The organism is Flavobacterium sp. 140616W15 (assembly GCF_003668995.1).
Taxonomy (GTDB): Bacteria; Bacteroidota; Bacteroidia; order Flavobacteriales; family Flavobacteriaceae; genus Flavobacterium.
Genome location: NZ_CP033068.1, coordinates 3,863,981 through 3,921,651, shown reverse-complemented (window position 1 = coordinate 3,921,651; position 57,671 = coordinate 3,863,981). Strand labels below are relative to the sequence as shown.

Sequence of the window (57,671 nt, the reverse complement as noted above, 5' to 3'; positions counted from 1 at the left end):
ATTAAATGCAAAAAAAGAAGCCGATTCGTTACCACAAGCTACAATTCAAGAGTTTCCTCTATATACTCTTTTAACAACTGGAGATAAAAAAACTTCAATAGCATGGAATGATAACTACTTTGTAATTATTGAGTTTACCAAAAAATATCCTTCTAATCTATACGAAAATGATTCTATTCAAGAAGAAGTAACTCTCGAAGTAGCTACAGAAGAAACTGTTGAAGAGCCAGCTGAAGAAACTGAAGAGGAAATGGAAGAAAGAATTCGAATAGATAGTCTTATAGCCGATGAAGATTTTAAAAAATATGAAAGAGAACGTGTCGCTTTTGATAGTTTACAACTAATTGAACAAACGAACTTTGTTAAAGCTCTTTTTGAAAATGGTTTTACTGCTCCAACTTCTGATAAAATAACTGCGAATGCCGATATTAGTTCCTGGGTTGATTATGGTACTGCTATGTCTTCATTTTATAAAAGTTTTGGTGTTTTATATCCATTTACAACCTATAAAGAATTTTTACCTACACAAAAAAATTATGGTGATTTTGTAAAAGGAATGAACATTGATTTTTATTTTGACAATAACGGTGCTCGCTTGGAACAAATTGTTGAATATAGTGATCCTATTGCTACAATTGCAGGTAAAATAACCAATAGAAGAATTAATAATCGAATTTTTAAATATTTCCCTAACCAAAAACCATTAGGATATTTATCGTACCACATTAATTCTAAAGCAGCACTGGAAAATATTCCATTGTTAACAAGTAAGATATTAGATAATCCTAAATTCCAGAAGGAAGATATTGCTATTGTAACTGATTTGATTTCGACTATTGTTGATGAAGAAGCTACTGCAAGATTATTTGATGGTGATTTAAGCATGTTTTTATACGGCACCAAAGAAATAGAGATAACTAAAAAAACGTATGAATACGACGAGAATTATGAAGAAACTGAAGTCCTAAAAAAAATAGAAAAGACAGTTCCGCTTTTTTCTATAATTTTCACTTCTACTCATCCTACTTTTGGCGACAAATTGATTCAATTAGGTGTTCGTAAAAACCTATTGGTACAAAAGGGTAATTATTACGAAATAACAGGAACCAAAGAATACGGTGACATGTTTATCCTTAAAGATAATGATGTGATAGTAATAGGAAATAGTCTTGATTACTTACAGTCTGGTGATGGTGGGTTTGCAAAAGACACTCAAAAAGAACTAAAAACAAATTACTTTTTGGCAAAATTAAACATTGCTGAAACAGCAAATGCTTATAAAAATTCTGAAAAACCTAAAATTGCGGATGTTAAAAGGCTCGACCAATTAGCAAAACAGTTTAGTGATATTTCAATTTTGTCTTCTAAAAAATTAAAAAACAACAAATTGAAGTTTGAATTGAAATTGAATTCGCTACAATCAAACAAAAATATTATTTTACAAACCTTAGATTTTGTTGAGGAACTTGGTAAATAATTTAGATATATTTCTAAAAATGGTTAACATTCAATATGTTAGCCATTTTTTTTATAATCCTGTTTTTTGATTTATTTTATCATAAATCTCAGTCACTTTTTTTGGAGCATTAAATCGATAACCCGCCGTAATCTTAAATGTTGATATATTATCGTTTAAACCAATAGTATTAGTTTCATCCTGAATAAAATTGAGATGATTAACATTCATAAACACGAAAAATGAATCGGAATTGTAACCCATTTTAAAACTTGTATCAATTTCATAAAGCACCTTTGTCTCTCCATCAGTAACGTAGACTCCGGCACCTATAGATAATCCAGCTGAAACCAAAAGATGTTTTCCTAAAACCAAATTATAAAAATAAGATGGTGCTAGCGAAAATAAATATACATCTCCGTTTATTCTATCCTCTGGCGATTTGTATTTTATGTTAGTGTAATAAGCCGAAAAATTAGGAATAAAACTCCCTGCGCTCTTCGTCTGCGACTCGTTCTGACCAGCAATTGCCTTATACGAGAATTTTTTATTGAAAATATAAGATGTAGCACCTCCTATTTTTAAGGAACGAAATCCTGGAAAAGCAGCATTTATACCATCTTGACTTACATAAAACCCTTTTTGATAAAAATAAGTAAAGCTTTGCATCCATTGTTTATGATACAATCTTGCATTAAAATTTAAAAGCTTAGAGTCAATATTATCTTTATTTGCATTTAAAAATTTTGGTGAAAAGCCAAATGACAAATCAACAAACTTAAACGAAAGCGAAACTCCTAATTGTTCTTTTCGATTTGGAATCAAATCAAGTGTTGCGTTCTCCTTTTCTGAAACAGGGTAAACGATCTGAAAATTATTGGATGTATCCAGATAGTAAATACTCGCTGTTACTTTATCATTATATGATTTAAAATATGAATTTTGAAGAGAATCTTTTTGAGCATAACACCCAAAAACTCCTGTAAAAAACATAATATAAATCAGTTTTAGATCCATTTTCTATATCTATGATAAGTCAATTTAATATATTTTCTAAGCAAAGCTCCAGTGGAGCGATATATCCTGTTTAATCTAGATTTTAAAAATTATTATTGAATCCAATCAACTGGGTTTTCTAACACTTTTATTAATTTTTCCTCATCACTCCCTGCTTCGGGATGATGATCATAAACCCATTGTACATGAGGTGGCAAACTCATTAATATGCTCTCGATTCGACCATTAGTTTTTAAACCAAATAAGGTACCTTTATCATGAACTAGATTAAACTCAACATAACGACCACGACGAATTTCTTGCCATTTTCTTTGCTCTTCAGTATATGATAAAGCTTTTCTTCTTTCTACAATTGGAACATAAGCTTCTAGAAAACTATTTCCTACTTCAGTAACAAAATTATACCAATCCTGCATACTCATGTCATCTGTAGCCTTGCAATAATCAAAGAACAATCCTCCAATTCCTCGAGCTTCGTTGCGATGTGCATTCCAGAAATAAGCGTCGCATTGTTTTTTATATTTTGGGTAAAACCCTGGATTATGCTTATCACAAGCTGTTTTACAAGTCTGATGAAAGTGCTTAGCATCTTCTTCAAACAAATAATAAGGCGTTAAATCCTGTCCTCCGCCAAACCATTGCTGAATTACTTTTCCTTTCTCATCATACATTTCAAAATAACGCCAATTGGCATGTACCGTAGGAACCATTGGACTTTTTGGATGTAACACCAAACTTAATCCACATGCAAAAAAATCAGCTTCACCTACATTGAACATTTTTTGCATGGCTTCTGGTAATTTACCATGAACTGCCGATATATTAACACCGCCTTTTTCAAAGACAGCTCCGTTTTCGATTACACGTGTTCTTCCTCCTCCGCCTTCTGGGCGTTCCCAGATGTCTTCGCGGAATTTCACTTGACCATCAACTGCTTCTAATCCTGTAACTATTGTATCTTGAAGACTTTGTATGTATTTATAAAATTGTTCTTTCATCTTGTTGTTAGTTCGTATAGTTCCATATCTAAAGGAAGTTCATCTGTTGGAGTAAATTCATTTATTAATGTTTTTCTCCATATGAATCCGCATTTTTTTGCGACTTTAATACTTCCGAAATTTGTTTTATGAGAAATGATTTGTAATGTTTTCAATTGTAATTCATTGAACACATAATTTGAAATTTGACTTACGGCCTCAGACATCCAGCCCTTTCCTTGATATTCTAATCCAATACAATAAGCAAATTCACCTTGTTTGGTCTCCCAATTCAATTTTTTGATAATAATTAACCCTGCAATTTTACCAGTCCTATTTTCTTTAATTGCATATGTAAGTTCAGAATTCAATTGAATCTCTTGATGTTTCTCCAAAATATACCTTTCTGAAGCTTCAAGTGTTAGATTTTTAGCTAGTGTTTTAGGAAAATATCTTTTAAACTGTTCCGTATTCGAAAGCATTAATTCATGAAGACTTACTGCATCTTTTGAAGTTAAGATCGTTATTTGAAAGTCCACATTTTTATACATTAACACTTGATTATAAATTTGCTTTTGCTGAAGCTATTTTGCTAATGATTCCAAATGAAAAAGTCTTGCTTTCTTGTTGAATATATTCATAAATAGCAATTGCTTTTCCTGAAAAATTATAATTTTCAACAATTGAGAATTTAACTAGAAAATCTCCAAATAACTCTAATTGATTCCAATCTAAATGACATCGAACCAGAAGTGTAATTAAATCTTTTTCGCTAAGATTAACTAGGCTCTCCACGCTTAAACCAAAGTTTTTAAGGTCATTATCTATAAGACTCGTGTCTTCTACATTCCAAAACTTAGGCAAGAATCCAATAGACATTAATACTTTAAGCACATTGTCTATTCGGGTACTTTCTTCGTCTCGTAATCCTTTGTTTAGCATATTTTAATATTTTATTTTCTGCAAAGTTTCTAATATTATCTATTGCATCATCAACATTTCAGCAATTTAAGAATATCTTTTTATCACTCTTTCATTTACAAAATAAGAATGATGAGCACGTTTTATTATTCTGAACAAGAAAAATAAAACGGGTAATGAATAATATAAAAAACCCATACACATTGCTATATAAGGCTTTTCCATAATTAACCCACTAGATTTAATTGTATCAAAGTAATGATATTTCTGCAAAAATTCGGAGGTAAGTCCCAATTTTGGTATAAACTCATTTCCTAATGCAGTGGCACAAAGTAGGGTACAATATAATATAGCTCGAAAAACTGATTTTGCGATTTCTATTGCTCTAACTTCAATACTAACATTTGAAAAAGCAAATCGCATTCTATTTAAAACTGTCAGCAAATAAATATAAAAAATATTTGTATCAATAACAGAATTATTAAAACTATATGCAAAAAGACCAAACATGGGAAAAAAGACCAAAATAGAGTACCTCTTTGGTAAAACTGCCATAAAAACTCCTGAATGAACCATTATAAATTCAAAAACGATTAATACTGCTAAATCGTTTATCAAGCTAACATTGTATTGTTCAGGATATAACCAAACCATCAAAAATACAGACGCATAATAGGCATAAAAACCATACTCTATAAAAGTGAATGGTGAGTTTCTATGAAAGTTTATGTTTGCGAGCATTTATTTTCCCATTCTTTTAAAACATCAAATAAACAAACATTTATCCAATTAGGTCTTTCATCTCGTACCGAAATATTTATTTTCAGCAACAGATTTCAGCCTTTAGTGAGTCTGAAATCTGCAACCGATAACTATATACTAATTGCCGTATTCCTTAACCGCATCAATAAATGCTTTTGCATGATCTACAGGAATATGTGGCAAAATTCCATGACCTAAATTTACAATATATTTATCTTTTCCAAACTCATCAATCATTTCATGTACCATTTTTTTAATGGTTGGAATTGGTGAGAGTAATCTTGATGGATCAAAATTACCTTGTAGTGTAATATTTCCTCCAGATAAATAACGAGCATTTCTTGCTGAACAAGTCCAGTCAACTCCTAATGCCGAAGCACGACTTTGTCCCATTTCGCCTAAAGCAAACCAGCATCCTTTTCCGAAAACAATTACTGGAGCATGATCAGCCAAAGCTTCAACAATTTGGTTCATGTATTTCCATGAAAACTCTTGATAATCAACAGGTGAAAGCATTCCTCCCCATGAGTCAAAAATTTGAACAGCATCAACTCCTGCTTTTACCTTCTCTTTTAAATATAAAATGGTTGTGTCTGTAATTTTTTGTAACAATGTGTGTGCTGCTGCTGGGTTTGAAAAACAAAATCCTTTTGCAGTATCAAAACTTTTAGAACCTTTACCTTCTACAGCATAGCAGAAAATTGTCCAAGGCGAACCTGCAAAACCAATTAAAGGCACCTCATCATTCAGCATTTCCTTTGTTAGTTTAATTGCATCCATTACGTAACCAAGGCTCTCTTGAATGTCCGGAATGTAAACTCTTTGAACATCCTGCATTGTACGAATAGGATTTGGCAAAAACGGACCAAAATTCTCTTTCATCAATACTTCAATTCCCATTGCTTGTGGAACTACTAAGATATCCGAAAATAAAATTGCAGCATCTGGATCAATGCGACGAATAGGCTGTACAGTGATTTCTGCAGCTAATTCTGGAGTTTGACAACGGGTGAAAAAATCATATTTATCACGCAAAGCGATAAATTCTGGTAAATATCTTCCTGCCTGACGCATCATCCAAACTGGTGGACGTTGAACTGTTTCTCCTTTTAAAGCTTTTAAGAATAGGTCGTTTTTTAACATGGTTTTTATTTTAGGTGCAAAGCCACAAAGTGACAGAGTTGCAAAGTTTTATTTATATTCGTGTAAAACATCTTCTATAACATCTTCTACAGTTGGTTGATCTGCGATGATGATATTTTTTGTAATTTTTTCTAAAGCTTCTGCTGTGGTTTCTCCAATACAAAAGCATTTTTCATTTTTAATAGTATTGTCTTTCAGATAACTTTCAATTCCAGATGGACTATAAAACATGATTCCATCTACTGGTGAAGTAATTTTTTGAGGTGTTAAGGTAGTTTCGTACACTTTAATCTCATTTAATTTTACCCCAGCATCTTTTAGTGCTTTAGGCAATGTTTCTCTGCGAAGGTTTCCACTAAAAAAAGTATAGCTTTCATTAGCATAAATCAGAGTTATTATTTCGGCTAAATCCGCTGCGTAACCTGTATAAGCTATTACATTAAATCCGCTTTCAGATAATAATATCTTTGTTTTTAAACCAACACAAAAGACATTTTTACTTTTTAATTCTTCTGATTTTGGATCAGATAAAACGCTATGAACCGCATTCTGACTTGTAAATATCAAATTTTCATTGATATCTTGAATCTTAAAAGGTTTATTTTGGGTTTCAATGAAATTTGCTTCGACTAAATCAATATTTGCTTTTTGCAATTCTTGTTTTTGAATGCTAGAAAGTACTTTTGTAGATAATATTTGAATTGATTTTGCCATTATTTTTTTAGAGATTCTTTAATCGTTTTCATCAATTCAGCCCCACCGTTTTCAAGAATTTCTTTTGCCATATTAAATCCTAATTTTTTCCATTCTTCAATTGGAACAGTCTTATCTATTTCCATTTTAACTTTTCCATCCAATGAAAACAAAGCGCCTTGAAAATGAAGTGTATCTTCTTCTTCATTATATTGAACCAAAGCTCCTATTGGTGCGGTACAACCTCCTTCTAATGTTCTTAAAAACTGACGTTCGATATAGGTAACTATTTCAGTTTCGATATCGTTAAGTTGGGTCAGGGCATCCAATGCAAAATTATCATTCTCCATTGCTACAACTACCATTGCACCTTGAGCAGGTGCCGGAATCATCCAATCCAGATTAATATAATCTCCTGGTTTTAAATTGATTCTTTCTAATCCGGCTGCTGCAAAAACGGCTCCGCTCCAATCACTATCGTTTAACTTTTGCATGCGTGTATTTACATTTCCACGTAAATCGACTACTTTATGATTTGGGTATTTGTTTAACCATTGCGCCTGACGACGTAAACTTCCAGTTGCAATAGTAGCTGACTCATTTAAGAAGTCTAGATTCCCTTTATGAACCAAAATATCTAATGAATTGGCTCTTTCCAAAACGGCTGCCTGAACAATTCCTTTTGGCAAAGCCGTAGGAACATCTTTCATAGAATGCACTGCAATATCTATTTCGCCATTAATCATAGCAATATCAAGTGTTTTCGTAAAGATCCCAGTTATTCCGAGTTCGTAAAGTGGTTTGTCAAGTAATATATCTCCTTGTGATTTAACCGCAATAATTTGGGTTTTATATCCTAAATCGTTTAGTTTTTTATCGACCGTATGCGCTTGCCAAAGAGCCAATTCGCTATCGCGAGTTCCTATTCTTATGATTTTGTCTGTCATTATTATTTTTTAAAACTAAAAGTTGCTTTTTTCACCATTAAGATATTAAGATTCATTAAGCATTGTCTTTAGTTTTTAAGTTGCTAATTATTATATTTAAAATCATTAAGAATCAAGTTTTACTAATTTAGAACTTAACTTTTCTTCATTTCTTAATGGTTCTATTTCTTTTTCCTAATCTTGTAATCTAGAAAAAAACTCGTTCACAAGCGGTTTCATTGATTTTGTTATGTTTAAAGTATTAAAATTAATTAATAACCCTTGAGGTCTCTGCAATAATTTCATGTATGTTAATAATTGCGCTTCATGAATTGGTAATAAATTTTCTATTGCTTTTAACTCGACAACAACACAATCATTGACTAATAAATCTATTTTTAGATCTGACTCTAATTCAAGATCATAATAATCAATTTTAACTACTAATTGTTGTTTTACATCATATCCATTTTGTTCTAATTCATATTTAAGGCATTGCTCATAAATACTTTCTAAAAGACCAGGCCCAAGTGCTCTATGAACTTTAATTGCAAAGCCAGTAATTTCATAAGCCAATTGAGTAACCTCCTTTTTTGTCATAAGAACATCATTTTTTCACCATTCTTTAAAGAATAAAAAACTTAACTTTTCTTAATCTCTTAATGGTTAAAATTTTATTTTGCACCCACTCCTATTTTAAATACTTTTTCGATCCATTCGATACTTTCATCTACCATAGTATCATCATCTTTTAGGTGATTGGCAAAATGTGTTGTAATTTTCTGAATGATTCTTGCGCTGATAATTTCGGCTTGTTCCTCATTAAAATCAGCTATTTTTTTACTTTGGAAATCCAATTCTGAATTTTTTATAGCATTCAGTTTTTCTTTCAAAGCATTTATCGTTGGTGCAAATTTTCTCCCTTTGGTCCAGTTTACAAATTCTTCCTTAATTTCTTCGATAATAGCTTCGGCTGCAGGAATGTGTTTTTTACGATTCTCTAATGTTTCATCTGTAAGTTGTGACAAATAATCCATGTGGATTAGTGTAACTCCTTCCAGTTCTTCTACATTTTCATTTACGTTCTTAGGAATCGATAAGTCCAAAATCAATAATGGTTTCTTAAGATTTAGGATTGCTTTATCAACCGTAGGGTTTTGTGCTCCAGTTGCTACAACAACAACGTCGGCCTTTTGTAGTTCAAGATGTAACTCTGAATAATCTTTTACAATAAGATTTAATTTACCAGCTAGTTTTTCGGCTTTATCTTTAGTACGATTTATCAAAGTAATATGTTCGTTTTTAGTATGTTTTACTAAATTCTCACATGTATTTCTACCAATCTTACCTGTACCAAACAACAAGATGTTTTTGTTACCGATATCTTCTACGTTTTTTATAATATATTGAACCGAAGCAAAAGATACTGAAGTGGCACCTGAACTTATTTCGGTTTCATTTTTAATTTTCTTACTAGCTTGAATCACAGCGTTTACTAATCTTTCGATAAAAGTATTGGCCAAACCTAAAGATTTTGATTGTGTAAAGCTTGATTTTATTTGTGCAATAATCTCAAAATCTCCCAAGATCTGACTGTCTAAACCAGTTCCTACTTTAAAGAGATGATTAATTGCTTCATGATTTTTATATACGAAACCTACTTTTTGAAATTCTTCGATAGAACCATTGCTGTTTTCGCAAATCAATTTTATAAGTTGAAAAGGATGCTCAGCAAACCCGTATATTTCGGTACGATTACAAGTAGACGTAACTATTAAACTTTCAATTCCCTCATTCTTGGCTTGTTCCAGCAGGCGCAATTTTGCATCAGCGTCCAAACTAAACTTACCTCTAATCGCTGCATCAGCTTTTTTATAGCTCAGTCCAACTGAATAAAAATAGTGATGTTTCGATACGTTATTATTTTCCATAGATACCCTTATCATAAAAGTGCAACAAAATTATCATTATAGTATTTATAAAAGTAACGCTCAAAGTACTATTTGTGTCGCTATGTGTTTTTTTAATTCTAATTGGTTGTAATTATGCAAAAAACGTTATTTTTGCAGCAAAATCAAGTCTTTCGAATTGTTTTATTTAGAGTTATTCTAAATAAGATTTAGAGTTAGCTTTCGTTTTTAACAAAAAAAAATATCGCTATGAGTTCTCAAGAAATTATTAAAATTGAAGACGACTTTACGCTTATTCGTTTTCAGAATGACAGTTCGGAGGTATTTAATGCCCAACGAGAAATCGGTAGTGGCCTGATACAGTTTCACTTTGGTATAAAAGGAAAAGCAAAATTCCTGTTCAATCAGGGCAATTATGCATTGGAACTACAAGAAGAAAAATCATTGCTTTTATACAATCCTCAAAAGAATTGCCACTTCATTTAGAGCTTGCTCCTAATTCTTGGGTAATATCAGTAATTGTTTCTATCAAAAAATTTCACGCATTATTCTCGACCGAAGCTGATTACATAACTTTCTTGAGCGCCGACAACAAGGATAAAAAATATTATAACGAAGGAAAAATTAGTCCATCGATGGCGATTGTACTTAGTCAACTATTTCATTATAATCTACATCCATCTATAAAAAACTTGTATTACAAGGGTAAAGGCTACGAGTTATTAAGTTTATACTTTAATAGAACCGAAGACCCAAATGCCGAACAATGTCCATTTTTAATAGATGAAGACAATGTTTTAAAAATACGAAAAGCCAAAGAAATCATTATTGCTAATATGGCCGAGCCACCAGGTTTACAGGAATTGGCAGATGAAATTGGTTTGAACTTAAAGAAACTAAAAATGGGTTTCAAACAAATTTACGGTGATACTGTTTATGGTTTTTTATTTGATTATAAAATGGACTATGCCCGAAAGTTACTCGATAGCGGTTCATATAACGTAAACGAGGTTGGGTTGAAAATAGGATATAGTACTGGAAGTCATTTTATTGCCGCTTTTAAAAAGAAATTCGCAACGACTCCCAAGAAATATTTGATGTCGATTAATACTAATGTTTAAAATCAGTATCAGTTTTCTATATCAAACAATAATTAAAAAATAGTTAATCGCAATTTAAGAAAAGTAAGAATCTATACTTTTGCTAAAATTTAAACAAACAAATGCTTAAAGCCTAAAGCTTAAAGCCTAAAGCAATAAAATTATAATGAAAGGTGTATTATTAGTAAATCTGGGTTCCCCCGAAAGTCCAACTCCAAAAGACGTAAAACCATATTTAGATGAATTTTTAATGGATAAATACGTAATCGACGTTCCGTATTTATTGAGAGCATTATTAGTTCGTGGAATCATCTTAAGAAAAAGACCAGAAGAATCAGCACATGCATATGAAAAAATCTGGTGGGACGAAGGTTCTCCGCTTGTGGTTATATCTGAAAGAATGCAGAAAAAAATACAACCATTAGTAGATATTCCCGTTTCATTGGCTATGCGTTATGGTAGTATGACAATTGAAAAGGGACTTCAAGAATTACATGAAAAAGGAGTTACCGAAGTGTTGCTTTTTCCTTTATATCCTCAATATGCAATGGCATCGACTTTAACAATTTTAGTTAAAGCTGAGGAGATTCGTAAAAAGAAATTTCCACAGATGACTTTTACTGATGTTCCTGCATTTTACAATAAACCTGATTATATTAAAAACCTTGCCGATTCTATCAAGAAACATTTGGTTGGTTTTGATTACGATCATTTATTATTTTCTTACCACGGAATTCCTGAGCGTCATATTCGTAAAACCGACATAACAAAATCACATTGTAAAATTGATGGTTCTTGTTGTAATACACCGTCTCCAGCGCATGATTTCTGTTACCGCCACCAATGTTATGAAACGACAAGACAGGTTGTAAAACTATTAGGGCTTCCTGCTGATAAATACAGTTTGACTTTTCAATCTCGATTGGCTGGTGATAAATGGCTTGAGCCTTACACTGATGTTGAAATTGATAAAATGCCTGCAAAAGGAATCAAGAATCTTGCAGTTGTAACTCCTGCTTTTGTTTCTGATTGTTTAGAAACATTAGAAGAGATTGCTATGCGTGCCAAAGAAGATTTTGAAGCAAACGGTGGAGAAGAGTTTTTAGCAATTCCATGTTTAAATGATGATGATGAATGGTGCGAAACTGTTGGAAATTGGATTAAAGATTGGCAAAAGAAAAACTAGAAAACTCTTTTAGATACGTTTTATGGAATATTACAACTACCTGAAATCGCTTCACCTCATTTTTGTAATCACTTGGTTTGCTGGGCTGTTTTACATTGTACGCTTGTTTGTTTACCAAATAGAAGCGAATGACAAGCCGTCTCCTGAGAAAGAAATTTTACAAAAGCAATACAAGATAATGACCTACAGATTGTGGTACATTATCACTTGGCCATCAGCAGTATTAGCAAGTATTTTTGCTTTTTGGATGTTGCTTTTTACCGATATAGGAAAAGCTTGGTTACAAATGCCTTGGATGCATGTAAAGCTTGGTTTCGTATTTTTATTATATTTATATCACGGAAAATGCCATCAGATATTCAAACAATTGCAAAATGACAATGTAAAATACACCACTAATTTCATGCGTTTGTGGAATGAAGGAGCAACGATAATTTTGTTTGCTGTAGTGTTTTTAGTTGTTTTAAAAAATGCAATCAACTGGATTTATGGTGTAATCGGAATTTTTTTATTTTCTGTTTTAATCATGCTCGGATTTAAATTTTATAAAAGATTACGAGAGAAGAAATAGTTTTTTTTAGTTTCAAGTTTCTGGTTTCAAGTTGCCAATTGCGACGGAATCTGAAACTTGAAACCTAAAACAAAGAAAACAAAACTTATGCTTAAGAACTTCAAAATGTCAATGCTTTCGTTGCGTGTTAGGATATTCCTTTCGATGATTGTATTGATTGTTGTGGCTTCTGTTTTACTGGCTTCGATTTCTATCATTCAATTTAAGAATGAAGCCAAAGAATACCATCAAGAACGGTTAGAGCGCAAAGAAAATGCAGTAAAAGAACACATTAACTATGTGTTATCTACAACTACTTATCCTTTAAAAACGGCTAACTTAGATCTGATTTTTAAAGATAAAATTCATGAATTAGCTCAAATTCATAATATCGAAATCAATATCTACAGTCTTAAAGGAGAACTTTTAAAATCATCTAAAGAATCTTTTGCCGTTGATAAAGTTCCTCCTCCAATCCCTGAATACATCTTAAAACTAGTACGTTCTTCTATCGAGAAACGTTTTGTAGATATAAAAACTCAAGATGGTGTAAAAAACCGTTCTTCTTATAGTTTGATTAAAGATGAAAAATTCAAGCCTCTTGGAATCTTAAACTTACCATACATAGAAGACGACGGTTATTATGAAAATGAATTGAATACTTTCTTAATCCGTTTAGGACAGGTCTATTCATTTATGCTTATTGTAGCATTTGCATTAGCTTATTTCCTGTCAACATACATTACCAAATCATTAAAAACTATTTCGGATAAGCTAAGCGAAACCAATCTGAATCAGAAAAATGAAAAGATTGTTTTAGAAGCCAGTAGCAAAGAGATTAATTTCTTAATCAAGTCTTACAACGGAATGGTTGAAAAGCTTGAAAAAAGCGCCATAAAACTAGCCCAAAGCGAACGTGAAGAAGCTTGGCGTGAAATGGCAAAACAAGTGGCACACGAAATTAAAAACCCGCTTACGCCAATGCGTCTGACGGTACAGAGTTATCAAAGAAAATTTGATCCTTCGGCTCCTGATGTAAAACAAAAATTGAATGATTACTCCGAAACATTAATTCAGCAAATAGATACTATGTCTGCTGTAGCTTCGGCATTTTCAAATTTTGCTTCGATGCCTGCGCAACAAAATGAAACATTAAATGTGGTAGAAGTTGTAGAACTTTCGTTAGACATCTTTAACGAAGAATATCTGGTGTTTCAAAGTGATGAAGAGGAAATCATTTCTAAAATGGATCGAACACAACTTATCCGAATTATTACCAATTTAGTTAAAAATGCTACTCAAGCTATTCCTGAAATTCAAAACAACAAATCGATTTTAGTTACAGTTAAAAGGAAAGGGGACAATGTTGAAATTACTGTAAAAGACAATGGAATAGGAATACAAAAGCAAGATGTTGATCGTGTTTTTGAACCAAAATTCACTACAAAAAATAGCGGAATGGGTCTTGGACTCGGAATTATAAAAAACATTATCGAAAATTATAAAGGAACAATTACCTTTGAAACAGAATACGGAAAAGGAACCACATTTACGGTTACGCTACCAATTACAAACTCATAAAACAATAGTGTCATGAACTACGAAAATATATTAATCTCAATCGAAGAGAAAATTGCAACAATAATAATTAATCGTCCGACTAAGCTTAATGCGTTAAATAAGAAGACTATTAATGATTTACAAAAAGCTTTTAAGCTATTAGCAAAAAACAATGACGTTCGTGTGATTGTTTTAACCGGAAGTGGCGAAAAGGCTTTTGTTGCTGGAGCTGATATATCTGAATTTGCAAATTATACGATCGAAGAAGGAACTGCTTTAGCAGCCGAAGGTCAGGAGAAATTGTTTGATTTTATCGAAAATCTAAAAAAACCTGTTATTGCAGCTGTTAATGGTTTTGCTCTTGGTGGCGGATTAGAATTAGCAATGGCTTGTCATTTCAGAATTGCTTCTGATAATGCCAAAATGGGATTACCTGAAGTTTCTCTGGGACTTATTCCTGGATATGGAGGAACGCAACGTTTGCCACAACTTATTGGTAAAGGTCGTGCAATGGAAATGATTATGACTGCAGGAATGCTTAACGCTGAAGAAGCAAAAGAATACGGATTAGTTAATCACGTCGTTCCTCAGGCTGAACTTATTACTTATTGCAATACTATTGCTGAGAAGATAATTAAGAATGCTCCAATTGCAATTTCTAAAGCAATTAAAGCTATCAATGCTAATTATAAAGATGGCAAAAATGGTTATGAAGTTGAAATAAAATCTTTCGGTAAATGCTTCGGAACTAAAGATTTCATCGAAGGAACAACTGCATTTTTAGAAAAAAGAAAAGCTGTTTTTACAGGAAAATAGGTTTCTTAACCGCAAAGAAGGCTATTTTTTCCGCGTTAAGTTCGTAAAGAAGATTTAAGCTAAACATTACGTACTTTATGATTAAATCGCAAATCGCAAAATAAAATTAAAACAACATCATGTCTTACGAATCTATATTAAACGAATTTTGGCAAAAAGTAAAAGAAAGTATCCTAAACGGAACTTTTGCTAAACTAACATTAGCCAAAACGATAGGCGACACCGAATTAAAAAACATATATTTTCGACTTGTTATCAACGAAAACAATACTTATGGTGTATCGCTGACTTCACGCTATAAAACAGAAGAAATAGAAACTTTCCATACACTCGAAGAAGCTTTTATTGTTTTAGCACCTTACATTAAAAACCCGTTCCTTACTGCTTTATTATTTACAACCGATGCGGATATTACTTTTAAAGTAAATAAAAAAAATGTGGGAAGTATTATTGAGCAAGCGCCTACCTTTAAGAACGCATCTCCTGTAATGTTAGAGATGATTGAAAAAGGTATCGTATAAATATAAAATTATCATTTAAACCTAAACCAATCTAAGACCCCCATGACGAAAACTACCGTAACCAATTTATTTATAACTGTTTCTCTTTTTATGAGTACTATTACTTTTGCTCAAACAAAAATGAAAGAGTATAAAGCCGGACATATATTTAATATAAGTATTCCTGATTATATGAGTAAAACTGCTGACTTAAATAGTTCTGCAGCAATACAATATAAAAATGAAGTAAAAGACATTTACGGAATCGTTATTTATGACACTAAAGAGGAACTAGGTCTTCTGGATATGAATTATACTTCTGTTAATGAATTTTATGAAGATTTCATTAAAGACTTTCTAAAAGACGAAGAAAAAAGAGATATCTCAAAATTTAAAACAACTAAAAAAGGCGATATCAACTTTATAGAAACAGATGCTAGCTATTTTGACAAAGAAATAAACAATAGCATTTATTACTTTGTTGGAATCGTAGAAACAAAAACTACGTTTTATAAAGTCTTATCTTGGTCTTCGCTACAAGACAAAGATAAATACAAAGCTGATTTTCAAAAAATACTTTACAGTGTCAAAGAATAAAAAAAGAGCCAAAGTTTATGGATTAAACTTTGGCTCTTTTTTTTGCTATAAACACAATACAAACACTGAAAACTGTAACTGTTTTCGACTCTGCCTCAGGATGACATTACCGAATACTGTGACTGCAAACTAAAAACCGAAACCTATGGTTTTTTGGTAAAAGTATATCCTAGTACATTTTCAATTTTAGCGCTTGATATAACCTTTTTGAGGCTTATATTATCATGATTGAATTTAGGTAAAGGCAAATTGTTTTCTTTTGCTTTTAGAGTGTAATATTCTTTGCGAGAAGGATGAAAAGGAGCAACGGCATTATATAGTTCATCCCATGAATTAGATTCTATTATTTTCAAGATGATCCCCATGCAGTCTTCTAGATGAATGAAGTTGATAGGCGCTTCAGGATTCTCAATATTTTCCTTTCCAGCTAGAAACTTAATAGGGTTTCGGTCTTCACCAATTAAACCTCCAAAACGTAGGATAGTAGTCTTAAAATTGTTGTTGTCCTGCAAGAGAGCTTCGGAAATCAATAGTTGTTTTCCACTTTCTGTTTCAGGGTTTGGCTTAGTTTGCTCAGTTATTAGTAAATTACTTTCGCCATAAACAGAAGTAGAACTTATGAAAAGCACTTTTTCGATTGTTGATTTTTCAATAAACGGAATTAAAAATGCGATTTTATCTACAAAACTTTCCGTGTTTTCACCACGCAATTTGGGTGGAATATCGATAATTAAAACAGAACTTCCGTTTAAAAAAGTTTCAATTTCAAGTGATATATTTTTGTCGAAAGGCGAATTGTCTTCGTTGAGAGTTATATTTATTAAAAACGGATTAATACCAGATTCTTTTAATCTCGATATTTTCTCCGTTGAGGTTGTAGAGCCGTTTACAGAAAACCCTTTTGCTATTATTGCTTTCGCTAACGGAGATCCAAGCCATCCGCAACCTAAAATGCTAATCTTTGTCATTATGTTTTTTAAATCAGATTATGGTACTACAATTGGGCTTGGTCTCAAACTGTCATTTGCAACATTCAGGCTGTCTTTAGCAACTGTTGCAGTAGGAGTAGAATCTAAAACGACTTTCGTAGGTTTTATTTTTTCTCTAATAACAACAGCATCATTTAATACAAAAGGAGTTGGCATCATCCAAGAAGCTCTTTTGCTAACATTTAGCAACGGGTTGGTCAATAAGTCAAATGAGCTCTCTATCAAAGTCATGTCAAAAACAGATTTAGCATCGATATTAAATTGCATAATAAGTGGTTCGTTATTAATAACATAATAACTCAATATTTTAGCACCTTTACGTTTCAATTTATTCCCTTTCTCTCCAAGCGGAGCAGCTCCATTTGCTTTAAAATTATTGAAATCCATTTTTGTGCTACCAAAAATGTCATAACGATTTACGTTTCTGTTAGGTGTAATTTTAATTTTTAAATACCTCGTATTTCCTCTTACACTATCTAAAAGAAAGCTAACGGTAGGTTTAGATAATGTTATTTTTGGAGCATCAGCACTATAGGTAAATCCAGAGCTGTATTTACTAAATAGAGGAAGGTCGTTTAAAGCAATGGCATCTTTTGGCTCCTGACCTAAATATTTTTTAGTCCATTCGTCTAGGTTAACATCGTAGGTTGCCCATTTGTAAGTATTATTATCTGCATTGTAGATGTATAATAAACTATTCGATTTTGCTTTTCCGTTTTCATAACCAGAAGTATAACCTCCCCAAGCAAAACATCCAATAGAAGCTACAAAAAAGATCAGTGCCCAAATTCCTTTTTTTAGAAATGAACCAAAAACAGGGAGTAATAATCCGAAGGTTAGAACAGTCAGAATAGCACTTCCAAAAAGCACTTTCAATCCTAAACCTATTGGGAACATGTGAATAAATGGTGCAATAATCAATAAAGTAGGAATGCCAAATAAAAGACTGATTATCAGATTTGCTTTTTGTGTAACTACATAAATTGCAAATAAAAACAATCCGAAGTAAACAGGAATAATCAAGAAACCAGCACCTCTTAAACTATATGCCAGTATTGAATTAATAACTATCCATAAAAATAATGGTGAGATAAAATGATTCATTGTCAACTTTGCATCAGAGAAACTGTTGTAAAATGCAAAGCAAATGGCAATTGTTAGTAATACAAAAGCGGCAATATAGAGATGACCATTATAGGTAAATCCGTTTAGTAAGTCATTGTACTGAGGGTAAATTTGTAATATGATTTTCCATCCTAAAAAAGTAACAATACCAGCAATAGCAATTGCCCCAAGTAAAGGAACAAAGCCTCTAAATATTTCGCTGAAAGTGATAATCCTTTTAGCTTTTCCTATAAAAATTAATAATACAAAAAGACCTAATGCAATAAGAGTCATTGGTAAAACCCATGCAAAAGGATAATTTATAAATGTAAACGGAACTGTAAAATAAACAAAGTCTTCAGTAGTTGGAGCTTTATTTAAGTCAGTATTCGAAAGATATTTCATCAACGGCATTAAGTAGCTACCCTGATGTGTAAGGCTAGTTTTGTTTAAATGTGCAAGATCATCTTGTTGGGTATGATAGTTAAAATGATCGTCTATAAAAGCAAAATTAAATCCCTGAATATCGCCTTGTTCTCTAAAAACGGTCAGATCGGTATCGTTAGGAAGCATCTTGTATATGCTATACATAAGAGAGTTTGATACTGGGTAAGTTGTTTTTGCTTCTGCAAATTCTTTAACCAGCTTAGCGTTTCCGCTGTTGGTTTCCATAAGCATGTAGCTAGGCCCAGATGTTCCACGAGCTTCAAAATTTATTACCAAACCAACGTCCTTAGCCCATTGATGTTGTGTTACAAAAAGTGCAGCGCCGTTTAAACCTAGTTCTTCGGCATCAGTAAAAAGGATAATAATATCATTTTTGTGTTTCTCCTTGCTGTATAAAAAAGCACGAACTCCTTCTAAAATAGTTGCTACGCCCGATGCGTCATCGCTTGCGCCATGAGAAGCCGAATGAGGGGCGCTATCGTAGTGCGAGATCAATAGTAAAGCTTTGGTGTTATTAGACCCTTTAATGCGAGCCATGATGTTTTTAGATTTAACCAGATTTCCCCAGTCGCTCATCGTGAAACCTTCTTGAACAGAAGTCTCAAGTCCAAGTTCTTTTAATTCCGATTCTATATACTGCGCAACTATTTCATGATTTGCCGAACCAACATAATGGGGTTTTTGAGCAATTTCTTTTACATGAGTCAAAGCCCTGTCGGTCGAAAACTCGGCAAGTGCTTCTTCTCCCTTAGAAACCCATTGAGGTTTGAGGGTTATATAAATAAAAGCTAGTACAGCAATAATGACTAGAATGGATAAGACGGAATGGATGTTTTTTTTCATGTGGTATTTGGTGGCTAAAGTTCTTTCTTAACAAGCATAAAATAATCGTTCTCCAAAGAACGGTATCCTTGATCATATAAAAAATAGTAGGTGTTTCCGGTTTTGGTTTCAAGAATATTAGTAAAAAATTCAAAATCAAATCCTTTACTAAGCATTTTACTTCTTGTTGTATTTGTTTTTCCTTCTGGATTAAGTTCCGATAATATGCGGTAATTTTTTCGTAATTTGTTGTTTACGTTGCGCATAAAGTTAGTACTGTCTTTGTTTATTTTGTTATTATAAGCATTACGGCAGTTGTCGGAGCAGAATTTCTTATCCTCTCGACCTACAATTTTTTCAGCGCATTCCAAGCATTTTCTCATGGATTTACTTTTTTTTACTACTAATTATGCTTAATCTTTTCAGTTATTTTGAGCGAAATAATAGTTTTTATTTGTTTACATTGTTCCTGCTTTCGCCTTTATCTCTACACTACGTTGCGAGGATATCGGCTCTATCAGGGCTAATGAGGGTTAATGGTTTTCTTATTTCTCGCATCTTGATATTCTCAAGGATTTAATTTTTTAACTTCATATAAATCATGTCGGCGGTCTTTCAAAATTCGAACGCTACCATGTTCGTGAATGTCTTTCAGTAAATCTAAATCTACATCAACAATCAGGGTCATTTCTGTATTGGGTGTCGCTTCGGCTTTTATTCCGTTGCTAGGAAACGCAAAGTCCGAAGGTGTAAAAACGGCAGCCTGAGCATATTGAATATCCATATTGTTCACTTTAGGTAAATTACCAACACAACCAGCAATAGCAACATAACATTCATTTTCGATAGCTCGAGCTTGCGCACAATGTTTTACCCTGATATAGGCATTTTGAGTATCAGTTAAGAAAGGAACAAACAAAATGTTCATACCTTCATCAGACATGATTCTGGAAACCTCAGGGAATTCAACATCATAACAAATTAAAATCCCAATTTTACCACAATCAGTATCAAAGGTTCTAATTTCAGAGCCGCCTTTCATACCCCAATGTTGTACTTCGTTGGGAGTTATGTGAATTTTGCTATACATCTCAGATGTTCCGTCACGTTTACACAAAAAACCAACATTGTATAAATTACCGTTTTCCATATAAGGCATACTACCGGTAATAATATTGATATTGTAGGAAATAGCAAATTCCTGGAAACGTTTGCGAATAGGATCCGAGTGTCTGGCTAATTCTCGTATAGCTTCAGCTTCAGACAAATGGTTGTAATCGGCCATAAGTGGCGCAATAAAAAGTTCAGGGAATAAAGCAAAATCACTTCCGTAACCTGAAACGACATCTATAAAAAACTCCGATTGTTCAAAAAGAGCTTCAATATTGTTTAATTGGCGCATCTGCCATTGTATTAATCCAAGTCGGATAATGCTTTTGTCCAGATTGATTAACTTAGGGCTTTCATCATAATAAACATTATTCCATTCTAGTAAAACAGCAAATTCCATCGAAGCTTCATCACCTTCCAAATAATTCTTCATGATTCGGATAACGTGAAAATCATTGCTTAACTGAAACGAAAGCACAGGATCGTGTAATTCTTTATGTTTTACCTTATCGATATAATTTTTTGGAGATAATTTCTTAGCATGTTGTGCATAATTAGGAATTCTGCCAGCAAAAACAATAGCTTTCAAGTTCAGTTGCTCACATAATTCTTTTCTGGCATCATATAAACGTCTTCCTAAACGCAAACCACGGTAATTGGGATGAATAAAGACATCAATACCATATAAAATCTCCCCATTTTTATTGTGAGTCGAAAATGTATAGTTGCCTACAATCTGAAGATAATTATGCTTTTTGTCAACTAGCTTTTCATCTACAATTAGTGATAATGCAGATCCAACAACTTTTCCATCTACAAGAATAACCAATTGGCCTTCAGGGAAAATCTCAAGTAGTTTCTCAATATGCTCCACTCTCCAGTAAGAGTCGGCCATTGCAGGATAAGATTCTACCATAGAATTCTTTAGCTGTTTATAATCTTCAAATTCTAAATTTCGTAATTCTACTTTGTTGATTTTTGCCTGCATAATGTGCGATTTTCCTCAAATATAATGAATTATTCCCATTTACAAACGTTTACAAGTAGTTACAGTCGAAAGTAAATAGTTATCAACCGAATAAGGATAGCCTCATGTCGCATCTTTGCCTTGTTGATTTCAGGGTGATTTCAATAATATATATAACCATTTAAATAGTATAAGCCATGGGTACATTAAGAAACAAAGTACAGTTAGTAGGAAACGTAGGAAACGATCCAGAAATTAAAGACCTTGATGGAGGTAAAAAGTTAGCCAATTTAGTAATTGCTACAAATGAAAGGTATACCAATGACAAGGGAGAAAAGGTAGAACAAACAGAATGGCATCGTCTTGTTGCTTGGGGAAAAACTGCCGAAATTATCGAGAAATATGTCGTTAAAGGTAAGGAAGTTGCAATCGAAGGAAAGTTAACTCATCGAAGCTATGATGATAAAAATGGTGAAAAACGCTTTATAACAGAAGTTGTTATAACCGAGCTTCTTTTGTTAGGGAGTAAATAAAGTATCGTTGTAAATATCAAGAGTCCTGTAAAATTCATTTTATGGGACTTTTTTGTGTCTTTATCTTTAGGGTAATTACTCCTAATTCAGTTTGTTATAGCGAATATTTATTCGGTTTTATTCTTACTAATTAGATAAAATAATTTATCTTTAATCAAAATACCACAAATAGCTGTGAATATTTATACCTATAAAACAAGTATTTTAAGCAGGAATCCCCCTTTCATCTGACAGTTTGATCATTTATTTAAGAGTTTAATAGCTTACTAATTTTTTTAATAATCACTTTAAAATTTAATAAAATGAATACAAGAAGAAAAGCCTTATTTATACTCCCAATCATGATATTGGGTTTAATTTACAGCTGTGGTCCAACGGTAAAAGTTACAAACGATTACGATCGATCAGTTGATTTTTCGCAGTATAAAACATTTGCAGTTTATGACTTAAAGGCACAAGAGGGCCAAATGAGTCAGTTAAACGCAGATCGAGTTACAAATGCAATTCGTGTCGAAATGATTAACAAAGGATTTAAAGAAGTGACTAGCAATCCTGATTTGAAAGTTAATGCGGTTACGATTTTAAAAGACAAAAAACAGGTTACATCAAATTCTGATTTCTACGGATATGGCGGAATGTATCGTCCGTATGGATATTGGGGTGGTGGTATGGTAAGTGGTACAACAAGGTACAATACGTACGATTATGTTGATGGATCTTTGATAATCGATATAGTGTCTTCTAAAACACAAAAATTAGTTTGGCAAGGAATCGGTAATACCGAATTTGATAAAAGACCAGATAATCCAGATGAATTTATAAACTCTTCTGTTAAGAAAATTTTAGCTGGATTCCCTCCGGGATTAGTTGCTGAAAATTAAAGAATACTATAAATCATAGTAGAGAATGATTAAGCTTATCTTTTATAAGATAGGCTTAATCATTTTTTATGTATAAGGAATAAGAAGTTTTTAAGAGAATATTGATCTTAAAAATGCAAGTCAATTTTATGAAAGGGAAAGTTAAATTAAAATTATACAGATCTTTATCTTAATTTGTTTTTCCAATAAGGAGGGATTATTTTGTTCTCTTTATGGCATAAAACGAGTAATAGAATTGTAGCAATAAGACAAAATAGGATTGCTTGAATACTGCCTTCTGGGCCAAATTCTCCTCCGGTTATTAATTCTGAACCTTGAATTTTGCTAATCAGTAAACTATTAGTTTTTTCGTTTCCAGATGTTATCGCACCATAGAATCCTGATTGCATAAAATTCCAAGCAAAATGTAATGCAATTGGAAACCATAAATTGCGACTATACATAAAAGCAGCACCAAGTAACAAACCAGCTTCAATGGCAATGCTTAATGCAGAAAGAAACGTGCTGCCTTGATTCGGTAAATGCAATGCTCCAAATAGAGTTGCAGAAATAAGTAAAGCATAATAACTTCCTAGCTTTTCTTCAATTAGTCTAAAAACAATACCACGAATTAATATCTCTTCAAGAATAGCAGTTGTGAAGGCTACAGTAAGTGGGATTATAATAAATGAAAAAGGATTTATAGAAGCAACAAAATAACCTCCATTTAAATAAATAATTAAAATAGTGAGAGACTGAAGAATCGCGCCAATTAAAGTTCCGAGAATTAAATTACGAGCAAGTCTGTTGGTAGATAATTCAGTTATTTTTCTTTTTTCATAATATTTAAAGAAAAGAGTGTAGCTGCCTATTGCTAAGATAGAAACGATAATGCCCTTGAGAAGATTTCTGTAGCTTTTGTCTAGAGATGTAAAGTTCAGTAATTTTTTTGCAATTTCTTGTCCTATGTTGACTATAAGAATGCATACAAGCAGAGAGAGGATTATTTTGATTATTGGGGAATTAAAAAATTTTTGTTTTGTAGTCAGGCTATTCATTTTTTTTGGTTTAAAAGTTAAGTTGGAGCAAAAGTATGCAGTAGTAAAACCAAAAAATAGAATGAAATTTGCCTGTCTTATAATTTTTGAAATTGTTTGGGTAAAAAACCAGTTTGACTTTTAAAGGTTCTTGTAAAATGACTCTGATCAGCAAAACCACATTGAAAACCAATTTCGGTGAGATTGCTTTGGTTGGATTCTATAAGTGTAAGGGAACGATTTATTTTGATTCGTCGCATATATTCTCCCAAAGTGCAACCAAAATACCTGGAAAAATGTTTAGAAATTGTAATGGGGTTTAAGTTCAAAACCTGTGCTAAATCTTGTAGGTTAGGGTTTTCGTTCCAGCAGTCGTTTAATAATTCATTAAGGCTTTTGACCCAAAACGGACTTTTTTCAAATTTTTCTAAATGAGAATGTGAGTTGGCTAATTGTACAAATAGCATATTAATTGTGTCGGCAGAAAATGTATCCGAAATCAAAGATTCTTTAAAAATCTTAAGAATCAAAAATTTGGTAAGCGTAGTATTTTGTACTGATTTTTCGATTATAGCTTCGCTAAGCTGTAGTTCCTTAATTAGATTTTCTTCGATCTCAATATTGATGTTTTTAGAAGGGAAAAGTGTATTCTGATTTAGGTGTAATTCATCGCTATGATAAAATAATAACGAGCCTGAAGTAACAGCTTTACTTGAGTTTTTTCTTCTTTCGGATGTACCACCTTTTAGGAAAAGAGTTATGTGGGCATTATCATGAGAATGCCAGCCTTCAAAGACCTTACTCTGATATTCCGTTTCTATAACTGCAATCCCTTGTGTATTGTTAAAGATTTTTTTGGTATTGCCTAAGTATTTCTCTTTTTCGAGTTCGTACATTTTTAGGATTGTTACTTGAAATTACAGCAACCAAATTACTACTTTATTTAATAAAATAATAAAAAGCGTTTTGTAATCTTTTACGCCTTAACAAAAAAATTATAGAAATATTAACGGTTTAATTCTAAACAATCTGTTTTATATTTAATTGTTTTGTAACAAAAAATAAATTATCACTACTAATTTATCAAAATCATTAAATAATTATTATGTACAAATTTTCAATGAAATCGGTATTCGCCGCATCTGCCTTTATGGTAGGAGTGAGTGGCTGTTTTGCGCAAGACGTATTAGTAAATTCACTTAAATTAAACGCTAGCGAAAAAAGTAAAGAGAACTTCAAATTTACCGAAGTAATTAACTTAGGGACAACATCGGTAAAAGCGCAAGGATCATCTGGAACATGCTGGAGTTATTCTACAAACTCATTCCTTGAGTCTGAAATGATTCGTTTAGGAAAACAACCTGTAGAATTGTCTCAGATTTTTTCTGCAAGAAATGTTTATGTAGACAAAGGGGTAAATTATGTACGTATGCACGGAGCAATTACTTTAGGTGATGGTGGAGCTTTGCATGATGTTATTAATATGTACAAAAAATACGGAACTGTGCCTAGAGAAGTTTATACAGGACTAAACTATGGAACAGACAAAAATAAATTTGCAGAAATGGGAGCTCTTATCGAAGGAGTTTTAACAGCTGTAGTTAAAAATCCAAACGGAGAATTAACACCAAACTGGCAAAAAGCATATGCTGCTGTTATTGATTCTTACTTAGGAAAAGTGCCGGAAAACTTTACTTACAAAGGAAAAAACTATACACCACAATCATTTGCTAAAGAGGTTGTAGGAATTAATCCTGACGAATATGTAGAGTTGTCTTCATTTACTACTTCTCCATATTATCAAAAAACAACTATGATGGTTCCAGACAACTGGTCATTAGATCAAGTATATAATGTAAAAGTAAATGATATGACAGATGTTATTGATAATGCTTTGAAAAAAGGATATACAGTTGCTTGGGCTACAGATGTAAGTGAAAAAAGCTTTAGCTGGAAAAACGGAGTTGCATATGTAGCGAATAAAAAGTTCGATGATATGACAGCCGATGAAAAAGCAGACATGTTTAATGGACCAAAAGCAGAGCCAGAAATTACTGCCGAAATGCGTCAGACTGCTTTTGATAATTATACAACAACCGATGATCACGGAATGCATATTATTGGTTTAGCCAAAGATCAAACAGGTAAAGAATACTATATCGTTAAAAATTCTTGGGGAGAAACAAATGACTATAAAGGCTTCTTGTTTGTGACCAAAAACTTCGTGAAGTATAAAACTACTGCTCTATTGGTAAATAAAGGCGGAATACCTGCTGAAATCGCTAAAAAACTAGGGGTTTAAGTTTAATCGGGTTCTCAAACTATAAAAAAAGCGTTGCAAGTAATTGTAGCGCTTTTCTTTTTAAATATGTCCTTAATGAATTAATTGTTTAGATAAAATGTATATTTGAAATCATTATATATTAAATGTTTTTTCTAGAGTATTGCAATGAGAGAGCATCAATTATTTAGATTTAGCCATTTTTATTACGTAAATACATAAAAGTAAGTAAGCATGAAAAGTCAGGAAATTATAGATCTTTTTCGACAATTTGAAGAAGTTACATCAAACATAGAAGGAGTTGAATGTTGGAGTGCAAGAGAATTGCAAAAATTATTAGGGTATAGTAAATGGGAAAATTTTGATAAGGTTATTAAAAAAGCAAAAGACGCTTGTGCAAATGCAGGAGAAGATGTCAATAATCACTTTCCTGATGTCGGGAAGGTGATAGAAGCAGGAAAAGGTGCTCAGCATTCTATTGATGATATTGCGCTAACTCGTTATGCTTGTTATTTAATTGCTCAGAATGGAGACAGTCGTAAAGAACAAATTGCTTTTGCTCAAAATTATTTTGCTGTTCAAACAAGAAGGGCAGAAGTAATTGAGCAACGTTTATTGGAATTTGAAAGAGTAAAAGCAAGAGAAAAACTTACTCAAACTGAAAAACAGCTTTCTGGAATATTATTTGAGCGCGGTGTTGATAATAAAGGTTTTGGAATAATACGTTCTAAAGGAGATCAGGCATTGTTTCGTTTATCAACATTGCAACTTAAGAAGAAAATGGGAATTCCGGATAATAGACCAGTTGCTGATTTTTTGCCTACAATAAGTATCAAAGCTAAGGATTTGGCAGCAGAAATGACTGGTTTAAATGTACAGAGTAAAGATTTAAAAGGCCAAAACAAGATCGAAAGTGAACATATTGAAAATAATAAAGCAGTAAGAAACATGCTTACACAAAGAGGGATTGTGCCTGAGAATCTTCCTAAGGATGAGGATGTTAAAAAAATACAACGGAAGTTAGATAGTGATGATAAAAAAGTACTAAAAGATGCTAAAAAGAAAAACAAATAAATGTAATTTTTTAATTCCATCGAATTCGACAGAATTAAAAATATGAGAAGTTTTAATAAAACGAAAAGCGTTGCAATTAATTGCAACGCTTTTTTTTGGTTTAAAGAAGGGGTGGGGAAGAATCTTTCTTTTATTGACAATAATATACTTCTACAAAGAATTATTTTCCTTTCAACAACTTTTCTAAATACTCCACTTTCTCTTTTTCAGCCAAAACCAAACGCTCATAAAGTTCTACAACTTTGTCAAGAGGATTGAATGTGCAGTTGTATGCATTTCCATTAATAAAACTGCCATCATGCAATGTATTTCCTATAATGTTTAAAACTGCTTCATCTGAAAAGTTTTTAATTGCTTCAGCTGAAACTCCTAATACTTCAGCGATTTTTTGAAGTTTTTCGTCATCAACAATTTCGCTTCCTTCAATATTAGAAATAGATTGCTGGCTTATGCCAATTGCTATTGCAAGTGCTTCTTGTTTCATTCCTCTAAGCTCTCTGATTCGGCTTATATTTCTTCCAATATGTTTTGGTTTTGTTACTGTGCTCATGGTTCAAAGATATTTAAAATTCTTGATAAATTATCTGCATGGTAAAACACAAGCTTGTCTTGGTTGGATACAATTTTGAATGTTTTGAAGCAGTATAATTTATTGTTTAATTGCAATTTGTTAAACAAAAATACAATTTTTCGGACAAGTAGTATTTAAAAGCAAAAAATATAAATATGCAAAAAGAAAATTATACTGTATCGCATCATGATGAGGTAATGGTAGCTGTAGCAAAATTCCTTTCAGAACTTTGGTTCGAAGGAGAGTTTAGAGATCAACCAGATTATTTAGCGGAAATTTTTGAAGATATCCTCAAAACAGAACTTGGTGATGACCTCGATCTGCGAACTAAAATGATAGGTTGTATCAAAACATGTAAGATGTTGGTAAAGGCACTTGAGCCGTTCTCTGATGCGCAAATAGAAGAAGCTTGTGTTAGAGTTCTTGAAGCTTAATTTTGTTTGTTGTGGGGCTTAATTTTGGTTTAATCGTGAAGTTATAAAGTTGAGCCGTTTTTTTTACCGCAAAGCCCGCAAAGTTTAAAAGCGCAAAGTTCGCAAAGCTTATCGATCAGGCTTTGCGAACTTTGCGAATTTCGATAACTATCAGGATTGTGTTCTTTGTTGTTATTGTCCATTTATCGCTACGATTAAAGGATAGTCATTTTTAATTATTACTTTTCTGTTTTTACAAATTTTGTTGATTGGATAATTTATAAATTTTCACGTATCCTATCTTTTGCTGGTTTCATACCGAGAGATCCATTGTCTGCAGACCAATGTAAGTATTCATTACGTAGTTTTCGCAAATCTTTTTGCTCTTGTAACTCTTGCTGGTAAGCTACAAACTGTTTATCACCAGCTTTTACCCCTTTATACTTTTCATGAATTGCTCCAAACCATTTAAATGTGTAAGGCTCACCATCACCTAAAACATACTCTCGCAAACGCTTTTTCACCCGCATAAGCAAGGCATCGTTAGTAATGCTATATTTATCAATTTCTATTTTATCTATTTTAAACGGAACTTTTTGTGTTGCTATGGCTGATTCTGCCATAAAATGCAATGGGATGTAACTGTAGTTTTTGCTTAACTCTCGTGTGCCTTTAAGTTCATGCTTTGGTCCAAAAAAAGAAACCTCTAATTGGTTTTCTAAATACCAAGACTCTGCTATTAGTTTCTTTGAAAATTCTTTTAGTTCGTCCTTAAAATTTTTCTCAATAACCTTTACTAGTTCAGCACCATCATTGTAACTTCCGCCAACATCAGAATGCACACCAGGAAATTCTCTTTCTTTTCCAACTCTTGTTTTGGTAAGCGAAAAATTGGCTCTATGTTCATCAGCAGCGGTAAAGTGCATGACTGTTTTTGCCCGAGATAGATTGTTTAGTTCTATTTCGGTTGCATCATTATCAAAATCTGGATTAACACTTATTCCTGGCGAGTAAGAAGACACAGTATCAAAAAGACCTAGAAAACGAACTCTTACCACATCTATCGTGATATTGTCTTTGGCTAAATAATACCCAAAATAACCTCTTTTATTTTTAAATTTAACAGCCGATAGATCTGATCTTTTCTCAATTTCATCCAAAAAAACTCGGGCTGCTGCTGCACCTCGACTGAAACCAAAAACATCTAAATTAAGTATTTTTACTTTGTTATTTTTACTTTTTTCAGCTACTTTTTCAGCTACTTTTTCAGCTACTTTCTCAGCTAACTTTTCACAGCCTTCTTGTACTTTTCCTAATATGCCTGTGCCACTGGTAATAAAACCTGTTCCAAAACCGGCCCCTAATGGGGAGTCTCCTTTTTCAGCCTCCGTGCCAATACCATCAACATATACAGCCAAATTTTTAGGATAAGCATCATGAAGCCGTGCAACATTAGACCAGGCATTATAATAGCTACTACTGGTTTTGCCTTGTCCGCTTTTTCGATATGCTTCTGCAGAAATGGTTTCTTCAGGTGTTAATTTTTCACCCCTAGACCTTTTATCATAATACTCTTTGGCATTGGTGTTGTTTTTATTGTTATTGGTACCATCAAAAAAAATACCGATGGTTAGTTCCGTAACTTTATCTTTTTTTTAGGAGGAGTATAATTTCCAAATATAACGCTCATAACTATTCGTATTTACCCGAATCTTGACAGATTTGGTTTAAATTATATGTTTTCTCAAATTGCTCTACATAAAAATTAGTTACCCATTTATCATCATCTCCTTTTGTTGGATCAATTTTTATAACCAATTCTACAGCCTTATTTTTATCAAGATCTTCTTTAAACAATTTTCTAATTTGATTTTTATCAAAATCTACTGGAATTTCATCCTCTCCACCTTCAAGATACTTTGCCCAATATTCTTTATCGTGGGTAAAAGCTATTCTAGAAACAAACTCTTGTTCTTGTTTGCCACTGCCTACAGACCAGAATATTTCAAAAGAAAAAGGAATTGCTCTATTTTTTAGCTCTATTGGTCTATCATACGGATTTTCAATTTCTCCGTTACACATTTTAATATACATTGAAGTTATTTTACTGCCTTCAGGTAAAATTACTCTGGGTTTCCAGTTGTATTTTTCACGATATTCCTCATAAACCTCTGGTGGTGGGTAACCGTATTGCTTAATCTGTTCTCGAATGTCTTTAGATATAGTACCATCGTAAGTTAGAGCCCTTTTCGCATAGTCCTCTTTAAACATATACTTCTCGTCTTTGCTAATAAGTTTCGGGTCTATAATGGTTTCATGAGCCTGAAATCGAGCTACTTCTACTTGCCTTCCATTTCCGGCAACCCAAACTACTACCATTCCTTTTGGAGCAAAGCCAATTTTTATATATTTATAAGGCACTGTTACTGCTTCTTCTCCTCTTTTAGCATAAAAACCCTCATCAAATAGCTGTTGTATTTTTTCTGTAGGGAGTTTCCATTCGCCTGTATAAAATTTATCATCGACATACGACAACCATGTCATATCAAGTCTATCTGGCAAGGGCGCTTTTATAAAATCTACACTACCCCAGCCACCCCAGCCAGAATTACTAAATCCTCCCATTTGGCTAAAAAAGTAACCTCCTGCTGCCCCTGTGTACACTTCTATAGGATATTCTCTTGGTGCAGAGATACTTGCTGACCACTCATACTTTTTTTCCATACATGAATTTATTGTTATTGCTAAAAGCAATAAAAGCATTGTTTTTTTTATCATTATCGGTCTGTGTTTTATTTGACATAAGAAAAAATGCCGATGGTTAGTTTCCTAACTTTGTCTTTTTTTTAGGAGGAGTATAATGTCCAAATATAACGCTCATAACTATTCGTATTTACCCGAATCTTGACAGATTTGGTTTAAATTATATTTTTTCTCAAATTGCTCTATGTAAAAATTAGTTACCCATTTATCATCATCTCCTTTTGTTGGATCAATTTTTATAACCAATTCTGTAGCCCTATTTTTATCAAGATCTTCTTTAAACAACTTTCTAATTTGATTTTTATCAAAATCCACAGGAATTTCATTTTCTCCACCTTCAAGATATTTTGCCCAATATTCTTTATCGTGTGTAAAAGCTATTCTAGAAACAAACTCTTGTTTTTGTTTACCACTGCCTACAGACCAGAATATTTGAAAAGAAAAAGGGATTGCCCTGTTTTTTTGGTCTATTGGTCTATCATACGGATCTTCCATTTCTCCATTACACATTTTAATATACATAGAAGTTATTTTACTGCCTTCGGGTAAGATCACTTTTGGTTTCCAGTTGTATTTTTCACGATACTCCTCATAAGCCTCTGGTGGTGGGTAACCGTATTGCTTGATTTGTTCTCGAATGTCTTTAGATATTACAAAATTGTTTTCCAATCTATGTTGACTATAACCATTTCTAAACATATACTTCTCATCTTTGCTAATAAGTTTGGGGTTAATAATTGTTTCATGAGCTTGAAAACGAGCTATTTCAACTTGTTTTGTAATTCCGGCAACCCAAACTACTACCATTCCTTTTGGAGCAAATCCAATTTTTATATATTTATAAGGCTCTGTTTCTGCTTCTTGTCCTCTTTTAGCATAAAAACCCTCATCAAATAGCTGTTGTATTTTTTCTGTAGGGAGTTTCCATTCGCCTGTATAAAATTTATCATCAACATACGACAACCATGTCATATCAAGCTTATCAGGTAAGGGCGCTTTAATAAAATTTATACTACCTGAGCCGCCCCAACCAGAGTTACGAAATCCTCCCATTTGGCTAAAAAAATAACCTCCAACTGCTCCTGTGTACACTTCTACAGGATATTCTCTTGGTGCAGCAATATTTGCTGACCACTCATACTTTTTTTCCATACATGAATTTATTGTTATTGCTAAAAGCAATAAAAGCATTGTTTTTTTTGTCATTATCGGTCTGTGTTTTATTTGACATCAGAAAAAATGCCGATGGTTAGTTTCCTAACTTTGTCTTTTTTTTAGGTGGCGTATAATGTCCGAATATAACGCTCATAATTATTCGTATTTACCTGTTCTTGTTACCTTTTCTTTTATCTCATATCGTTTTCCATCTTGTTCTAAATATAAATCAGTAACTCGCTCTGATTTTATCTCAACATTCGGATCAATTTTTATAACCAACTCGACAGCCTTATTCTTATCAAGATCTTCTTTAAACAATTTTCTAATTTGATTTTTATCAAAATCTACTGGAATTTCATTCTTTCCACCTTCAAGATATTTTGCCCAATATTCTTTATCGTGTGTAAAAGCTATTCTTGATACAAATCGCTGTTCTTGCTTTCCGCTTCCTATTGACCAGAAAATTTGAAAAGAAAAAGGAATTGCCCTGTTTTTTTGGTCTATTGGTCTATCATACGGATCTTCCATTTCTCCGTTACACATTTTAATATACATTGAGGTTATTTTGCTACCTTCGGGTAAGATCACTTTTGGTTTCCAGTTGTATTTTTCACGATACTCCTCATAAGCCTCTGGTGGTGGGTAACCGTATTGCTTGATTTGTTCTCGAATGTCTTTAGATATTACAAAATTGTTTTCCAATCTATGTTGACTATAACCATTTCTAAACATATACTTCTCATCCTTGCTAATAAGTTTCGGGTCTATAATGGTTTCATGAGCCTGAAATCGAGCTACTTCAACTTGTTTTGTAATTCCGGCAACCCAAACTACTACCATTCCTTTTGGAGCTAAGCCAATTTTTATATATTCATAAGGCTCTGTTACTCCTTCTTCTCCTCTTTTAGCATAAAAACCCTCATCAAATAGCTGTTGTATTTTTTCTGTAGGGAGTTTCCATTCGCCTGTATAAAATTTATCATCAACATACGACAACCATGTCATATCAAGCTTATCAGGTAAGGGCGCTTTAATAAAATTTATACTACCTGAGCCACCCCAACCAGAGTTACGAAATCCTCCCATTTGGCTAAAAAAATAACCTCCAACTGCTCCTGTGTACACTTCTACAGGATATTCTCTTGGTGCAGCAATATTTGCTGACCACTCATACTTTTTTTCCATACATGAATTTATTGTTATTGCTAAAAGCAATAAAAGCATTGTTTTTTTTATCATTATCGGTCTGTGTTTTATTTGACATCAGAAAAAATGCCGATGGTTAGTTTCCTAACTTTGTCTTTTTTTTTAGGAGGAGTATAATTTCCAAATATAACGCTCATAACTATTCGTATTTACCTGTTCTTGTTACCTTTTCTTTTATCTCATATCGTTTTCCATCTTGTTCTAAATATAAATCAGTAACTCGCTCTGATTTTATTTCAACATTAGGATTAATTTTTATAACCATTTCTATGATCTTATTTTTATCAAGATCTTCTTTAAATAGTTTTCTAATTTTATTTTTATCAAAATCTACTGGAATTTCATTTTCTCCACCTTCAAGGTATTTAGCCCAATATTCTTTATCGTTTGTAAAAGCTATTCTAGAAACAAACTCTCGTTCTTGTTTACCACTGCCTACAGACCAGAAAATTTGAAAAGAAAAAGGAATTGCTCTGTTTTTTTGATCTATGGGCAAATCATAAGGGTCTTCCATTTCTCCGTTACACATTTTAATATACATTGAAGTTATTTTACTGCCTTCGGGTAAGATCACTTTTGGTTTCCAGTTGAATTTTTCACGATACTCCTCATAAACCTCTGGTAGTGGGTAACCGTATTGCTCGATCTGTTCTCGAATGTCTTTAGATATTACAAAATTGTTTTCCAGTCTATGTTGACTATAACCATTTCTAAACATATACCTTTCGTCTTCACTAATGAGTTTTGGGTCTATAATGGTTTCATGAGCCTGAAATCGAGCTACTTCAACTTGGTGTCCTGCTCCCATAACCCAAACTACCACCATTCCTTTTGGGGCAAGGCCTATTTTTATGATACTGTAGTTATCTCTTTCCGAATCAGAGTCTGGTCTGGAATGAAAACCCTCATCAAATAGCTGTTGTATTTTTTCTGTAGGGAGTTTCCACTCGCCAGTATAAAATTTATTATCGATATACGACAACCATGTCATATCGAGATTCTCGGGTAAAGTAGCCTTTATGCTGTTGTCGCCTACTCCGCCTCCCCAACCAGTGTTACTAAATCCTCCCATTTGGCTAAAAAAATAACCTCCTGCTGCTCCTGTGTACACTTCTACAGGATACTCTCTTGGTGCAGAAATACTTGCTGACCACTCATACTTTTTTTCCATACATGAATTTATTGTTATTGCTAAAAGCAATAAAAGCATTGTTTTTTTTATCATTATCGGTCTGTGTTTTATTTGACATCAGAAAAAACCTGAATTTCTATAATCTATCCTATATTAAAGATTCTTACTCTTTACTATGGAAGCTTACTTTTTATTCGAAATCAAATTTAGATTCTCCTTCGAGGCTTCAAATTTTAAAATTGCTTTAAATGCTATAATGAAAATAATTGAAGTCTATTTTTTTTTTTAGAACTCTCTCTATTTTGTTTGACTAGTATGAACAGAAAAAGAGATATTTTTAAAATGAGTTAGAATTCTTCTTTTGTACTAAAATAAAGTGTTTTTTATTTGCTTCTTATTATGAAGTCAGTGAAGATTTGTAATCAATTTTATACGAATATATAACTACAAATGAAATAAACAAATTATTTTGTACTATTTTTCATAAAAAAAAAACAATAAAACCGCTGTGGTGTGTGTGAATTTAGCGATTGCTTAATGTTGCAGAGGATTTTGAGGCTAACTAATATTTTAATCCTCTCCTGATATTTAAAAAGGATATAATCTACCCCAAGAATCGAAATATCTTCGAAAACACAAAAGATATAATCATTGGTTTTGTTAAGCTAATAAAAAGGCATGAAAAAGTAAATCAATCATAGATTCTAATACTTCAGCGGAATCGTTCAATACTAAAATAAAAGTATTTAGACTTATACGAGTAAGAAATATTGAGTTTTCCTTTTGGCTAACTAATATAGTTGCTTAATTTCTACAGCTCCACAGGTTTTCGTGTTGATTCGTTAATTATCAGTCAATCTTAAGCTATTTTGATAATATTAAGTACTAATGCTTCAGTTGAATCTTTTAACGCTAAAGTAAAGGTCTTTAGAAGTCAATTTAGAGGAGTACGAAAAGTGGATTTCTTCTTATTCAGATTATCTAATATTTTTGCTTGATCCCTAACTTTTGTACTTGATCCCACAAATGCTTCAGCAGAATCTTTTAATGCCAAAATAAAAGCATTTAGATCTCAATTTAGGGGAGTGAGAAATGTAGATTTCTTTTTATTCAGATTGTCTAATCTTTTTGCCTAATCCCCAACTTTTGCTCCTGATCCTTTTTAACCGCAAAGCCCGCAAAGTTAAAAAAAAGCAAAGTTCGCAAAGCTTATCGATGATCAAGCTTTGCGAACTTTGCGTAAATCCTTGCGCTTTCCTTTGCGTTTAAAGAATAGGTGTGATGTAAACAAAAAAAAAGACCATCATTTCTGATAGTCTTTTTTGCTCCCTCTCTTGGGCTCGTTCCGATAGCTATCGGAACAAGGTCCCTCTGATTAAGAGTATTTCGATAATAGCTTTTCTGTAATTTCAGGATATTTTTTAAATTAAGGAGGTATGTTTTGCTTTTCATGCTTTTTATGTGTTTTTCAATTTTTCTAGCTTGTTCAATGTTAATGCATAGAATAGAATAAAATAATATCCAATCATTTGCAATTTTGGTATGTGAATTTTTAAACTGACCAGAGTTGTGCCATTGTATTCTAATTTGAATATCTGAAGTTTCTCCAATATAGTAGGTTTCTTTGCTTGGAGAGTAAATAATGTAAACAAAGTGCATAAAGAATAGATTGGCTGAATAAGGTACAAAAAAAAATACCACTTACAATTTGTAAGTGGTATTTTGAAGCTCCCTCTCTTGGGCTCGAACCAAGGACCCTCTGATTAACAGTCAGATGCTCTAACCAACTGAGCTAAGAAGGAATCACCTTAAAGGTAAATATGTTTGCTAAAAAAAAGTTGCTCCCCCTCTTGGGCTCGAACCAAGGACCCTCTGATTAACAGTCAGATGCTCTAACCAACTGAGCTAAGGAGGAAGTTGTTGTTCTTTTTAGCGAGTGCAAATATAGAAGGTTTTTTCCTTTCTAAAAAATTTTTTCGCACTTTTTATTTATTTTTTTTACTTCCCAACAATTGCTTTGTAAATGTCGTTACCGTTAGCAAACAAAAGCAATGAGATAAGTAAGACAAAGCCAACCATTTGCGCATTTTCAAGGAATTTATCGCTTGGTTTTTTTCCACTAACAATTTCGTATAATAAAAACATCACATGACCACCATCTAGTGCCGGAATAGGCAATAAATTCATAACTCCAAGCATAATTGACAAAAGTGCAGTGATAGACCAGAATACTTCCCAGCTCCAAGTACTAGGGAAAATGTTGTAAATAGCCGCAAAACCACCTACTTGTTTGTATGCTTTAGTTTCTGGATTAAAAATCATTTTTAATTGTTTACCATAACCAACTAATTGATCTTTTCCTTTTTCAATCCCAACAGGAATCGATTCAAGGAAACCGAATTTTTTAGTGCTCACTTTATAGTAACCTAATTTCTCCAACGAATCCATTCCTAGAGTACCAACATTTACACCAAGTTTTCCTTCTTTTGTAACAATAGCAGTAACAGGAGTCTCTTTTTGGTCTCTTAAAACTACGGCAGGAATTGTTTTTCCTTTATTAGTTTCTAGTATTGCTTTTACTTCGTCATAATATTTTACTTTTTGACCGTTAAGAGAAATAACCAAATCTTTTGGTTGTAATTCTTTGTTTGGAGACTCTGCAGCAATATTTCCAATTACAAATGGCATTCTGATAGAAACAAGCGGACTTTTTTCATGCTTTGATAATTGGTCAACAAGATCATTTGGCATGTTGATAGTTTGCTCAACGCCATTTCTATCAATAAGAACTTGCTTAGACATCACTAAATCCATGTTTAGCTGACTGTCAAAATTGGCTACTTTTTTACCGTCTATAGCAAGAATTTTATCGCCAGTTTTAAAACCAGCTTTAACCATAACAGGATTTTCAATCGAGAGACCATCTTTTATGTCGGCATTGGCGACATAAGTTTCGCCATAAGCAAAAGCCATTCCTATATAAATAATAAAAGCAAGAATAAAGTTTACAGTAACTCCACCCAACATAATAATTAAACGTTGCCAAGCTGGTTTAGAGCGGAACTCCCAAGGTTGCGGAGGTAAAGCCATTTGTTCCTTGTCCATACTTTCGTCGATCATTCCAGAGATTTTTACATAACCACCTAGAGGTAACCATCCGATTCCGTATTCAGTGTCGCCGATTTTCTTTTTTAGAAGAGAAAATTTTACATCAAAAAATAAATAGAATTTTTCGACTCTTGTTTTAAATAGTTTTGCAGGGATAAAATGCCCTAATTCGTGAAGAATAATAAGTAATGATAAACTCAATAAAAATTGAGAAAGCTTGATAACTATATCCATTGTTTAATTTTTGTTCTTAAATAACGCACAAAAGTAACGTTTTCTATTTTAATTCGTAGTGCAATATAAGTTATAAGGTTTTAAATGTTTGTTAATTAATAAACATTTAAATTTCTTGTTTTGCTAAGATGCAGTAACTTTACTTTTTGAACACTATGTAAAGTATTAGTAGTGTAAAACCATTAAAAGTTACATTGTATGGCATCAGTATTGTTTTCTCCACTTTCTATAAAAAAAATTACTTTAAAGAACAGAATCGTTATCTCACCAATGTGTCAGTACTCTGCTGTTGATGGTTTTGCCAACGATTGGCATCTGGTACATTTGGGTGCTCGCGCCAGTGGAGGTTCGGGATTGATAATTCAGGAAGCAACTGCAGTTTCACCCGAAGCAAGGATTTCGCCTCAGGATTTAGGATTGTGGAATGATGAACAGATAGAAAAATTGAAAGTTATTAATCAATTTATTGTTTCTCAAAATGCAATTCCTGGAATTCAAATAGCACATGCCGGACGTAAAGCGAGCGTTTCGGTGCCTTGGGAAGGCAATAAAAAGCTGGATATCGCTCAAGGCGGATGGCAAACCGTTGCTCCAAGTGCGATTCCATATCATGAAGACGAACCATTTCTTCCAGAAGCTCTAGATAAAATTGGAATCCAAAAAGTAATCTTCGATTTTAAAGCAACGACAAAAAGAGCAGTTGCGGCTGGATATCAGGTTTTGGAAATTCACGGAGCACATGGGTACTTACTACATCAATTTATGTCGCCATTAACTAATCTTAGAACGGATGAATATGGAGGTAGTTTCGAAAATAGAATCCGGCTTACTTTGGAAATCGTTGATGCAGTGCAAATAGAATGGCCTGTTGATTTGCCTTTATTTGTTCGTATTTCGGCAACTGATTGGGCAGCTGAAGGGTGGAGTATTGAGGAATCAGTGAAGCTTTCGGTAATTTTAAAATCCAAAGGGGTAGATGTTGTAGATGTTTCGTCGGGAGGATTAGTTTCGCACCAAAAAATTGTAATAGGACCAAGTTACCAAGTGCCTTTTGCCGAAAGGATAAAAAAAGAAACAGGAGTTTTAACGGGAGCTGTCGGTTTAATTACTAAAGCTAATCAGGCAGAAGAAATTTTGGCTAATGGTGAGGCCGACTTAATTTTGTTTGCCAGGGAATCACTTCGTGATCCGAACTTGGCATTGCATTTTGCATCGGAGTTAAACGCCGATATTCAATGGCCAAAACAATATGAAAGAGCTAAAATTTGATGAAACATTAATGTTTTTAGTTTGAACCATTAAGAGATTAAGTTTCATTAAGCTTTGAACTCAATTTTCTTCAATCTATTTAATCTTTGGTGAAAAAATAAATATTAACGGAGTTTCATTAATAAGGGGAACTTACAATTTCTTCATCTCTTAATGGTTAGAGAAAATAAAACATAATGTTTTTAGTTTGAATCATTAAGAGATTAAGTTTCATTAAACTTTGAACTCAATTTTCTTCAATCTATTCAATCTGTGGTGAAAAAATAAATATCAACTAAGTTTCATTAATAAGGGAAACTTAGATTTCTTCATCTCTTAATGGTTAGAGAAAATAAAACATAATGTTTTTAGTTTGAACCATTAAGAGATTAAGTTTCATTAAGCTTTGAACTCAATTTTCTTCAATCTATTTAATCTTTGGTGAAAAAATAAATATTAACGGAGTTTCATTAATAAGGGGAACTTAAATTTCTTCATCTCTTAATGGTTAGAGAAAATAAAACATAATGTTTTTAATTTGAATCATTAAGAGATTAAGTTTCATTAAGAGTGCATCTTAATTAATCTCCTACTTGGTTTGAAAAATTCTTTTAATCTTTTTTTATTAAGAACTTAATTTTTCTTAATATCTTAATGGTTAGAAGAAAACTTAATCTGTGAAAAAAAAATAACATAAAATGCAAAAAATAAAAACAGCACTATTATCATACGGAATGTCGGGAAAAGTTTTTCACGCACCATTTATCGCTATTCATCCAAGATTTGAACTTGTGGGTTCTTGGGAAAGAAGCAAAAAACTTATACAGGAAGATTACCCAACAGTTAAAAGCTATCCAACTATCGAAGATGTTCTTGCAGACGACATCGATTTGGTTATTGTAAATACGCCTGTTGAAACCCATTACGAATATGCCAAAAAGGTATTAGAAGCTGGTAAACATGCTATAGTCGAAAAAGCATTTACAACTACTGTAGCTCAGGCTCAGGAATTGGCTGATTTAGCTAAAGCAAAAGGATTAAAATTAGCTGTTTTTCAGAACAGAAGATGGGATAGTGATTTTAAAACGGTTCAAAAAGTTGTTAAAGATGGTGTTTTGGGAGATATAGTCGAAGCTGAATTTCATTTTGATCGTTATAATCCGTCGTTGAGTATTAAAACACATAAAGAAACTGCTAATTCGGGAGCAGGAATTTTAAAAGATTTAGGACCACATTTAATAGATCAGGCTTTGCATTTGTTTGGATTCCCAAAATCAGTTTTTGCTGATATCAGGACTACACGTGAAAACTCATTGGTAGATGATTATATGGATTTACTATTGTATTACAATGACTTTAGAGTTCGATTAAAAGCAAGTTTCTTTGTTAGAGAAGCCAATCCAGCGTATGTTGTTCATGGAAAGAAAGGATCGTTTTTAAAACCTCGTGGTGATGTTCAGGAAGATGATTTAAAACTAAGTAAAATACCAAATTTAGCTTGTTGGGGAACAGAGTCCGAAGCGCTAAAAGGACTTTTGCATACTGAAATTGAGGGCAAAATCGTCAAAGAAAAAATTCCAACTTTTCAGGGTAATTATTATGATTTTTTTGATGGAGTTTACCAATCGATTACAACAAATACAGTAGAACCTGTTACTGCCGATGATGGCGTTAAAACGATGACAATCATTGAAGCCGCTATTGCGAGTAATGCCCAAAATAAAGTGATTGATTTGTAGTTATTTAACTCTTTTCGGATGGAACGTGAATTAAACTTGTTTTTCTTCCGTTCCTAAGTTCAATGTCATTCAAGTTAAGCTTTTTTACTAATAAATTTTCTCGCCGAGTCGCCAAGTCACTAAGTTATGTACGTTTTCTTAGCGACTTGGCGAGAGACTTATTTAGGAAAGTATTGCAGACATATCTTTGACTTAAGAAGATTGTCCGAAGCTTCACGATTGGGACTGTTTTAAAAAATTTGCGTTTCACTTAATTTATAAACAATAACGTTATAAATCATTTTAACAGGTTGAGTTAAATTAATCAAAAGAATGAATTTTGTAATTTTGCCCAATCAAACCCTAAATAATTCATTTTGATAGATTTAAACTTCATTGGCAGATTTAAGACCAAAGCAAAATTTAAAAAAACGTATAAAAATGTAAAAGCATCGTATCTAAATCGAATTCGCTTTGCGGTAGGTATGTTTTATTTTGCAATGGGTTTGTGTTTTGCTACTTGGGCAAGCCGAATTCCAGATATTAAAACGGCTTTAAGTCTAAGCGAAGGACAATTAGGATCTATTTTGTTTGCATTACCATTAGGTCAATTGGTTGTTATGCCTTTTTCAGGTAAGCTAGTAACTAAATTCGGAAGTCATAGAATTCTTATTCTTTCATTATTATTTTATGCTTTTAGTTTAACCAATCTAGGTTTAGCTACTGCGTCATGGCAATTATCACTTGCATTGTTTGTATTTGGAATATTCGGGAACTTAGCCAATATTGCTGTAAATACTCAGGGAGTATATACAGAGGTGCTTTTTAAGAAAACAATAATGTCTTCTTTTCACGGTATGTGGAGTTTTGCTGGTTTTTCAGGAGCTTTAGTCGGATTAGGAATGCTTGCTTTAAAATTTACACCATATTATCATTTTGTAATTGTAGCAGGAATTGTATTGGTTATGATCGCTTTTAATTATAAATTTTTGATTAAAGCGAAAGAAAAAAATAAAGTAAAAGTAGAAGAGAAGAAAAAGAAACTCTTTACAAAACCTGACAGTTCGCTTATTTGGTTGGGAGTAATTGGATTTTGTTGCATGGCGAGCGAAGGAGTTATGTTTGATTGGAGTGGTGTTTACTTTAAAGATGTTGTAAAAGCTCCTGGAGCGTTGGTAATTTTAGGATATACTTCGTTTATGATAATGATGGCAAGTGGTCGTTTTCTTGGTGACGGACTGATTCTTAAATTTGGAAGAAAGAAAGTGCTACAAATTAGCGGATTAGTTATATCAGTCGGACTTTTTACCTCAGTGTTATTTCCATATATAATTCCATGTACGATTGCCTTTATGTTTGTTGGACTTGGTGTTTCTACAGTCGTGCCAACATTGTATAGTGTAGCAGGGAAAAATCCAACAGTTCCTGCTGGAGAAGCTTTAACGATAGTTTCGAGTGTAAGTTTTCTTGGGTTTTTAATGGGCCCACCTGTTATTGGTTACATTGCCGAAGTTTTTGGTCTTCGATTTTCTTTTGCATTTATTGGTGTTTTCGGTTTCTTCATCGCTTTTATGGTTTCTAGAATAAAGGCTATAGAATAGAGAAACATACTTTTTAAAACGTAACTTCTAATACTATTTTTTGTTTTTAATTTAAAATTTTGCAAGAAAAATAATATATATTGTTTTTCTTGCGTATATTTGGCGCTTACAAAATATAGTAAAATTCTTATTTTTCTGTAAATATTTAGATACCACTTTTCCAAAACATTTCTTGATTGTTGTTATAAGCTGAAGGTTTATCATCTCAAATTATTCCACAATCAAAACTTTAATCCTTTGACTTTACTAATTAAAGAATCTGAGATAGTTAAATAGAATGTGTATGAAAAAGTGTATAACTGTAATTTTATTGATTTTCCAATTAATGACTGTTATTGCGCAGAACGAAACTGGTTTCTCTGGAAAGGTAGTTGATATGAAAACACAAAAACCACTTCAACATGTTGTGGTTAGTATTCAAAACTCAGCAATTATGCAATTGACGGAGAGTGATGGTACATTTAAGTTGGTTTTGCAATCAGAAGGAAATCAATTGCTATTGTTGCATAGTCAGGGATATAAAGATTTATTATTTCCAATAAAAGTTGTTTCTGGAGAAATGATAGATTTAGGTGTTTTAGTTTTAGAAGAGGATAATCAAATCGGATCAGAAGCGTTCATGATTTCTTTGTCGGAAAACGACTTAAATGATGACAATTCTAGTTCCGAAAATACTTCAGGACTTTTACAATCTTCACGTGATGCCTTTATACAGGCATCAGCTTTTAATTGGGGTCAAGCACGTTTTAGAATGCGCGGGTTGGATAGTCAACATGCTACGATGACTATCAATGGAGTCACAATGAATAAAATGTACGATGGTAGACCACAATGGGGAAATTGGGGAGGTTTAAATGATGCTACACGGAATCAGGAATTCTCAGTTGGAGTTGCAACCTCAGATTATACTTTCGGAGGGATTCTGGGAACACAACAAATTAATGCACGAGCTTCAATCTATAGGCCAAGTTCTCGAATTACATTTTCGAGTAGTAATACAAATTATAGTTTTCGAGTAATGGCTACTTATGCTACAGGTTTAATGCCTTCGGGATGGGCTTATGTCATTTCGGCAGGAAAACGTAAGGCAAATGAAGGTTTCTTTGAAGGAACAAACTACGATGCAGATTCTTTTTTTATGAGTATCGAAAAGAAATTAAACACTCAACATTCTTTTAATTTTACAGGCTTTTATACTCCAAATTCTAGAGGGAAAAATTCACCCAATACAGATGAAGTAACTCAGCTTACAAGTAAGCGATATAATTCCTATTGGGGCTGGCAAGGCGGAAAGAAAAAAAATGCCAGAATTAAAAGAGTGGAAGAACCCGTTTTAATGTTGAACCATTTTTTTAGAATTGATGATAAAACAACTCTAAATTCAAGTATAACATATCAGTTTGGGAAAGTAAGTAATAGTAATATAGATTATCAAAATGTAAATAGTCCAGATCCAACACATTACCGTAAATTACCAAGTTATTATACTTCTGTATATGCAAAAGATCATGGAGAATATCCAGGCAGTTTTATTCCAGATTATCAAAATGCTAAAAAAAATGAAATCCTATTTATTACAAATTCACAAATAAATTGGAATGAATTATATCGAGCAAATCAAATGCTAACAACAAATTCAAGCAAAAGTGTTACTGGTTATGTGCCAGCACAAAGTAGCTATATTTTGTATGAAGGCAGAACTGATGATAAAACAATATCTTTTAATTCTAATGTGAATTCCCAATTAACAGAAAATATTTTCTTTAATGGTGGAATAGCATTCAGAAATTTAAAATCACATAATTACCAATTGCTTACGGATTTATTAGGGGGTTTGTATTTTGAAGATATCGATTTGTTTTATAAAGGTGACCAGTCACAATCGGATTTAAAGAATCCCAATAGGAGGGTTGGAGTTGGAGATTCTTACAGATATAATTATAATTATCTAGCCAATACAATTGATTTTTTTACGCAATTTAAATTCACTTATCGTAAAGTCGATTTTTATCTTGCTCAAGCTTTCTCTAGTTCGACTTATCAAAGAGAGGGTTTATATCAAAATGGAATTTATGTTACTAATTCTTTCGGGAAAAGTAAGAAAGTAAATTTCGAAAATTTTGCTTTCAAAGGAGGTTTGACTTATAAAATATCAGGAAAACAATGGTTGTTTATTAATGGAGCTTATTTAACTCAAGCACCTACAATTAGAAATACGTTTCCTAATGCACGACTAAATAATAGTGTTGTAGATGGGATAGAAAGTGTGAATATTAGTAGTATTGAAGGGAATTATATTTTCCATTCGCCTAAGATAAAAGCACGACTTACAGGATATTATTCTTTGATAAAAAATGCAACACAAACTTCCTTTTTTTATGCTGAAGGAATTTTTGATAATGGGGCTGGTTTCGATAACACAAATGCATTTGTAAGTCAAACATTAACTCATCTGAATAAAAAAAATATTGGAGTCGAGCTGAGTTTTGAACATCAAATCTTACCGACTTTTAAAACTATTTTGTCTCTAGCCTACGGTCAATATACTTATGATAGCAATCCTAATGTTATTGTTGTAGATAATGCAAGAGTATCTTTAGAAAACAGCAATCCTGTCTTTAATTTTGGGAATGCAACATTGAAGAATTATAAACAGCCTGGAATGCCCCAGCAAGCTTATTCATTAGCAGTTGAATATCGTAATCCTAAGTATTGGTGGATCGGAACTAATATAAATTATCTAGCAAACTCTTATATAGATGTTTCTCCAATTTCTAGAACAGCTCAGTTTTATATTAATCCCAAGAGTGGTTTTTCTTTTCCAGAAGCCTCGCCAGAAAGAGCAAAAATAATATTGAAACAAGAAAAATTTGATCCGATTAGGTTATTAAATATTACAGGAGGGAAATCATGGCGTGTTCGCCGAAAATACATATCCCTGTTTGTGAGTATTAATAATGCATTGAATAAAACATATAAAACAGGAGGTTTTGAGCAGGCAAGAAATGCAAATTTTCGCCGATTAGACCAGCAACAATCAAGCGGTACGCCTTCGTTTGGTCCAAAATATTTTTATGGATACGGGAGATCTTATTTTGGGAACTTAGCAATTAATCTATGAATTTTAAAAAAGTGTTTACTATGAAAAATAGATACAGCCCTTTAGTATTTTCTATAATATCTCTAATATCTCTTGTTTTTTTAAGTTGCGTGGAAGATGAAACGTCTATTCCAGAACTTATGTGCAACCAACCGGATTTAGCCATAAACACATCAGTTGTTGAGGTTCGTAATAATACAAATCCTGTTGCTGCTAAATATTTGTACGATGATATCATGGAAGGCTATGTGATTTCTAGTGATGAATCGGGTAATTTTTTTAAAACAATATCTATTCAAACACTTCCTGCTAAAAATGTCGTTACTCAAGGATTTAGTATTGGTGTTGATGCAACAAATACATATATAAATTATAGAGTTGGAAGAAAGGTATTTATTAAATTAAAAAATCAATTTACTGATATAAATTATGGAAGTTTACGAATAGGGAGCTTGTATGTTAATGCCTATGGAAATACTTCAGTTGGAAGAATTGACCAAAATGATTATAAAAATGTACTCAATGCTTCTTGCGAAGTTATTGATGAGAATAAGTTGATTCGTTCGCTTTCGATCTCAGAATTATTGAATGATAATAATATTAATACTTTAGTTGAATTAAGTAATGTTCAATTTTCAGATGCAGCTATGGGGCGTCATTATTTTGAAGAAAGTAATAATATTGGCGGTGCAACCAATTGGAATTTAAGAGATAAATCTGGGAATCAAGTTATTTTTAGAACGAGTAGATACGCTAATTTTGCAAGTAAGTTAGTGCCAAAAGGGAGCGGAACAGTGAGAGGAATTTTGACAAAATACGGTTCAGACTATCAAATTATGATACGATCTGAGAAAGATATATCGATGGAAGGAAAACGTTCTGTTCCGTTTTTTTCAGAAGACTTTCAAATGGTACAGAATAATGTAAACTTTAGCCTGCCAGGTTGGAGTAATATAGTTGAGAAAGGAACTAAATTATGGAAAAGTACCGTTTTTGCAGGCAATGGTTATGCTGAATTTAACACAACAGGTACCACAGCAGCTGAAATCGTTGCATGGTTGGTCTCTCCAAAGATAAATATAGATGATTATAAAAATGCAGTATTGTCATTTAGAAGCGCGCAACATGATTTAAAAGTTGATTCTCCATTGAATTCTTTAGAAGTTTATGTGTCAACTAATTTTGATGGTTTTAATGTCGCTAATGCTGAATGGACTAAGTTAGAAGCAATACTTCCTACATTATCTACTCCTGTTCGTCAATTTATAAGTTCGGATCGTATTGATTTATCCTCCTATTCAGGAAATATTCATATTGCTTTTAAGTATGTTGGATCAGGAAAGGATAAGATACTTAACGGCGCTTTTATGGTAGATGATGTTGTAATTGTAGGAGATAAGTAAAGGTTGTATGTGGAGTTGCATATTTATAAATAAACATAAGTGTCTAGTGTTCAGTTAATATTAGATAGCTTGTTTTTAAAATCTATAATAAGGTTTCGTTTTTTGGTTGTGAAAACAGTATTTTTTCTATGTTTTTTGTATTTTGGTCATCCCAAATCGATATAAATACCATGATGAAAAATTACTTCATTGCCATTTTTATGATGGCTTTTTCATGTTTGATCCACAGTCAAGATCAGCAAATTAAGTTAAAACAAATAAATGTCGTTAAGACAAATTACCGCGATTCAAAAAGTGGTGAAATTGAGAATAAAACGGTTTTGTTCCAAGACGGTAAGCTTCTAACCATAAAAACATCAGATGTTGTACATAGTTTTTTTTACAATTTGAAAGGGCTTTTGGATATGACAGTAAAAGAGAGAATAGGTAGTAACTGGAAAGAAGTTGTAAAATATAGTTACGACAAAGATGATAGGATTACTAAGTTCATGAAAAAGTACGATGAAAACGGCGAGACTGTAACTAAGACAGTAACGATGAGTTATGAAGGAGCAAGAATTAAAGTAATAACCAAAAAAAGCAATATTCATACCATACTGGAAGATATTGAATATGTAGTTGAAAATGGACTTGTCATAAGACGTTCTTCTAGAGATAGAAATCAACAGATTTTTAATAAAATTGAATATGTATATTCTAATGATAATGTAGTACGTCACAAAGGAGTTCTGGGTGAAAAAATGATTAATAGTTTTACTTTTGATGATAAAAAATCAGTTGATTTATTGATTGTACAAAATTTATTTGGTCCAAATTATAAAGTTATTGTACCGTTAATCTCTTTTCATGAAGATGAATTTAGCTTTGAATCCATTTCTTATAATAATGAATTGGCATTTGCTCCTTCTACAACAAATTACACAGGAGTATCAGGAAAATATAAGTATAATGTATTGAATTATCCAATTTCATCTTCTTTTTTAGAGCAAAATGGAATTGTAAAAATTGATAAAACATATATTTACGAATAGGAATTATTACTTATTACCAATTGAAGTCTTTGTTTTTGTATTTAAAAAAATGCATCAATAGGCTTTAGTACCTTGCAAATCACTAAATTTGTAGCTTATTTAAAGTTATGTTAGAAAAAGAAGTACTAAATTTTGAGAAAACAGCCATTGTTGGGATTGTAACTCAAAATCAAAGTGAAGAAAAGTTAAATGAATATCTGGACGAGTTAGAGTTTTTGACTTATACTGCTGGCGGTGAAGTTATAAAACGTTTCACGCAAAAAATGGAACGTCCGAATCCTAAAACTTTTGTTGGAACTGGTAAAATTGACGAAATCAATCTTTTTGTAAAAGAGCATGGTGTTTCGACTTTGATCTTTGATGATGAATTGTCTCCTTCGCAACAAAAGAATATCTCTAAAATTATAGATTGTAAAATCCTAGATAGAACACACTTAATTCTAGATATTTTTGCTCAAAGAGCTGAAACTTCTTATGCAAGAACCCAAGTTGAATTGGCGCAATGTCAGTATTTACTACCTAGACTTTCTGGTATGTGGACTCACCTTGAGCGTCAAAAAGGGGGTATCGGAATGCGTGGACCTGGAGAAACAGAAATCGAGACAGACAGACGTATCGTTCGTGATCGAATTGCATTGTTGAAAGAAAAAATAAAAACTATCGATAAGCAAATGGGTGTGCAACGTAGTAATCGTGGCGCAATGGTTCGTGTGGCTTTAGTAGGGTACACAAATGTTGGAAAATCAACATTAATGAATGCTATTGGAAAAAGCGATGTTTTTGTAGAGAATAAATTGTTTGCTACATTAGATACAACAGTTCGAAAAGTAGTGATTAAAAACTTACCGTTCTTGCTTTCTGATACAGTTGGTTTTATTCGTAAACTGCCAACTCAATTGGTAGATTCATTCAAGAGTACATTAGATGAGGTTCGTGAAGCTGATTTGTTATTACATATTGTAGATATTTCACATCCAGATTTTGAAGATCATATTGAATCTGTTAATCAAACTTTGTTAGATATTAAGGCTCATGACAAACCAGTTATTATGGTTTTTAATAAGATAGATGCTTATAAGCATTTAACTATTGATGAGGATGATTTGATTACCGAAAAAACACCAAGACATTACACGATTGAAGAGTGGAAAACGACTTGGATGCATCGTTTAGGAGAGCAAAATGCTTTGTTTATCTCGGCAACAAACAAAGAAAATTTCGAAGAATTTAGAGAGCGAGTGTATGAGTCTGTTAGACAAATTCATATTACTAGGTTTCCGTATAATAAATTTTTGTATCCTGATTATAAGGATGCAATCGAAAAGGAAGATGAAGAATAAAAAAAGCGCTTGCAATTGCAAGCGCTTTTTTTGTGTTTTAGAATAAGTAATTTATTCCTAAGCCAAAAACTTCTCTGGTTTGAAATCCTTGAAAAGCATTGTCGTCATAAATTGCTTGAAACGACAAGTTAGTTGACAGGAATTTATTTATTTTCATTACAATATTTAATGAGTAATCAATATCGATATTTTGTGGGTCTTCTAGATAATTTGAATATAGGTTTAAAATATTTTCAGCAGAAACGTTGGTCATTATATCAAGTTTGTAATATGCCGAAGCGTAGAAACCTAATTCATAGCGCATCGTTTTGTTTGCTTTAACGCCAAAATAAGACTCGTCTACGTATCCAATATCAGATGTGTATAGTTTGTCTACAAAGGTCATTTTTGAAGTCAGAGGGGCGAAATTTAGTTTTAGATTGTCGCTCTTTTTCCAAAAAATACCAGGACCAAACGTAAGATAGCCAGGAGACATGAAATTTGTGTTTTCAGTTCGTATTTCAGCGCCATTTGCATCTTGGCCATACACATATCCTTTTGTGAATTGTGTTCTGAAATTTACAAAAAAGGAGTAGTACCAATTACCAAATGCTCTTTTTCCATAAATAGAATTAATTTCTAATCTGTCATCAGTCTTTTTCTCAAAATCAGAATTTTCAGTTTGTAAGATACCATATGAAGCAAGAATTTTGTTGTCCCAGCTAACGTCATCTTTCTTGTAATTGATGTTGTAATTAATACCTAAATTCCCTGAGATGTTGTTTTCACCACCAGCAATCCAGTTATTGAAATTTGATTGATTAAAAAGAAACGAAACATTTCCTGTGCTTTTCCATCCGTTCCCTGTAGTATCGGATATGAATTTAACGGCTTTTTCAGTGTTTTTTATTAGTTCTTTTTCGGTGTTCTGTGCCTGTACAAGAGAAAAGCTTGCTAGGAAGATAAAAAGGAGTTGAAGAAGATTTTTCATAGGTTCCTTGTTTAGTGTTGATTAACACAAATATACTAAAAACCATGAAATTGTTAAAAAATACTTAATTTTAATTGTAAATTATTTCTTGCTCTCTTTGTATAAAGGTACAGCAGAGCATGCTTCTCCATACATAATACTTCTTGCGAAAGGCTGTAAATAATGAGCAGCTAGAATGTAGGCGCGAGTAGGAACAGGCTTTTTTGAGCATCCTTTTATGATTACAGGCTTGCTTTTGTATGCTGTGTAATCGAGGTTGCGCAGAATCTCTTCGTAAAGGCTGGAGTCTAAATCTTCGAGTGTGCCATCAACAATTTTTTTAGCATATGGAGCTAATTGAATTGCAACCAGTATTGAAGCCCAAGCAGGAACTATAGCATCGGTACTGCAATTAATAGCTACGTAAGCATCTTGATATTGTGACCAATTGTGGTTTTTAAGATGCTCGCGAAAGTCTTTTTCTTTTAAAAGAAAACCTTCCAAAAGCCATTGCGAAATATCAATTTGCGCACGTAACCCTTTTGGATAATAATCCTCAAGGTCAAAAACTTCTAAGGCACTATTGGCAACTTTATTGATTATTTCTTCCATATAAAAAGTTGTTTTCAGGTTTAAAGTTTCAAGTTGAGTAACCTGAAACTTTAAACTTGAAACAAATATTAAAGCATTCCTAATTCTAATTTAGCTTCTTCGCTCATTAATTCTTTACTCCAAGGTGGGTCAAAAGTTATTTCTACTTCTGCGTCTTTTACGTTTTCGATAGATTTTACTTTTTCTTCAACTTCTCTAGGTAAGCTTTCGGCTACCGGGCAGTTTGGAGATGTTAATGTCATTAATATTTTTACTTCGTAATCTGTATTTACCATTACGTCATAAATTAATCCTAATTCATATATGTCTACAGGAATCTCAGGGTCGTAAATTGTTTTTAAGATTTTTACGATTGATTCTCCTAATTCGTTAGTGTCTATTTCTTGTTCCATTTTCTTGTTTTTGTTTTTTCACCATATAAATGATGTAGGTTCATTTTAAACAGCAAGCTTATTTTTTTTACCATTATGATAATAAGAAAATTAAGTTTTGCTTCTTTATGAAATTTAATATCTCAATGTTTTAATTATTTATAGTAAGATGATTAATCTTGCTTCTTTATGAAACTTAATAGCTTACTGGTTCAAATTAAAAACATTATGTTTTATTAATTTAATTTTTGTTTTTCGAGTCGAATGCTAAGGCATACATCTTGATGTTTTTAATCATCGAGACCAGTCCGTTGGCACGGGTTGCAGATAGATGTTCTTTCAATCCAATTTCATCTATAAAATCTACGTCAGCTTTTAAGATGTCTTCTGCCTTTTGATTAGAAAAAGCTCTAATTAAGATTGCAATGATTCCTTTGGTTAAAATAGCATCACTATCAGCTGTAAAAACAATCTTGTCACCATTCTGTTCACCTTGAAGCCATACTTTCGATTGACAACCTTTAATAAGGTTTTCTTCAGTTTTGTACTCTTCTTTTATTAATGGTAGATTTTTTCCTAATTCGATAATATACTCGTAACGTTGCATCCAATCATCGAACATCGAGAATTCTTCGACTATTTCGTTTTGTATTTCTTTTATTGTCATGTCTTATTCTTGAGTAAAAGCAACTAATAAAGTTACTAGTTTTTCTATTTCTGCAGGAGGAAAACCATTGTCAAAACCATTAGTTTCGTATGTTTTTCCATTTTTTGTTATTCTTAAATTAGCAATGGCTGCTCCATCATGAAAACGATTTTCAGTAGGTGCTTTTAGTTGTGGAATGCTTTCTAAATTGATTTTTTTAAATTCAGAAACAATTCTTGCCCATTGTGCTCCATTGATTTTGTTTGTTACAGCTTCTTCTCCTCTGCCTTTAGTAATGGATACCATCTGATTTTTAACTACTATCTTTTGGTAATAACCACGAGAAACAGCAGAATATACTATCTCTACAGTACTCATATCTATATTTTTTTGGCTTACACAACTGTTTCCAATAAAAATTGTCAGAATTAAAAAAGATAGTACTTTCATAGGTTTGGTTTGATTAAGATAACATAATTTTAGCTTTTTTAACCGCTTCGACCATTAAATCAATTTCTTCTATTGTATTATAAAAAGAGAAAGAAGCTCTTACAGTTCCGGGTATTCCAAAATAATTCATGATTGGTTGCGTACAATGGTGTCCAGTACGTACTGCAATTCCTAATTTATCAATTATTGAACCAATGTCAAAGGGATGAATTCCATCAATATTAAAAGATATTACTGAAGTTTTTTCTTTACCAGTCCCATAGATTTTTAAACCTTCAATTTCAAGTAATTGCTTAGTAGCATGAGCAAGTAACGCTTTTTCTTGTTTCTGAATGTTTTCAAAACCTACACTGTTCATGTAATCTACTGCAGTTCCTAAAACAATTCCACCAGCAATATTTGGTGTCCCTGCTTCAAACTTGTGTGGTAAATCAGCATAAGTAGTTTTCTCAAAAGTAACTTCTTTTATCATTTCGCCACCACCTTGGTAAGGAGGAAGTTTATTTAACCAGCTTTCTTTTCCATACAAAATTCCAGTTCCAGTTGGTCCGCACATTTTATGTCCCGAAAAAGCATAAAAATCACAATCTAAATCCAAAACATCTGGCTTTAAATGTGGTACAGCTTGTGCGCCATCTATTAAAACGGCAGCGCCTACAGCATGAGCTTTCTCAATCATATATTTTATAGGATTGATTGTTCCTAATGCATTCGAAATATGATTTACGGTAACTATTTTTGTTTTTTCAGATAGTAAAGATTCGTACGCGCTTATGATAAGTTCTCCATCCTGATTCATTGGAATCACTTTAAGAGTAGCACCAGTTTTTTCGCATAACATTTGCCAAGGCACAATGTTACTGTGATGCTCCAAAGCAGAAACCAGTACTTCGTCTCCAGGTTTTAGTATAGAAGCAAAACCGTTTGCTACTAAATTAATCCCATGGGTTGTTCCAGAAGTAAATAGTACTTCATGTAAATGCTTAGCATTAATATGATGTTGGATCTTTACTCTTGAGATTTCGTAAGCATCAGTTGCTAATTGGCTCAAAGTATGTACTCCGCGGTGTATGTTTGCATTTATTTCTTGATAATATTTTGAAATCGCATCAATCACAACCTGTGGTTTTTGTGATGTGGCTCCATTGTCAAAATATATCAAAGGTTTCCCGTTTACTTTTTGTGAAAGTATCGGAAACTCAGCTCTTATTTTATGAATATCTAGCATATCTTATTTAGAAAAATTCTAATTACAAAAGTACTAAAACTAAATTGTTTTATCCAGTAATTGCTAAATTTCCTTTTATGGTTTTAGATAATCCTATTAAAAACAATATTGTTTTACATATTTGGCATTTTTTGAAGGTTTGTGTTTGATTTTGAGAGGATTCAAAGTTAATTTGTGAAGAAATTATGGTTATATTGCAGTGTAAATTAACCTGTATTATTATGAAAAAAATCTTAAAATTACTTGTTCTTCTTATTATTATCATAATTATTTATTTCAGATTTACTACTTATCCTAAACTTGATTTGATTTCTGGCTTTACTTCTAAAAGTATTGCTTCATGTCATTTCATAGATAATCGCTCGCAGGAATCGATTGAAAAAGGAGATAATGATATTCCTTTGCTAGATTTAGCAACAAATACAATTAATGAAGAAGGAAAGTTTGCAACCTCTAGTGTTTATGGATTAAAAGAACGAAAAGCAATTTATCGAAAGGGGATAGGTGCTACTTTGATTAATGATAACTTCGACATGTCTAAGCCGTACTTGGTTCCCAAAAGAATAAAATTGGCTAATAATTTGCCTTTTCCTTACGGGGACAAAGAGCCTAAAGATACTGTGTTTTCTACTGTTGATTATGCTAAATTAGAAAAAGCGATTGCGAATGCATTTGATGTTGCAGGAGAAAAAAATAAAAGAACAAGGTCGGTTTTAGTATTGTATAAAGACAAACTGATAGGTGAAAAATATGAGACAGGTTTTACTAAAAACAGCAAGTTACTCGGGTGGTCTATGACCAAAAGTATTACAGGAACGATGTTTGGAGTGCTTCAAAGACAAAAGAAATTTGATATTTACAAACCTGCTCCAATTGCTGAATGGCAAAATGATGAACGCAAAATTATAACTACTAATGATTTACTTCATATGAATTCGGGTTTAGAATGGGTGGAAAATTACAACACAATCTGTGATGCAACTATTATGCTTTTTGAGTCAGAAGATATGGCTAAAGTACAACTAGAAAAGCCAGCTTTGTTTAAACCAGATACACATTGGAATTACTCTTCTGGAACAAGTAACTTGTTATCGGCTATTTTGAGAAAACAATTTAAGACACATCAGGAATATCTAGATTTTTGGTATTCCGCTTTAATAGATAAAATAGGAATGAACTCTACTGTTATCGAAACCGATATGGTAGGGAATTATGTTGGCTCTTCTTATGCTTGGGCAACTACTAGAGACTGGTCTAAATTTGGGTTACTGTATTTGCATAAAGGGAACTGGAATGGAGAGCAGATTCTGGATGAAAGTTGGGTGAAATATGTATCTACTCCAACCAATACTTCAAAAGGGGATTATGGTGCTCAATTTTGGTTAAATGCAGGTGGAAAATATAAAGATGCGCCTCGTGATATGTTTTACTGTAGTGGCTTCCAAGGTCAGAAAGTATTTATTATTCCATCTTTGGATTTAGTCATAGTAAGAATGGGCTTGACAGATGATCTTGAATTTGATTTTAATGTGTTTTTGAAGGAGATAATTGCTTCTGTTAAGTGAAAAATTAACCGCAAAGTTCGCAAAGTAAAAGAAATCGCAAAGGGCGCAGAGTTTAATTACTAAACTTAGCGCCCTTTGTGTAAACCTTTGCGAACTTTGTGATTAAATCTTTAAAGCCTTGCAGTTAAATTATCTATAAATCAAATCCCATTTTTACTCCTAGTTTACTAGCAATAATTGTAGTGATTCGTTTCTTTAATTCTGGTATTTTGATGCTTTCAATAACGGCATTTGAGAATGCATACATTAATAATGCTTTTGCTTCTTTTTGAGGAATTCCGCGTGACTGCATGTAGAACATTGCTGTTTCATCTAGTTGTCCGATCGTACAACCGTGAGAGCATTTTACATCATCAGCAAAAATTTCTAATTGTGGTTTTGCATTTATAGTTGCCTTATCACTTAATAAGATATTGTTGCTTTTTTGAAATGCATTTGTTTTTTGCGCTACTTTTTCAACTAATACTTTTCCATTAAAAACTCCTGTTGAACGGTCTGTAAAAATTCCTTTGTAATCTTGGAAACTTTCGCAATTTGGAGTTGAATGTTTAACTAATGTATAGTGATCTACGTGTTGTTTCTCGCCTATAATTGTTATTCCGTTTAGCGTACTTGTCAATCTTTCACCAAAGTGATAGAAATTCAGGTTGTTTCGGGTTAAATTCCCTCCAAATGAAAACGTATGAACCGATGCATGACTTTCTTGTTGTTGTGAAACGTAAGTATTATCAATTAAATTGGCTTCGCTATTGTCATTTTGAATTTTGTAGTAATCTACAATCGCACGTTTTTCAGCAAAAATTTCTGTAACGGAATTGGTTAGAACAGGGTTTTCATTTAAGCTTTGGTGGCGCTCGATGATTTGCACATGAGAATTTTCACCTATAATTACCAAGTTTCTTGGCTGAACCATAAGCGCTGCTTCATTTCCTGTTGAGAAATACATGATTTCAATAGGTTTAGCAGCTACTTTCTTTTTAGGAATATTGATATAAGCGCCTTCAATTGCAAATGCAGTGTTTAAAGAAGTTAAACTATCTTCTGTATTTGCGATTTGATTAAAGTATTTATCAATAATCATTTTATATTTAGGTTTGGTTAATGCCGAAGACATTAAGCAAACATCAATTCCATCGTGTGTTGTAGAAGATAAATGCGAACTGAAAACACCATCTATAAATACTACTTTATAGGTGTCTATTTCATGTATAAAATATTTTTTTACATGATTAAATTCGATTGCATTATCTTGTTTTGGAAATACAGTAAAGTCATTTTTTAAGATGGCATTTAGTGATGTATATTTCCAAGCTTCTTCTTTTTTGGTTGGAAAACCTTTATTTTCGAAGTTTTTTATCGCTTGTGTTCTGATTTCATGAAGATCCGTATGGACATCTACACGTTCCTCAAAAGCCATAAAAGACGATACTAATTTTTCTTTCAAATCCATTTTTATTTTGTTTCCTTCGGGGTTTCAGGTTTAAAGTTTCAAGTTTTATCTATTGAAACTTATTTCCTTTAAAATCCTTCTTATTAAGATAAGTGATAAAGTTTTTTATTTTACCGCTTAAGTTTTCATAATCTGTTTTTAAAATTTCAAACTTTTGTTCTGATATGTATTCAAAATCAAAAACTCGATAAAGTTGGGATCTTGTTTCTCCAGCTGAACCTTTCGCAATGGATAAAAATTGTCGAAATTCTAAATTTCCATCTCTTTCAAAACCTTCTGCTATGTTGTCCATCACTGAACCAGATGATGCGTTTATTTGATTTTTAAATCTGAAATCTGATTTTAATTCAGTTTCATTTACAATGAGATTAATTTCTTTTGCTAATCGTCTCGCTTCTTTCCAAATTTCTAAATCTTCAAACCTATTTATTGTTGCCATGGTTTTTTGTTTTAGGTTTAAACTTACAAAAGATAAATTTAACTTGAAACTAAAAAAACATGAAACATGGAACAAAAATCTAGTTTTCCGCTTTAATCCAGTCGTATCCTTTTTCTTCTAATTCGTATGCTAATTCTTTTCCGCCAGATTTTACAATTTTTCCGTTGTAAAGTACGTGAACGAAATCAGGAACGATATAGTCTAGTAAACGTTGGTAGTGCGTGATAACGATAATTGCATTTTTATCACTTTTTAGCTTGTTAACCCCATTAGCAACAATTCTTAATGCATCGATATCCAAACCTGAGTCTGTTTCGTCAAGGATTGCTAATTTTGGCTCTAACATTGCCATTTGGAAAATTTCGTTACGTTTTTTCTCCCCACCAGAGAATCCTTCGTTAAGTGAACGTGATAAGAATTTACGATCAATTTCTAATAATTCTGATTTCTCACGAATTACTTTCAGCATTTCATTAGCTGGCATTTCTTCTTGACCGTTTGCTTTACGTGTTTCATTAATTGCAGTTCTCATAAAGTTAGTTACACTAACTCCAGGGATTTCTACAGGATATTGGAATGAAAGAAATACACCTTTGT

General features: G+C 32.6%; 55 protein-coding genes, 2 tRNA genes and 1 pseudogene (2 of these 58 running past the window's edge). 23 read left to right on the top strand and 35 right to left on the bottom strand.

The features are described from left to right. Nucleotides 1–1,477, top strand: partial view of a hypothetical protein gene (locus tag EAG11_RS17165; protein WP_129540236.1) — the 3' portion only. 320 nt of this gene lie to the left of the window's left edge; only the last 1,477 of its 1,797 coding nucleotides appear in the window; its start codon lies beyond the left edge, outside the window; it ends in the stop codon at nt 1,475–1,477. Between the two features lie 51 nt (nt 1,478–1,528). Here EAG11_RS17165 and EAG11_RS17160 read toward each other — a convergent pair whose 3' ends face one another. The 10 genes from EAG11_RS17160 to hemA all read right to left on the bottom strand — a co-directional run bounded on the left by EAG11_RS17160 (nt 1,529) and on the right by hemA (nt 9,826). Further along, on the bottom strand, nt 1,529–2,449 hold the full coding sequence (locus tag EAG11_RS17160) for a DUF4421 family protein (RefSeq protein ID WP_242499191.1): 921 nt from the start codon (nt 2,447–2,449) through the stop codon (nt 1,529–1,531). A gap of 116 nt (nt 2,450–2,565) precedes the next feature. Continuing rightward, entirely contained in the window at nt 2,566–3,471 is a 906-nt protein-coding gene (gene hemF, locus EAG11_RS17155; RefSeq protein ID WP_129540234.1) for an oxygen-dependent coproporphyrinogen oxidase, read from the bottom strand. Further along, nucleotides 3,468–3,989, bottom strand: coding sequence for a GNAT family N-acetyltransferase (locus tag EAG11_RS17150; protein ID WP_242499190.1), 522 nt, complete (start codon nt 3,987–3,989; stop codon nt 3,468–3,470). The genes hemF and EAG11_RS17150 overlap by 4 nt, the downstream gene beginning before the upstream one ends. Before the next feature lie 22 nt (nt 3,990–4,011). After that, nucleotides 4,012–4,392, bottom strand: coding sequence for a hypothetical protein (locus EAG11_RS17145; protein WP_129540232.1), 381 nt, complete (start codon nt 4,390–4,392; stop codon nt 4,012–4,014). 66 nt (nt 4,393–4,458) lie between these two features. Then, nucleotides 4,459–5,112: a hypothetical protein gene (locus tag EAG11_RS17140; RefSeq protein ID WP_129540231.1), complete on the bottom strand. Its 654-nt coding sequence runs from the start codon at nt 5,110–5,112 to the stop codon at nt 4,459–4,461. Between the two features lie 138 nt (nt 5,113–5,250). Continuing rightward, nucleotides 5,251–6,276 (bottom strand): uroporphyrinogen decarboxylase, encoded by a 1,026-nt coding sequence (gene hemE / locus EAG11_RS17135; protein WP_129540230.1) that lies wholly within the window; start codon nt 6,274–6,276, stop codon nt 5,251–5,253. A gap of 48 nt (nt 6,277–6,324) precedes the next feature. Further along, nucleotides 6,325–6,990, bottom strand: coding sequence for a uroporphyrinogen-III synthase (locus EAG11_RS17130; RefSeq protein ID WP_129540229.1), 666 nt, complete (start codon nt 6,988–6,990; stop codon nt 6,325–6,327). Beyond that, on the bottom strand, nt 6,990–7,916 hold the full coding sequence (gene hemC / locus EAG11_RS17125; protein ID WP_129540228.1) for a hydroxymethylbilane synthase: 927 nt from the start codon (nt 7,914–7,916) through the stop codon (nt 6,990–6,992). The genes EAG11_RS17130 and hemC overlap by 1 nt, the downstream gene beginning before the upstream one ends. A 174-nt stretch (nt 7,917–8,090) precedes the next feature. Further along, a complete protein-coding gene (locus EAG11_RS17120) occupies nt 8,091–8,495 on the bottom strand; it encodes a GxxExxY protein (RefSeq protein WP_129540227.1) in 405 nt (134 codons plus the stop codon). A 74-nt stretch (nt 8,496–8,569) separates the two neighbouring features. Then, nucleotides 8,570–9,826 (bottom strand): glutamyl-tRNA reductase, encoded by a 1,257-nt coding sequence (gene hemA, locus EAG11_RS17115; protein ID WP_129540226.1) that lies wholly within the window; start codon nt 9,824–9,826, stop codon nt 8,570–8,572. A gap of 228 nt (nt 9,827–10,054) precedes the next feature. On the opposite strand from hemA, the pseudogene EAG11_RS17110 reads away from it, so the two are divergent. The 7 genes and pseudogenes from EAG11_RS17110 (at nt 10,055) to EAG11_RS17080 (ending at nt 16,114) form a co-directional block, all read left to right on the top strand. Next, nucleotides 10,055–10,926 (top strand): annotated as a pseudogene (locus tag EAG11_RS17110) (helix-turn-helix domain-containing protein). 145 nt (nt 10,927–11,071) lie between these two features. Next, nucleotides 11,072–12,091 carry a ferrochelatase gene (gene hemH, locus EAG11_RS17105; RefSeq protein WP_129540225.1) on the top strand — a complete coding sequence of 340 codons (1,020 nt, stop codon included), beginning with the start codon at nt 11,072–11,074 and terminating at the stop codon, nt 12,089–12,091. Between the two features lie 22 nt (nt 12,092–12,113). Next, nucleotides 12,114–12,662, top strand: a complete 549-nt coding sequence (locus tag EAG11_RS17100; RefSeq protein ID WP_129540224.1) for a CopD family protein — start codon at nt 12,114–12,116, stop codon at nt 12,660–12,662. Between the two features lie 144 nt (nt 12,663–12,806). Next, nucleotides 12,807–14,222, top strand: a complete 1,416-nt coding sequence (locus EAG11_RS17095; RefSeq protein ID WP_129541127.1) for an ATP-binding protein — start codon at nt 12,807–12,809, stop codon at nt 14,220–14,222. 12 nt (nt 14,223–14,234) lie between these two features. Continuing rightward, complete coding sequence (locus tag EAG11_RS17090; RefSeq protein ID WP_129540223.1) at nt 14,235–15,017, top strand: enoyl-CoA hydratase/isomerase family protein; 783 nt, start codon at nt 14,235–14,237, stop codon at nt 15,015–15,017. A gap of 119 nt (nt 15,018–15,136) precedes the next feature. Continuing rightward, nucleotides 15,137–15,538, top strand: a complete 402-nt coding sequence (locus EAG11_RS17085; RefSeq protein ID WP_129540222.1) for a hypothetical protein — start codon at nt 15,137–15,139, stop codon at nt 15,536–15,538. Nucleotides 15,539–15,580: 42 nt separating this feature from the next. Continuing rightward, nucleotides 15,581–16,114 carry a hypothetical protein gene (locus EAG11_RS17080; protein ID WP_129540221.1) on the top strand — a complete coding sequence of 178 codons (534 nt, stop codon included), beginning with the start codon at nt 15,581–15,583 and terminating at the stop codon, nt 16,112–16,114. Between the two features lie 143 nt (nt 16,115–16,257). On the opposite strand, the gene EAG11_RS17075 is transcribed toward EAG11_RS17080, so the two are convergent. The 4 genes from EAG11_RS17075 to EAG11_RS17060 all read right to left on the bottom strand — a co-directional run bounded on the left by EAG11_RS17075 (nt 16,258) and on the right by EAG11_RS17060 (nt 21,574). Beyond that, a complete protein-coding gene (locus EAG11_RS17075) occupies nt 16,258–17,082 on the bottom strand; it encodes an SDR family NAD(P)-dependent oxidoreductase (protein ID WP_129540220.1) in 825 nt (274 codons plus the stop codon). Between the two features lie 18 nt (nt 17,083–17,100). After that, nucleotides 17,101–19,497, bottom strand: a complete 2,397-nt coding sequence (locus EAG11_RS17070) for a M20/M25/M40 family metallo-hydrolase (protein ID WP_129540219.1) — start codon at nt 19,495–19,497, stop codon at nt 17,101–17,103. Between the two features lie 14 nt (nt 19,498–19,511). After that, nucleotides 19,512–19,859: a hypothetical protein gene (locus EAG11_RS17065; RefSeq protein WP_129540218.1), complete on the bottom strand. Its 348-nt coding sequence runs from the start codon at nt 19,857–19,859 to the stop codon at nt 19,512–19,514. A gap of 185 nt (nt 19,860–20,044) precedes the next feature. Continuing rightward, nucleotides 20,045–21,574 carry a bifunctional GNAT family N-acetyltransferase/carbon-nitrogen hydrolase family protein gene (locus EAG11_RS17060; protein WP_129540217.1) on the bottom strand — a complete coding sequence of 510 codons (1,530 nt, stop codon included), beginning with the start codon at nt 21,572–21,574 and terminating at the stop codon, nt 20,045–20,047. Nucleotides 21,575–21,750: 176 nt separating this feature from the next. Here EAG11_RS17060 and EAG11_RS17055 point away from each other — a divergent pair, with 176 nt between their 5' ends. Then, the gene (locus tag EAG11_RS17055) at nt 21,751–22,086 is read left to right on the top strand and encodes a single-stranded DNA-binding protein (protein WP_129540216.1); all 336 of its coding nucleotides are present in this window, start codon (nt 21,751–21,753) and stop codon (nt 22,084–22,086) included. A gap of 302 nt (nt 22,087–22,388) precedes the next feature. Continuing rightward, nucleotides 22,389–22,967 carry a DUF4136 domain-containing protein gene (locus EAG11_RS17050; RefSeq protein WP_129540215.1) on the top strand — a complete coding sequence of 193 codons (579 nt, stop codon included), beginning with the start codon at nt 22,389–22,391 and terminating at the stop codon, nt 22,965–22,967. 164 nt (nt 22,968–23,131) lie between these two features. Here EAG11_RS17050 and EAG11_RS17045 read toward each other — a convergent pair whose 3' ends face one another. Next, the gene (locus EAG11_RS17045) at nt 23,132–24,004 is read right to left on the bottom strand and encodes a CPBP family intramembrane glutamic endopeptidase (protein WP_129540214.1); all 873 of its coding nucleotides are present in this window, start codon (nt 24,002–24,004) and stop codon (nt 23,132–23,134) included. 77 nt (nt 24,005–24,081) lie between these two features. Further along, nucleotides 24,082–24,879: an AraC family transcriptional regulator gene (locus tag EAG11_RS17040; protein WP_129540213.1), complete on the bottom strand. Its 798-nt coding sequence runs from the start codon at nt 24,877–24,879 to the stop codon at nt 24,082–24,084. Nucleotides 24,880–25,088: 209 nt separating this feature from the next. On the opposite strand from EAG11_RS17040, the gene EAG11_RS17035 reads away from it, so the two are divergent. Together EAG11_RS17035 and dinD are read left to right on the top strand one after the other, a co-directional pair. Beyond that, nucleotides 25,089–26,285: an aminopeptidase C gene (locus tag EAG11_RS17035; protein ID WP_129540212.1), complete on the top strand. Its 1,197-nt coding sequence runs from the start codon at nt 25,089–25,091 to the stop codon at nt 26,283–26,285. A gap of 213 nt (nt 26,286–26,498) precedes the next feature. Continuing rightward, entirely contained in the window at nt 26,499–27,338 is an 840-nt protein-coding gene (gene dinD / locus EAG11_RS17030) for a DNA damage-inducible protein D (RefSeq protein WP_129540211.1), read from the top strand. Nucleotides 27,339–27,498: 160 nt separating this feature from the next. Here dinD and EAG11_RS17025 read toward each other — a convergent pair whose 3' ends face one another. Continuing rightward, nucleotides 27,499–27,888, bottom strand: coding sequence for a helix-turn-helix domain-containing protein (locus EAG11_RS17025; RefSeq protein WP_129540210.1), 390 nt, complete (start codon nt 27,886–27,888; stop codon nt 27,499–27,501). A gap of 176 nt (nt 27,889–28,064) precedes the next feature. Between EAG11_RS17025 and EAG11_RS17020 the strand changes: the two genes are divergently transcribed. After that, nucleotides 28,065–28,343: a hypothetical protein gene (locus EAG11_RS17020; protein ID WP_129540209.1), complete on the top strand. Its 279-nt coding sequence runs from the start codon at nt 28,065–28,067 to the stop codon at nt 28,341–28,343. Nucleotides 28,344–28,600: 257 nt separating this feature from the next. On the opposite strand, the gene EAG11_RS17015 is transcribed toward EAG11_RS17020, so the two are convergent. From EAG11_RS17015 to EAG11_RS16995, 5 genes are all read right to left on the bottom strand, one after another. Next, a complete protein-coding gene (locus tag EAG11_RS17015) occupies nt 28,601–29,740 on the bottom strand; it encodes a DUF2235 domain-containing protein (RefSeq protein WP_371414604.1) in 1,140 nt (379 codons plus the stop codon). A gap of 274 nt (nt 29,741–30,014) precedes the next feature. Beyond that, nucleotides 30,015–31,100: a DUF2931 family protein gene (locus EAG11_RS17010; RefSeq protein WP_129540207.1), complete on the bottom strand. Its 1,086-nt coding sequence runs from the start codon at nt 31,098–31,100 to the stop codon at nt 30,015–30,017. Between the two features lie 105 nt (nt 31,101–31,205). After that, nucleotides 31,206–32,291, bottom strand: a complete 1,086-nt coding sequence (locus tag EAG11_RS17005; RefSeq protein ID WP_129540206.1) for a DUF2931 family protein — start codon at nt 32,289–32,291, stop codon at nt 31,206–31,208. A 105-nt stretch (nt 32,292–32,396) separates the two neighbouring features. Then, nucleotides 32,397–33,482, bottom strand: coding sequence for a DUF2931 family protein (locus EAG11_RS17000; protein ID WP_129540205.1), 1,086 nt, complete (start codon nt 33,480–33,482; stop codon nt 32,397–32,399). Nucleotides 33,483–33,588: 106 nt separating this feature from the next. Next, complete coding sequence (locus EAG11_RS16995) at nt 33,589–34,674, bottom strand: DUF2931 family protein (protein ID WP_129540204.1); 1,086 nt, start codon at nt 34,672–34,674, stop codon at nt 33,589–33,591. Between the two features lie 776 nt (nt 34,675–35,450). On the opposite strand from EAG11_RS16995, the gene EAG11_RS16990 reads away from it, so the two are divergent. Beyond that, nucleotides 35,451–35,579, top strand: coding sequence for a transposase (locus EAG11_RS16990; RefSeq protein ID WP_230605534.1), 129 nt, complete (start codon nt 35,451–35,453; stop codon nt 35,577–35,579). 57 nt (nt 35,580–35,636) lie between these two features. Beyond that, on the top strand, nt 35,637–35,717 hold the full coding sequence (locus tag EAG11_RS22920) for a hypothetical protein (protein ID WP_371414646.1): 81 nt from the start codon (nt 35,637–35,639) through the stop codon (nt 35,715–35,717). A 73-nt stretch (nt 35,718–35,790) separates the two neighbouring features. On the opposite strand, the gene EAG11_RS22445 is transcribed toward EAG11_RS22920, so the two are convergent. The 4 genes from EAG11_RS22445 to rseP all read right to left on the bottom strand — a co-directional run bounded on the left by EAG11_RS22445 (nt 35,791) and on the right by rseP (nt 37,923). Continuing rightward, entirely contained in the window at nt 35,791–36,240 is a 450-nt protein-coding gene (locus tag EAG11_RS22445; RefSeq protein WP_129540203.1) for a GIY-YIG nuclease family protein, read from the bottom strand. A 69-nt stretch (nt 36,241–36,309) separates the two neighbouring features. Then, nucleotides 36,310–36,383: transfer RNA gene (locus EAG11_RS16975), tRNA-Asn, on the bottom strand. A 39-nt stretch (nt 36,384–36,422) separates the two neighbouring features. Further along, nucleotides 36,423–36,496: transfer RNA gene (locus EAG11_RS16970), tRNA-Asn, on the bottom strand. Between the two features lie 83 nt (nt 36,497–36,579). Next, nucleotides 36,580–37,923 carry an RIP metalloprotease RseP gene (gene rseP / locus EAG11_RS16965; protein ID WP_129540202.1) on the bottom strand — a complete coding sequence of 448 codons (1,344 nt, stop codon included), beginning with the start codon at nt 37,921–37,923 and terminating at the stop codon, nt 36,580–36,582. A gap of 198 nt (nt 37,924–38,121) precedes the next feature. On the opposite strand from rseP, the gene EAG11_RS16960 reads away from it, so the two are divergent. From EAG11_RS16960 to hflX, 7 genes are all read left to right on the top strand, one after another. Next, on the top strand, nt 38,122–39,192 hold the full coding sequence (locus EAG11_RS16960; RefSeq protein WP_129540201.1) for an NADH:flavin oxidoreductase/NADH oxidase: 1,071 nt from the start codon (nt 38,122–38,124) through the stop codon (nt 39,190–39,192). A 677-nt stretch (nt 39,193–39,869) separates the two neighbouring features. Beyond that, nucleotides 39,870–40,910: a Gfo/Idh/MocA family oxidoreductase gene (locus EAG11_RS16955; protein ID WP_129540200.1), complete on the top strand. Its 1,041-nt coding sequence runs from the start codon at nt 39,870–39,872 to the stop codon at nt 40,908–40,910. 356 nt (nt 40,911–41,266) lie between these two features. Further along, the gene (locus EAG11_RS16950; RefSeq protein WP_129540199.1) at nt 41,267–42,490 is read left to right on the top strand and encodes an MFS transporter; all 1,224 of its coding nucleotides are present in this window, start codon (nt 41,267–41,269) and stop codon (nt 42,488–42,490) included. A gap of 283 nt (nt 42,491–42,773) precedes the next feature. Next, on the top strand, nt 42,774–45,611 hold the full coding sequence (locus EAG11_RS16945; protein WP_129540198.1) for a carboxypeptidase-like regulatory domain-containing protein: 2,838 nt from the start codon (nt 42,774–42,776) through the stop codon (nt 45,609–45,611). A gap of 20 nt (nt 45,612–45,631) precedes the next feature. Further along, nucleotides 45,632–46,993, top strand: coding sequence for a DUF5689 domain-containing protein (locus EAG11_RS16940; RefSeq protein ID WP_129540197.1), 1,362 nt, complete (start codon nt 45,632–45,634; stop codon nt 46,991–46,993). Between the two features lie 170 nt (nt 46,994–47,163). Next, on the top strand, nt 47,164–48,024 hold the full coding sequence (locus EAG11_RS16935) for a hypothetical protein (RefSeq protein WP_230605555.1): 861 nt from the start codon (nt 47,164–47,166) through the stop codon (nt 48,022–48,024). A gap of 107 nt (nt 48,025–48,131) precedes the next feature. Next, nucleotides 48,132–49,364 (top strand): GTPase HflX, encoded by a 1,233-nt coding sequence (hflX, locus tag EAG11_RS16930; RefSeq protein WP_129540196.1) that lies wholly within the window; start codon nt 48,132–48,134, stop codon nt 49,362–49,364. Between the two features lie 37 nt (nt 49,365–49,401). On the opposite strand, the gene EAG11_RS16925 is transcribed toward hflX, so the two are convergent. The 6 genes from EAG11_RS16925 to EAG11_RS16900 all read right to left on the bottom strand — a co-directional run bounded on the left by EAG11_RS16925 (nt 49,402) and on the right by EAG11_RS16900 (nt 53,620). Beyond that, the gene (locus EAG11_RS16925; protein WP_129540195.1) at nt 49,402–50,334 is read right to left on the bottom strand and encodes a DUF3078 domain-containing protein; all 933 of its coding nucleotides are present in this window, start codon (nt 50,332–50,334) and stop codon (nt 49,402–49,404) included. An 81-nt stretch (nt 50,335–50,415) separates the two neighbouring features. Continuing rightward, nucleotides 50,416–50,925, bottom strand: coding sequence for a DUF2480 family protein (locus tag EAG11_RS16920; protein ID WP_129540194.1), 510 nt, complete (start codon nt 50,923–50,925; stop codon nt 50,416–50,418). A 68-nt stretch (nt 50,926–50,993) separates the two neighbouring features. Next, on the bottom strand, nt 50,994–51,317 hold the full coding sequence (locus EAG11_RS16915; protein WP_129540193.1) for an SUF system Fe-S cluster assembly protein: 324 nt from the start codon (nt 51,315–51,317) through the stop codon (nt 50,994–50,996). Nucleotides 51,318–51,537: 220 nt separating this feature from the next. Then, entirely contained in the window at nt 51,538–51,963 is a 426-nt protein-coding gene (locus EAG11_RS16910; protein WP_129540192.1) for a SufE family protein, read from the bottom strand. Between the two features lie 3 nt (nt 51,964–51,966). Then, nucleotides 51,967–52,320 carry a hypothetical protein gene (locus EAG11_RS16905; protein ID WP_242499189.1) on the bottom strand — a complete coding sequence of 118 codons (354 nt, stop codon included), beginning with the start codon at nt 52,318–52,320 and terminating at the stop codon, nt 51,967–51,969. A gap of 85 nt (nt 52,321–52,405) precedes the next feature. Further along, nucleotides 52,406–53,620 (bottom strand): aminotransferase class V-fold PLP-dependent enzyme, encoded by a 1,215-nt coding sequence (locus EAG11_RS16900; protein WP_129540190.1) that lies wholly within the window; start codon nt 53,618–53,620, stop codon nt 52,406–52,408. 221 nt (nt 53,621–53,841) lie between these two features. Between EAG11_RS16900 and EAG11_RS16895 the strand changes: the two genes are divergently transcribed. Then, nucleotides 53,842–55,185, top strand: coding sequence for a serine hydrolase (locus EAG11_RS16895; RefSeq protein WP_129540189.1), 1,344 nt, complete (start codon nt 53,842–53,844; stop codon nt 55,183–55,185). Nucleotides 55,186–55,318: 133 nt separating this feature from the next. Here the strand turns inward: EAG11_RS16895 and sufD are convergent, their stop codons facing one another. The 3 genes from sufD to sufC form a co-directional block, all read right to left on the bottom strand. Beyond that, entirely contained in the window at nt 55,319–56,635 is a 1,317-nt protein-coding gene (sufD, locus tag EAG11_RS16890) for a Fe-S cluster assembly protein SufD (protein WP_129540188.1), read from the bottom strand. Nucleotides 56,636–56,684: 49 nt separating this feature from the next. Beyond that, nucleotides 56,685–57,074 carry a four helix bundle protein gene (locus tag EAG11_RS16885; RefSeq protein ID WP_129540187.1) on the bottom strand — a complete coding sequence of 130 codons (390 nt, stop codon included), beginning with the start codon at nt 57,072–57,074 and terminating at the stop codon, nt 56,685–56,687. 79 nt (nt 57,075–57,153) lie between these two features. Next, nucleotides 57,154–57,671, bottom strand: partial view of a Fe-S cluster assembly ATPase SufC gene (sufC, locus tag EAG11_RS16880; protein WP_035618340.1) — the 3' portion only. 229 nt of this gene lie beyond the right edge of the window; only the last 518 of its 747 coding nucleotides appear in the window; its start codon lies off the right edge, out of view; its stop codon occupies nt 57,154–57,156.

What these genes read in the sequence shown, in the direction of transcription:
- EAG11_RS16900 (WP_129540190.1), bottom strand. Translation starts at nt 53,620, where the DNA reads ATGCTAGATATTCATAAAATAAGAGCTGAGTTTCCGATACTTTCACAA.
- EAG11_RS16925 (WP_129540195.1), bottom strand. Translation starts at nt 50,334, where the DNA reads ATGAAAAATCTTCTTCAACTCCTTTTTATCTTCCTAGCAAGCTTTTCT.
- EAG11_RS17060 (WP_129540217.1), bottom strand. Translation starts at nt 21,574, where the DNA reads ATGCAGGCAAAAATCAACAAAGTAGAATTACGAAATTTAGAATTTGAA.
- EAG11_RS16995 (WP_129540204.1), bottom strand. Translation starts at nt 34,674, where the DNA reads ATGATAAAAAAAACAATGCTTTTATTGCTTTTAGCAATAACAATAAAT.
- EAG11_RS17130 (WP_129540229.1), bottom strand. Translation starts at nt 6,990, where the DNA reads ATGGCAAAATCAATTCAAATATTATCTACAAAAGTACTTTCTAGCATT.
- hemF (WP_129540234.1), bottom strand. Translation starts at nt 3,471, where the DNA reads ATGAAAGAACAATTTTATAAATACATACAAAGTCTTCAAGATACAATA.
- EAG11_RS17140 (WP_129540231.1), bottom strand. Translation starts at nt 5,112, where the DNA reads ATGCTCGCAAACATAAACTTTCATAGAAACTCACCATTCACTTTTATA.
- EAG11_RS16910 (WP_129540192.1), bottom strand. Translation starts at nt 51,963, where the DNA reads ATGACAATAAAAGAAATACAAAACGAAATAGTCGAAGAATTCTCGATG.
- EAG11_RS16920 (WP_129540194.1), bottom strand. Translation starts at nt 50,925, where the DNA reads ATGGAAGAAATAATCAATAAAGTTGCCAATAGTGCCTTAGAAGTTTTT.
- hemC (WP_129540228.1), bottom strand. Translation starts at nt 7,916, where the DNA reads ATGACAGACAAAATCATAAGAATAGGAACTCGCGATAGCGAATTGGCT.
- EAG11_RS17035 (WP_129540212.1), top strand. Translation starts at nt 25,089, where the DNA reads ATGTACAAATTTTCAATGAAATCGGTATTCGCCGCATCTGCCTTTATG.
- EAG11_RS17010 (WP_129540207.1), bottom strand. Translation starts at nt 31,100, where the DNA reads ATGATAAAAAAAACAATGCTTTTATTGCTTTTAGCAATAACAATAAAT.
- EAG11_RS16905 (WP_242499189.1), bottom strand. Translation starts at nt 52,320, where the DNA reads ATGAGTACTGTAGAGATAGTATATTCTGCTGTTTCTCGTGGTTATTAC.
- EAG11_RS17000 (WP_129540205.1), bottom strand. Translation starts at nt 33,482, where the DNA reads ATGATAAAAAAAACAATGCTTTTATTGCTTTTAGCAATAACAATAAAT.
- EAG11_RS17080 (WP_129540221.1), top strand. Translation starts at nt 15,581, where the DNA reads ATGACGAAAACTACCGTAACCAATTTATTTATAACTGTTTCTCTTTTT.
- EAG11_RS17070 (WP_129540219.1), bottom strand. Translation starts at nt 19,497, where the DNA reads ATGAAAAAAAACATCCATTCCGTCTTATCCATTCTAGTCATTATTGCT.
- EAG11_RS17020 (WP_129540209.1), top strand. Translation starts at nt 28,065, where the DNA reads ATGCAAAAAGAAAATTATACTGTATCGCATCATGATGAGGTAATGGTA.
- hemH (WP_129540225.1), top strand. Translation starts at nt 11,072, where the DNA reads ATGAAAGGTGTATTATTAGTAAATCTGGGTTCCCCCGAAAGTCCAACT.
- EAG11_RS17065 (WP_129540218.1), bottom strand. Translation starts at nt 19,859, where the DNA reads ATGAGAAAATGCTTGGAATGCGCTGAAAAAATTGTAGGTCGAGAGGAT.
- EAG11_RS17145 (WP_129540232.1), bottom strand. Translation starts at nt 4,392, where the DNA reads ATGCTAAACAAAGGATTACGAGACGAAGAAAGTACCCGAATAGACAAT.
- EAG11_RS16955 (WP_129540200.1), top strand. Translation starts at nt 39,870, where the DNA reads ATGCAAAAAATAAAAACAGCACTATTATCATACGGAATGTCGGGAAAA.
- EAG11_RS17040 (WP_129540213.1), bottom strand. Translation starts at nt 24,879, where the DNA reads ATGTACGAACTCGAAAAAGAGAAATACTTAGGCAATACCAAAAAAATC.
- EAG11_RS17055 (WP_129540216.1), top strand. Translation starts at nt 21,751, where the DNA reads ATGGGTACATTAAGAAACAAAGTACAGTTAGTAGGAAACGTAGGAAAC.
- dinD (WP_129540211.1), top strand. Translation starts at nt 26,499, where the DNA reads ATGAAAAGTCAGGAAATTATAGATCTTTTTCGACAATTTGAAGAAGTT.
- EAG11_RS16940 (WP_129540197.1), top strand. Translation starts at nt 45,632, where the DNA reads ATGAAAAATAGATACAGCCCTTTAGTATTTTCTATAATATCTCTAATA.
- sufD (WP_129540188.1), bottom strand. Translation starts at nt 56,635, where the DNA reads ATGGATTTGAAAGAAAAATTAGTATCGTCTTTTATGGCTTTTGAGGAA.
- EAG11_RS16915 (WP_129540193.1), bottom strand. Translation starts at nt 51,317, where the DNA reads ATGGAACAAGAAATAGACACTAACGAATTAGGAGAATCAATCGTAAAA.
- rseP (WP_129540202.1), bottom strand. Translation starts at nt 37,923, where the DNA reads ATGGATATAGTTATCAAGCTTTCTCAATTTTTATTGAGTTTATCATTA.
- EAG11_RS17025 (WP_129540210.1), bottom strand. Translation starts at nt 27,888, where the DNA reads ATGAGCACAGTAACAAAACCAAAACATATTGGAAGAAATATAAGCCGA.
- EAG11_RS16895 (WP_129540189.1), top strand. Translation starts at nt 53,842, where the DNA reads ATGAAAAAAATCTTAAAATTACTTGTTCTTCTTATTATTATCATAATT.
- EAG11_RS17100 (WP_129540224.1), top strand. Translation starts at nt 12,114, where the DNA reads ATGGAATATTACAACTACCTGAAATCGCTTCACCTCATTTTTGTAATC.
- EAG11_RS16935 (WP_230605555.1), top strand. Translation starts at nt 47,164, where the DNA reads ATGATGAAAAATTACTTCATTGCCATTTTTATGATGGCTTTTTCATGT.
- EAG11_RS16945 (WP_129540198.1), top strand. Translation starts at nt 42,774, where the DNA reads ATGAAAAAGTGTATAACTGTAATTTTATTGATTTTCCAATTAATGACT.
- EAG11_RS17075 (WP_129540220.1), bottom strand. Translation starts at nt 17,082, where the DNA reads ATGACAAAGATTAGCATTTTAGGTTGCGGATGGCTTGGATCTCCGTTA.
- EAG11_RS22445 (WP_129540203.1), bottom strand. Translation starts at nt 36,240, where the DNA reads ATGCACTTTGTTTACATTATTTACTCTCCAAGCAAAGAAACCTACTAT.
- EAG11_RS17050 (WP_129540215.1), top strand. Translation starts at nt 22,389, where the DNA reads ATGAATACAAGAAGAAAAGCCTTATTTATACTCCCAATCATGATATTG.
- EAG11_RS17160 (WP_242499191.1), bottom strand. Translation starts at nt 2,449, where the DNA reads ATGTTTTTTACAGGAGTTTTTGGGTGTTATGCTCAAAAAGATTCTCTT.
- EAG11_RS17085 (WP_129540222.1), top strand. Translation starts at nt 15,137, where the DNA reads ATGTCTTACGAATCTATATTAAACGAATTTTGGCAAAAAGTAAAAGAA.
- EAG11_RS16960 (WP_129540201.1), top strand. Translation starts at nt 38,122, where the DNA reads ATGGCATCAGTATTGTTTTCTCCACTTTCTATAAAAAAAATTACTTTA.
- EAG11_RS17045 (WP_129540214.1), bottom strand. Translation starts at nt 24,004, where the DNA reads ATGAATAGCCTGACTACAAAACAAAAATTTTTTAATTCCCCAATAATC.
- EAG11_RS17120 (WP_129540227.1), bottom strand. Translation starts at nt 8,495, where the DNA reads ATGACAAAAAAGGAGGTTACTCAATTGGCTTATGAAATTACTGGCTTT.
- hemE (WP_129540230.1), bottom strand. Translation starts at nt 6,276, where the DNA reads ATGTTAAAAAACGACCTATTCTTAAAAGCTTTAAAAGGAGAAACAGTT.
- hflX (WP_129540196.1), top strand. Translation starts at nt 48,132, where the DNA reads ATGTTAGAAAAAGAAGTACTAAATTTTGAGAAAACAGCCATTGTTGGG.
- EAG11_RS16885 (WP_129540187.1), bottom strand. Translation starts at nt 57,074, where the DNA reads ATGGCAACAATAAATAGGTTTGAAGATTTAGAAATTTGGAAAGAAGCG.
- EAG11_RS17090 (WP_129540223.1), top strand. Translation starts at nt 14,235, where the DNA reads ATGAACTACGAAAATATATTAATCTCAATCGAAGAGAAAATTGCAACA.
- EAG11_RS17005 (WP_129540206.1), bottom strand. Translation starts at nt 32,291, where the DNA reads ATGACAAAAAAAACAATGCTTTTATTGCTTTTAGCAATAACAATAAAT.
- EAG11_RS17095 (WP_129541127.1), top strand. Translation starts at nt 12,807, where the DNA reads ATGATTGTATTGATTGTTGTGGCTTCTGTTTTACTGGCTTCGATTTCT.
- hemA (WP_129540226.1), bottom strand. Translation starts at nt 9,826, where the DNA reads ATGGAAAATAATAACGTATCGAAACATCACTATTTTTATTCAGTTGGA.